Source organism: Enterobacter nematophilus (assembly GCF_026344075.1).
In the GTDB taxonomy this organism is placed as follows: domain Bacteria; phylum Pseudomonadota; class Gammaproteobacteria; order Enterobacterales; family Enterobacteriaceae; genus Enterobacter; species Enterobacter nematophilus.
Genome location: NZ_JAPKNE010000004.1, coordinates 1 through 57671, shown reverse-complemented (window position 1 = coordinate 57671; position 57671 = coordinate 1). Strand labels below are relative to the sequence as shown.

General features: G+C 55.5%; 52 protein-coding genes (1 of these 52 running past the window's edge). 36 read left to right on the top strand and 16 right to left on the bottom strand.

The window, feature by feature from the left end; all coding sequences use genetic code 11:
- The 6 genes from OSH03_RS12830 to fhuB form a co-directional block, all read left to right on the top strand.
- Positions 1-1762 carry the 3' portion of a fimbria/pilus outer membrane usher protein gene (locus OSH03_RS12830; RefSeq protein ID WP_266179237.1) on the top strand. It extends 716 nt beyond the left edge of the window, so only the last 1762 of its 2478 coding nucleotides appear in the window; the start codon falls outside the window, past its left edge; it ends in the stop codon at positions 1760-1762.
- A gap of 12 nt (positions 1763-1774) precedes the next feature.
- Positions 1775-2779 carry a fimbrial protein gene (locus tag OSH03_RS12825; protein WP_266179236.1) on the top strand — a complete coding sequence of 335 codons (1005 nt, stop codon included), beginning with the start codon at positions 1775-1777 and terminating at the stop codon, positions 2777-2779.
- Between the two features lie 203 nt (positions 2780-2982).
- Positions 2983-5232 (top strand): ferrichrome porin FhuA, encoded by a 2250-nt coding sequence (gene fhuA / locus OSH03_RS12820; RefSeq protein WP_266179235.1) that lies wholly within the window; start codon positions 2983-2985, stop codon positions 5230-5232.
- Between the two features lie 50 nt (positions 5233-5282).
- Positions 5283-6080, top strand: a complete 798-nt coding sequence (fhuC, locus tag OSH03_RS12815; RefSeq protein ID WP_061099180.1) for a Fe3+-hydroxamate ABC transporter ATP-binding protein FhuC — start codon at positions 5283-5285, stop codon at positions 6078-6080.
- Complete coding sequence (gene fhuD / locus OSH03_RS12810; protein WP_266179234.1) at positions 6080-6967, top strand: Fe(3+)-hydroxamate ABC transporter substrate-binding protein FhuD; 888 nt, start codon at positions 6080-6082, stop codon at positions 6965-6967. The genes fhuC and fhuD overlap by 1 nt, the downstream gene beginning before the upstream one ends.
- Positions 6964-8946, top strand: coding sequence for a Fe(3+)-hydroxamate ABC transporter permease FhuB (fhuB, locus tag OSH03_RS12805; RefSeq protein ID WP_266179233.1), 1983 nt, complete (start codon positions 6964-6966; stop codon positions 8944-8946). Before fhuD ends, fhuB begins: the two co-directional genes overlap by 4 nt.
- Positions 8947-9041: 95 nt before the next feature.
- Here fhuB and hemL read toward each other — a convergent pair whose 3' ends face one another.
- Positions 9042-10322 carry a glutamate-1-semialdehyde 2,1-aminomutase gene (gene hemL, locus OSH03_RS12800; RefSeq protein WP_151413521.1) on the bottom strand — a complete coding sequence of 427 codons (1281 nt, stop codon included), beginning with the start codon at positions 10320-10322 and terminating at the stop codon, positions 9042-9044.
- 177 nt (positions 10323-10499) lie between these two features.
- On the opposite strand from hemL, the gene clcA reads away from it, so the two are divergent.
- Together clcA and erpA are read left to right on the top strand one after the other, a co-directional pair.
- The gene (clcA, locus tag OSH03_RS12795; RefSeq protein WP_266179232.1) at positions 10500-11900 is read left to right on the top strand and encodes a H(+)/Cl(-) exchange transporter ClcA; all 1401 of its coding nucleotides are present in this window, start codon (positions 10500-10502) and stop codon (positions 11898-11900) included.
- Positions 11901-11979: 79 nt separating this feature from the next.
- Entirely contained in the window at positions 11980-12324 is a 345-nt protein-coding gene (gene erpA / locus OSH03_RS12790) for an iron-sulfur cluster insertion protein ErpA (RefSeq protein WP_008501923.1), read from the top strand.
- 93 nt (positions 12325-12417) lie between these two features.
- Here the strand turns inward: erpA and OSH03_RS12785 are convergent, their stop codons facing one another.
- Genes OSH03_RS12785 through mtnN form a run of 3 tightly spaced genes read right to left on the bottom strand, consistent with a single transcriptional unit; the run spans position 12418 to position 14554 of the window.
- Positions 12418-13041 carry a TRIC cation channel family protein gene (locus OSH03_RS12785; protein WP_061099175.1) on the bottom strand — a complete coding sequence of 208 codons (624 nt, stop codon included), beginning with the start codon at positions 13039-13041 and terminating at the stop codon, positions 12418-12420.
- A 21-nt stretch (positions 13042-13062) separates the two neighbouring features.
- On the bottom strand, positions 13063-13863 hold the full coding sequence (gene btuF / locus OSH03_RS12780) for a vitamin B12 ABC transporter substrate-binding protein BtuF (RefSeq protein ID WP_266179231.1): 801 nt from the start codon (positions 13861-13863) through the stop codon (positions 13063-13065).
- Entirely contained in the window at positions 13856-14554 is a 699-nt protein-coding gene (mtnN, locus tag OSH03_RS12775) for a 5'-methylthioadenosine/S-adenosylhomocysteine nucleosidase (protein ID WP_262803435.1), read from the bottom strand. Before mtnN ends, btuF begins: the two co-directional genes overlap by 8 nt.
- 82 nt (positions 14555-14636) lie before the next feature.
- Between mtnN and dgt the strand changes: the two genes are divergently transcribed.
- The 3 genes from dgt (at position 14637) to cdaR (ending at position 19023) form a co-directional block, all read left to right on the top strand.
- Positions 14637-16151 (top strand): dGTPase, encoded by a 1515-nt coding sequence (dgt, locus tag OSH03_RS12770; protein ID WP_266179230.1) that lies wholly within the window; start codon positions 14637-14639, stop codon positions 16149-16151.
- A 131-nt stretch (positions 16152-16282) separates the two neighbouring features.
- A complete protein-coding gene (gene degP / locus OSH03_RS12765) occupies positions 16283-17719 on the top strand; it encodes a serine endoprotease DegP (protein ID WP_266179229.1) in 1437 nt (478 codons plus the stop codon).
- A gap of 146 nt (positions 17720-17865) precedes the next feature.
- The gene (cdaR, locus tag OSH03_RS12760; RefSeq protein WP_266179228.1) at positions 17866-19023 is read left to right on the top strand and encodes a DNA-binding transcriptional regulator CdaR; all 1158 of its coding nucleotides are present in this window, start codon (positions 17866-17868) and stop codon (positions 19021-19023) included.
- 69 nt (positions 19024-19092) lie between these two features.
- On the opposite strand, the gene OSH03_RS12755 is transcribed toward cdaR, so the two are convergent.
- Positions 19093-19482: a DUF3461 family protein gene (locus OSH03_RS12755; RefSeq protein ID WP_008501916.1), complete on the bottom strand. Its 390-nt coding sequence runs from the start codon at positions 19480-19482 to the stop codon at positions 19093-19095.
- A 321-nt stretch (positions 19483-19803) separates the two neighbouring features.
- On the opposite strand from OSH03_RS12755, the gene OSH03_RS12750 reads away from it, so the two are divergent.
- On the top strand, positions 19804-20436 hold the full coding sequence (locus OSH03_RS12750) for an ECs1377 family protein (protein ID WP_061099170.1): 633 nt from the start codon (positions 19804-19806) through the stop codon (positions 20434-20436).
- Here OSH03_RS12750 and dapD read toward each other — a convergent pair.
- From dapD to map, 3 genes are all read right to left on the bottom strand, one after another.
- Complete coding sequence (gene dapD, locus OSH03_RS12745) at positions 20433-21257, bottom strand: 2,3,4,5-tetrahydropyridine-2,6-dicarboxylate N-succinyltransferase (protein WP_008501915.1); 825 nt, start codon at positions 21255-21257, stop codon at positions 20433-20435. The two genes, OSH03_RS12750 and dapD, sit on opposite strands and share 4 nt — an antisense overlap.
- 32 nt (positions 21258-21289) lie before the next feature.
- Positions 21290-23965 carry a bifunctional uridylyltransferase/uridylyl-removing protein GlnD gene (gene glnD / locus OSH03_RS12740; RefSeq protein WP_061099702.1) on the bottom strand — a complete coding sequence of 892 codons (2676 nt, stop codon included), beginning with the start codon at positions 23963-23965 and terminating at the stop codon, positions 21290-21292.
- A gap of 62 nt (positions 23966-24027) precedes the next feature.
- Complete coding sequence (map, locus tag OSH03_RS12735; RefSeq protein WP_266179227.1) at positions 24028-24822, bottom strand: type I methionyl aminopeptidase; 795 nt, start codon at positions 24820-24822, stop codon at positions 24028-24030.
- Positions 24823-25144: 322 nt separating this feature from the next.
- Between map and rpsB the strand changes: the two genes are divergently transcribed.
- The 20 genes from rpsB (at position 25145) to tilS (ending at position 48627) form a co-directional block, all read left to right on the top strand.
- The gene (rpsB, locus tag OSH03_RS12730) at positions 25145-25870 is read left to right on the top strand and encodes a 30S ribosomal protein S2 (protein ID WP_003856207.1); all 726 of its coding nucleotides are present in this window, start codon (positions 25145-25147) and stop codon (positions 25868-25870) included.
- A gap of 117 nt (positions 25871-25987) precedes the next feature.
- Complete coding sequence (tsf, locus tag OSH03_RS12725; protein ID WP_028015579.1) at positions 25988-26839, top strand: translation elongation factor Ts; 852 nt, start codon at positions 25988-25990, stop codon at positions 26837-26839.
- Between the two features lie 150 nt (positions 26840-26989).
- On the top strand, positions 26990-27715 hold the full coding sequence (gene pyrH, locus OSH03_RS12720) for a UMP kinase (RefSeq protein WP_008501910.1): 726 nt from the start codon (positions 26990-26992) through the stop codon (positions 27713-27715).
- 167 nt (positions 27716-27882) lie between these two features.
- A complete protein-coding gene (frr, locus tag OSH03_RS12715; protein ID WP_003856180.1) occupies positions 27883-28440 on the top strand; it encodes a ribosome recycling factor in 558 nt (185 codons plus the stop codon).
- Between the two features lie 94 nt (positions 28441-28534).
- Complete coding sequence (gene ispC, locus OSH03_RS12710) at positions 28535-29734, top strand: 1-deoxy-D-xylulose-5-phosphate reductoisomerase (RefSeq protein ID WP_061099169.1); 1200 nt, start codon at positions 28535-28537, stop codon at positions 29732-29734.
- A gap of 185 nt (positions 29735-29919) precedes the next feature.
- Entirely contained in the window at positions 29920-30678 is a 759-nt protein-coding gene (gene ispU / locus OSH03_RS12705; protein ID WP_028015581.1) for a (2E,6E)-farnesyl-diphosphate-specific ditrans,polycis-undecaprenyl-diphosphate synthase, read from the top strand.
- 12 nt (positions 30679-30690) lie between these two features.
- Positions 30691-31548 carry a phosphatidate cytidylyltransferase gene (cdsA, locus tag OSH03_RS12700; RefSeq protein WP_061099168.1) on the top strand — a complete coding sequence of 286 codons (858 nt, stop codon included), beginning with the start codon at positions 30691-30693 and terminating at the stop codon, positions 31546-31548.
- Between the two features lie 11 nt (positions 31549-31559).
- Positions 31560-32912, top strand: coding sequence for a sigma E protease regulator RseP (gene rseP / locus OSH03_RS12695; protein WP_061099167.1), 1353 nt, complete (start codon positions 31560-31562; stop codon positions 32910-32912).
- Between the two features lie 31 nt (positions 32913-32943).
- Positions 32944-35361, top strand: coding sequence for an outer membrane protein assembly factor BamA (gene bamA, locus OSH03_RS12690; RefSeq protein WP_266179226.1), 2418 nt, complete (start codon positions 32944-32946; stop codon positions 35359-35361).
- Positions 35362-35483: 122 nt separating this feature from the next.
- The gene (skp, locus tag OSH03_RS12685) at positions 35484-35978 is read left to right on the top strand and encodes a molecular chaperone Skp (protein ID WP_014882635.1); all 495 of its coding nucleotides are present in this window, start codon (positions 35484-35486) and stop codon (positions 35976-35978) included.
- A gap of 3 nt (positions 35979-35981) precedes the next feature.
- Positions 35982-37007, top strand: coding sequence for a UDP-3-O-(3-hydroxymyristoyl)glucosamine N-acyltransferase (lpxD, locus tag OSH03_RS12680; protein WP_266179225.1), 1026 nt, complete (start codon positions 35982-35984; stop codon positions 37005-37007).
- Positions 37008-37109: 102 nt separating this feature from the next.
- Positions 37110-37565, top strand: a complete 456-nt coding sequence (fabZ, locus tag OSH03_RS12675) for a 3-hydroxyacyl-ACP dehydratase FabZ (protein ID WP_010426706.1) — start codon at positions 37110-37112, stop codon at positions 37563-37565.
- Between the two features lie 3 nt (positions 37566-37568).
- Positions 37569-38357: an acyl-ACP--UDP-N-acetylglucosamine O-acyltransferase gene (lpxA, locus tag OSH03_RS12670; RefSeq protein WP_063440167.1), complete on the top strand. Its 789-nt coding sequence runs from the start codon at positions 37569-37571 to the stop codon at positions 38355-38357.
- A complete protein-coding gene (gene lpxB / locus OSH03_RS12665; RefSeq protein WP_253540784.1) occupies positions 38357-39505 on the top strand; it encodes a lipid-A-disaccharide synthase in 1149 nt (382 codons plus the stop codon). Before lpxA ends, lpxB begins: the two co-directional genes overlap by 1 nt.
- Entirely contained in the window at positions 39502-40098 is a 597-nt protein-coding gene (rnhB, locus tag OSH03_RS12660; protein WP_061099164.1) for a ribonuclease HII, read from the top strand. The genes lpxB and rnhB overlap by 4 nt, the downstream gene beginning before the upstream one ends.
- Positions 40099-40136: 38 nt before the next feature.
- Entirely contained in the window at positions 40137-43619 is a 3483-nt protein-coding gene (gene dnaE, locus OSH03_RS12655) for a DNA polymerase III subunit alpha (protein WP_061099163.1), read from the top strand.
- A 12-nt stretch (positions 43620-43631) separates the two neighbouring features.
- Entirely contained in the window at positions 43632-44591 is a 960-nt protein-coding gene (gene accA / locus OSH03_RS12650) for an acetyl-CoA carboxylase carboxyl transferase subunit alpha (protein WP_013095666.1), read from the top strand.
- A gap of 100 nt (positions 44592-44691) precedes the next feature.
- Positions 44692-46824 carry a lysine decarboxylase LdcC gene (locus tag OSH03_RS12645; protein ID WP_266179224.1) on the top strand — a complete coding sequence of 711 codons (2133 nt, stop codon included), beginning with the start codon at positions 44692-44694 and terminating at the stop codon, positions 46822-46824.
- A 65-nt stretch (positions 46825-46889) separates the two neighbouring features.
- Positions 46890-47279, top strand: a complete 390-nt coding sequence (locus OSH03_RS12640) for a VOC family protein (protein WP_151413529.1) — start codon at positions 46890-46892, stop codon at positions 47277-47279.
- A gap of 58 nt (positions 47280-47337) precedes the next feature.
- A complete protein-coding gene (gene tilS / locus OSH03_RS12635; protein WP_266179223.1) occupies positions 47338-48627 on the top strand; it encodes a tRNA lysidine(34) synthetase TilS in 1290 nt (429 codons plus the stop codon).
- Between the two features lie 28 nt (positions 48628-48655).
- Here the strand turns inward: tilS and rof are convergent, their stop codons facing one another.
- Both rof and OSH03_RS12625 read right to left on the bottom strand, forming a co-directional pair.
- Positions 48656-48916, bottom strand: coding sequence for a Rho-binding antiterminator (gene rof / locus OSH03_RS12630; RefSeq protein WP_028015593.1), 261 nt, complete (start codon positions 48914-48916; stop codon positions 48656-48658).
- On the bottom strand, positions 48903-49103 hold the full coding sequence (locus OSH03_RS12625) for a YaeP family protein (RefSeq protein WP_008501889.1): 201 nt from the start codon (positions 49101-49103) through the stop codon (positions 48903-48905). The genes rof and OSH03_RS12625 overlap by 14 nt, the downstream gene beginning before the upstream one ends.
- A gap of 196 nt (positions 49104-49299) precedes the next feature.
- Here OSH03_RS12625 and OSH03_RS12620 point away from each other — a divergent pair, with 196 nt between their 5' ends.
- Genes OSH03_RS12620 through nlpE form a run of 3 tightly spaced genes read left to right on the top strand, consistent with a single transcriptional unit; the run spans position 49300 to position 50997 of the window.
- Positions 49300-49845, top strand: coding sequence for a YaeQ family protein (locus tag OSH03_RS12620; protein WP_061099160.1), 546 nt, complete (start codon positions 49300-49302; stop codon positions 49843-49845).
- Positions 49842-50264, top strand: a complete 423-nt coding sequence (arfB, locus tag OSH03_RS12615; RefSeq protein ID WP_151413531.1) for an alternative ribosome rescue aminoacyl-tRNA hydrolase ArfB — start codon at positions 49842-49844, stop codon at positions 50262-50264. Before OSH03_RS12620 ends, arfB begins: the two co-directional genes overlap by 4 nt.
- Positions 50265-50298: 34 nt before the next feature.
- Entirely contained in the window at positions 50299-50997 is a 699-nt protein-coding gene (gene nlpE, locus OSH03_RS12610) for an envelope stress response activation lipoprotein NlpE (RefSeq protein WP_266179222.1), read from the top strand.
- A gap of 47 nt (positions 50998-51044) precedes the next feature.
- Here the strand turns inward: nlpE and proS are convergent, their stop codons facing one another.
- The 6 genes from proS to metN all read right to left on the bottom strand — a co-directional run bounded on the left by proS (position 51045) and on the right by metN (position 56623).
- Positions 51045-52763 (bottom strand): proline--tRNA ligase, encoded by a 1719-nt coding sequence (proS, locus tag OSH03_RS12605; protein WP_163330364.1) that lies wholly within the window; start codon positions 52761-52763, stop codon positions 51045-51047.
- Between the two features lie 111 nt (positions 52764-52874).
- Positions 52875-53582, bottom strand: coding sequence for a tRNA (N6-threonylcarbamoyladenosine(37)-N6)-methyltransferase TrmO (gene tsaA, locus OSH03_RS12600; RefSeq protein ID WP_061099156.1), 708 nt, complete (start codon positions 53580-53582; stop codon positions 52875-52877).
- Complete coding sequence (rcsF, locus tag OSH03_RS12595) at positions 53579-53983, bottom strand: Rcs stress response system protein RcsF (RefSeq protein WP_008501883.1); 405 nt, start codon at positions 53981-53983, stop codon at positions 53579-53581. The genes tsaA and rcsF overlap by 4 nt, the downstream gene beginning before the upstream one ends.
- Positions 53984-54089: 106 nt before the next feature.
- Positions 54090-54905 (bottom strand): methionine ABC transporter substrate-binding lipoprotein MetQ, encoded by an 816-nt coding sequence (gene metQ, locus OSH03_RS12590; protein ID WP_014168729.1) that lies wholly within the window; start codon positions 54903-54905, stop codon positions 54090-54092.
- 40 nt (positions 54906-54945) lie between these two features.
- Entirely contained in the window at positions 54946-55599 is a 654-nt protein-coding gene (locus tag OSH03_RS12585; RefSeq protein WP_003856130.1) for a methionine ABC transporter permease MetI, read from the bottom strand.
- A complete protein-coding gene (metN, locus tag OSH03_RS12580; RefSeq protein WP_023334590.1) occupies positions 55592-56623 on the bottom strand; it encodes a methionine ABC transporter ATP-binding protein MetN in 1032 nt (343 codons plus the stop codon). Before metN ends, OSH03_RS12585 begins: the two co-directional genes overlap by 8 nt.
- A gap of 188 nt (positions 56624-56811) precedes the next feature.
- On the opposite strand from metN, the gene gmhB reads away from it, so the two are divergent.
- Entirely contained in the window at positions 56812-57378 is a 567-nt protein-coding gene (gene gmhB / locus OSH03_RS12575; RefSeq protein ID WP_266179221.1) for a D-glycero-beta-D-manno-heptose 1,7-bisphosphate 7-phosphatase, read from the top strand.
- Positions 57379-57671: the final 293 nt, after the last annotated feature.

Below are 57671 nucleotides of genomic sequence, written 5' to 3'. Positions count from 1 at the left end.
CCAGACGTATACCAACGGTGAGCTTTTTGACAGCGTCCAGATGACCGGCGTGAAGCTGGAAACGGATACTTCTATGCTGCCTGTCAGCCAGCAGGGCTTTGCACCTGTCGTGCGCGGTATTGCTAATAGCGATGCGAAAGTCACTATCAAGCAAAACGGCTACACCATCTATCAAACAAACGTCTCGCCGGGGCCGTTTGAGATCCGCGATTTAAGCCAGGTAACATCCGGCGCCGATCTGGAAGTGACCGTCGAAGAGGCGGACGGCAGCGAGCATAGCTTCATCCAGGCCAGCGCGTCGGTGCCGGTGTTGCAGCGGGAAGGCGGTTTTAAGTATTCACTCGCAGCAGGGCGCTATCGCGGTAATGAAGGTGAAGATGAACCCACCTTTGCGCAAGGCACGGCCATCTATGGTCTGCCTTACGGCGTCACGGCGTATACCGGCGCGCTGGATGCATCCCTTTATCATGCGCTGCTGCTGGGGCTCGGCGCTGACCTGGGGCATTTCGGCTCGGCATCTGTCGATCTCACCGCCGCGCGAACCGCGTTTGATGACGGACGTGACGATGCCAGCGGTTTATCCTGGCGGGCTCAGTATTCAAAAGATATTCCCGACACGGATACGACCGTGACGCTTGCCAGCTATCGCTACTCCACGTCGGGCTTTTATACCTTTCAGGAAGCGATCGATCGGCGTGACGGCGAGATCGATGACGGCATTTATACCTACCGCAGAACCAACAACCGCCGTAGCCGCATGCAGCTCAACCTTTCCCAGCGTATTTCAGACTGGGGTTCGGCCTATCTCAACGGCTATCAGCAGGATTACTGGGATATGGACGGCCACGAACGTAGCGTCAGCGCGGGGCTGAGCTCCAGCTGGCGCAATATCACCTGGTCGATAAGCTACAACCTGACCCGCACGCCAGATGCCGATACCGACCGGCAAATGGCGTTAACCGTTAACGTTCCCTTATCCAGGTGGCTGCCTGATGCCTGGGCAACCTACAGTGCTAACACCGCCAGCGGTGGGTTTGTCTCGCATCAGGTCGGGATAGGCGGTACTGCTCTTGAAGACAACAAGCTGAGCTATAACCTCCAGCAGACCTACGCCAGCCAGGATACGGGCTACGGTGGCAGCCTGTCCGGGCGTTATCGCGGCGCTTCCGGTGAAGTGGGGATGGGGTACAGCTACGGTGGTAACAATCGGCAGTGGAACTACAGCGCTCAGGGATCAATCGTTGCCCACGAGCATGGCGTGACGCTGGGGCAACCCGTGCGCGACGCCTTCGCCATCGTGCACATTAAAGATGGCGATAATGTCAAAGTGCAAAACGGGCGCGGCATTTCAACCGATCGGTTTGGTAATGCGATCGTTCCCTCTCTGACGGCCTACCGGCACAACGTCATTACGGTCAACACTCAGGACCGGGAAGATATTGATATCGACGCGGCGACGAAGGATCTCGTCCCGACGAAAGGCGCTGCGCTGCACGCCACCTTCGATGCGCGCGTTGGACGACGCGCGCTGGTGACTTTGCTCTACGCTGGCAAACCCGTGCCGTTTGGTGCCGTCGTAGCGCTGGATAACGCCACGGCAATCGTGGGTGATGACGGTGAGGTTTACCTGACGGGGCTGTCCGGCAACACCACGTTTAGCGTGCAGTGGGGGGAAGCGCGCGATCGGCAGTGTCAGGGGACGCTGGATATTCCTTCACAGAGCGCTGCCGGGATCGTCAAAGCAACGGTCAACTGCCATTAACAGAGGTATTTCATGAATCTACGCCGTTCATTCAACACGTTCCTTTCACCCGTGCTGCTTCTGCTGGCGGGCGTCTTTTTCCATTCAGCCCGTGCAGAATGTACCTTTAACGGCAGTTCTGACGTGGACGCCGTGGTGACGTTTCAACTTCCTCCGGTGATTGTTGTCCAGCCCGACACGCCCGTCGGCACCGTGATTTATGATGGTAGCGTTGAAAGTAAAGAGGTGACGGTAGAGTGTTACGGTGAAGCGCAAATTCGGCGCGGATACCTTTATCTCGCGGATACCGATGCGCGCGAAGATGTTATGTCTGGGGTTTATCAGACCAACGTGCCGGGAATTGGCATCCGCGCGGCTTCGTCGAACGAGCGCTTACCCAGCTACAACGAGGAGAATATTGTCCGGCCTATTCGCTATCTGGGATCGACCCACGGCTCTTCGCAGAGTACATCTGTATTTCGTGCCGCCGCACAGCTGGTGGTGACGGGTGATATCCAGGAGGGATATCTCGATACCTCGCGTTTAACCTCAATGGATATTCTGGGCAACGCGGTAATCGGTGAAATGCGATTTTCCCCCACCAGCGTTCACATTACGACCAACACCTGTAATCTGGTCGACCGAAACATCTATGTGCCGCTGAAAACGGTCAATACGCAGGACTTTAACGGGCAATACTCGGATATTCTTACCGACGACAGTTTCAAGATTGAAATCACCGACTGTGCGGCGGGAACAAAGGTCGATTATCAGTTCACCAGCGCGGGCTCGACGGGGGTGACGAACGGCAATATTTTAGGTATTGCTGCCGGAGACTCTGCCGCCGCTGGCGTCGGCATACAGATCCTTGACCAGAATAATACGGTACTGCAGTTCGATCAGAACTACACGGCGATAACCAGCACGCAGGACAAAGTCCCTGTCGACATTCCGCTCAAGGCCCGCTACATCAAAACGGGGGAGGTTAAAGCCGGCAAAATCGACTCTGTCGCGACGTTCGAAGTCTTTTACCGCTAATCCATCCTGCCCGCTCTGGCGGGCTTTAACGATCATTTCGCTAAAATTATTAACCCCCTGTTTTCATCTGGTTAATTCTTAAACCCTTAAATCTTGTAGGGCCGCTTACTGCTTGCTATGCAACCAGCGTTTCGCATATTATTCTGCGGTCATAATAATAATTCTCGTTTACGTTATCATTCACTTTTCCATCAGAGATAAACATGGCGCTTTCCAATACTGCTCAGCCAATTAACACGTCGCTGCGTAAAGTCGCGGTTGTCGTAGCCACAGCTGTTGCCGGCATGTCTGCTTACGCACATGCTGCTGAAACCCCGAAAAAAGAAGAAACCATTACGGTAACCGCAGCACCTGCTGCCCAGGAGAGTGCCTGGGGGCCAGCTGCGACTATCGCTGCGAGACAGTCCGCCACCGGTACGAAAACAGACACGCCAATCCAGAAGGTTCCGCAGTCTATTTCTGTGGTGACGGCCGAAGAGATGGCGCTGCACCAGCCGCGCTCGGTGAAAGAAGCCCTGAGCTACACGCCGGGCGTTGCGGTAGGTACGCGCGGTGCGTCCAACACCTATGATTATCTGGTTATTCGCGGTTTTGCGGCCGATGGTCAGACGCAAAACAACTACCTCGACGGCATGAAAATGCAGGGGAACTTCTACAACGACGCGGTAATTGACCCGTACATGCTGGAGCGCGCCGAGATCATGCGCGGCCCGGTTTCCGTTCTGTACGGCAAAAGCAGCCCAGGCGGTTTGCTGAACATGGTCAGCAAGCGCCCAACGACCGAGCCGCTGAAGGAGATCCAGTTCAAAGCGGGTACGGACAGCCTGTTCCAGACCGGCTTTGACTTTAGCGATGCGATCGATGATGACGGCGTTTACTCATACCGTCTGACGGGCGTTGCGCGTTCGAACAATTCCCAGCAGGAAGGTAAAGGCGAACAGCGTTACGCCATCGCGCCATCGTTCTCCTGGCGTCCGGATGAAAAAACCACCTTTACGTTCCTTTCCTATTTCCAGAACGAGCCTGAAACCGGCTACTACGGCTGGCTGCCAAAAGAGGGGACGGTCGATCCGCTGCCAAACGGCGATCGTCTGCCGACTGACTTCAACGAAGGCGCGAAGAACAACACCTATTCCCGTAACCAGAAAATGGTGGGATACAGCTTCGACCACGAATTTAACGATACTTTCACCGTACGTCAGAACCTGCGTTTTGCCGAGAATAAAACCTCGCAAAACAGCGTTTACGGCTATGGCGTATGTACCGACCCGGCAAACAGCGGGAACAAGCAGTGTGCCGCGTTAGCCCCTGCAGACAAAGGCCATTATCTGGCGCGTAAATACGTCGTCGATAACGAAAAACTGCAAAACTTCACCGTTGATACCCAGCTGCAGAGCAAATTTTCTACCGGTGAGGTGGACCACGTCCTGCTGACCGGCGTTGACTTTATGCGTATGCGTAACGACATCAACTCCTGGTTCGGCTACGACGATTCTGTTCCGTTGCTGGATCTCTATAACCCGGTAAACAGCGATTTTGATTTCGGTTCGAAAGATCCTGCTACCTCCGGCCCGTATCAGATCCTCAACCGTCAGAAACAGACGGGGCTCTACGTACAGGACCAGGCGCAGTGGGATAAAGTGCTGGTGACGCTTGGTGGTCGCTATGACTGGGCCGATCAGGAATCATATAACCGCGTGTTGAACACCACCTCCAAACGTGATGACACCCAGTTCACCTGGCGCGGTGGCGTTAACTATCTGTTTGATAACGGTGTAACCCCGTACTTCAGCTACAGCGAATCGTTTGAACCGGCTTCGCAGACCGATGCACAGGGTAAACTGTTCTCGCCGTCTAAAGGCAAACAGTACGAAGCTGGCGTGAAATATGTGCCTAACGATCGTCCGATCGTTATCACCGGTGCGGTATATCAGCTGACTAAAACCAACAACCTGATGGCCGACCCTGCGGGCTCCTTCTTCTCCGTTGAAGGCGGCGAGATCCGCGCCCGTGGCGTAGAGCTGGAAGCCAAAGCGGCGTTATCTGCCAGCGTGAACGTTGTCGGTTCTTATACCTATACCGATGCCGAGTACACTACGGACACCAACTACAAAGGCAACACGCCTGCTCAGGTGCCAAAGCACATGGCGTCCCTGTGGGGCGATTACACCCTGTATGATGGTGCGCTGTCTGGTCTGACGCTGGGTACCGGCGTGCGTTACACCGGCTCCAGCAAAGGCGATGCGGCGAACTCCTTCACGGTGGGCAGCTACACCGTGGTGGATGCGCTGGTCAGATACGATCTTGCTCGCGTTGGCATGGCAGGCTCTAACGTCGCGCTGCATGTGAACAACCTGTTCGATCGCGAGTACGTCGCCAGCTGCTTCAATACCTACGGTTGCTTCTGGGGTGCTGAACGTCAGGTTGTTGCCACCGCGACCTTCCGCTTCTAATCGCTTTTTGGGCACGGTTCGCCGTGCCCTTTTTATTTAAGTTGGCTGACATGCAGGATAATAAAACGCAATCCGACACCACCTTTACGCTCAATCATCTCTCCTTTCGCGTACCCGGGCGCACCCTGCTGCATCCGCTCTCTCTGACGTTCCCTGCCGGTAAAGTGACGGGCCTGATTGGTCACAACGGCTCCGGTAAATCCACGCTTCTCAAGATGCTGGGACGCCACCAGCCGCCTTCAGAAGGCGATATTCTGCTGGACGATCGGCCGCTGGAGAGCTGGAGCAGTAAAGCCTTTGCCCGCAAAGTGGCCTATCTGCCGCAGCAGCTGCCGCAGGCGGAAGGGATGACGGTGCGCGAGCTGGTGGCGATCGGGCGTTATCCATGGCACGGGGCGCTTGGCCGCTTCGGCGTCGCCGACCGGGAGAAAGTGGAAGAGGCGATTGCGCTGGTTGGGCTAAAACCGCTGGCGCATCGACTGGTGGATAGCCTGTCCGGCGGTGAACGTCAGCGGGCGTGGATTGCGATGCTGGTGGCGCAGGACAGCCGCTGCCTGCTGCTGGATGAACCGACCTCTGCGCTGGATATCGCCCATCAGGTGGACGTGCTGGCGCTGGTGCATCGCTTAAGCCAGCAGCGTGGCCTGACGGTGATCGCGGTCCTGCACGATATCAACATGGCGGCGCGCTACTGTGACTACCTCGTCGCGCTGCGCGGCGGCGAAATGATTGCCCAGGGCACGCCGTCTGAGCTGATGCGCAGCGAAACGCTGGAACATATTTACGGTATTCCGATGGGTATTCTGCCTCACCCGGCCGGGGCTGCACCGGTGAGCTTCGTGTACTGATGCTGGATAACATTTTCCTTAGCCGCCGTCGTCTGCTGACGGCATTGGCGCTCTCACCGCTGCTGTTTAAAATGAATGCGGCCCGCGCTGCCGTCGATCCTCACCGCATTGTGGCGCTGGAGTGGCTGCCGGTCGAGCTGATGATGGCGCTGGGCGTCACGCCGTATGGCGTGGCGGACATTCCTAACTATAACCTCTGGGTGAACGAGCCGAAGCTGCCGGACTCGGTGATCGACATCGGCCTGCGCACGGAGCCAAACCTCGAACTGCTCACCCAGATGAAACCGTCGTTCCTGTTCTGGTCTGCGGGCTACGGTCCGTCAGAAGAGACCATGGCGCGGATTGCGCCCGGCCGCGGTTTTTCCTTCAGCGACGGTAAAAAACCGCTCACCGTGGCGAAAAACTCCATTAACGAGATGGCGCATTTCCTTAACCGCGAGGCGGAGGCCAAAAAGCACCTCGATGAATTCGATGCCCTGATTGACGCCCTGAAGCCGCGCTTTGCCAACCGGGGCGATCGCCCGCTGCTGATGGTGACGCTGCTGGATGCCCGCCATATGCTGGTCTTCGGTAAAAACTGTCTGTTCCAGGAGGTGCTGGACAGCTTCGGCATTCGCAATGCCTGGGAAGGGGAGATGACCTTCTGGGGCAGTACCGCCGTCGGTATCGATCGTCTGGCGGCGTTTCGCGATGTGGACGTGCTGTGCTTCGACCACGGCAACGAGCGTGAAATGCAAACCCTGATGGCGACGCCGCTCTGGCAGGCGATGCCGTTTGTGCGCGAGAAGCGCTTCCAGCGCGCACCCGCAGTATGGTTCTACGGCGCGACGCTCTCGGCCATGCATTTTGCCCGCGTGCTGGATAACGCGCTGGGAGGCAAGGCATGAGTACGCGTATCGCTCGTTTCCCGGTGCTGCTGTTGTCCCTGCTTTTTCTGGTCGCGCTGGCGTTCACCGGGTTCAATCTCTCGACGGCGTTACCGCGCGCGCAGTGGGGCGCCGCGCTGGCCTCTCCGGATATCGACAATATTCAGCAGATGCTTTTCCACTACAGCCTGCTGCCGCGTCTGGCGATTTCACTGCTGGTTGGGGCGGGTTTAGGGCTGGTGGGCGTGTTGTTCCAGCAGGTGTTGCGTAACCCGCTGGCAGAGCCGACCACGCTTGGCGTCGCGACCGGCGCGCAGCTTGGGATCACGATAACCACGCTCTGGGCGCTACCCGGGGCGTTAACCGCGCAGTTTGCGGCTCTTGCAGGGGCATGCGTGGTGGGGGCGCTGGTCTTTGGCGTGGCCTGGGGTAAACGCCTTTCCCCGGTAACGCTTATCCTGGCCGGGCTGGTCGTCAGTCTCTACTGCGGCGCGATTAACCAGCTGCTGGTGCTGTTCCATCACGATCAGCTGCAAAGCATGTTCCTGTGGAGTACCGGTACGCTTACCCAGACCGACTGGAGCATTGTGCAGCGCCTGTGGCCGCAGCTGGCGGGCGGCGTGGTGCTGACGCTGCTGCTCCTGCGTCCTCTGACGCTCATGGGGCTGGACGATGGCGTGGCGCGCAACCTGGGGCTGGCGCTGTCGCTGGCTCGCCTGGCGGCGCTCACGCTGGCGATTGTGCTCAGTGCTCTGCTGGTCAACGCGGTTGGCATTATCGGGTTTATTGGCCTCTTTGCGCCGCTGCTGGCGAAAATGCTCGGGGCGCGTCGTCTTCTGGCACGCCTCCTGCTGGCGCCGCTGATCGGGGCGCTGATCCTCTGGCTTTCCGATCAGATCATTCTCTGGCTGGCGCGCGTCTGGATGGAAGTGTCTACCGGGTCGGCAACGGCGCTTATCGGTGCACCGCTGCTGCTGTGGCTGCTCCCGCGTCTGCGCAGCATCAGCGCTCCAGCGATGGACGCGGGCGATAAAGTCTACGCTGAACGTCAGTCGGTGCTGTGGTTCAGCCTCGCCGGTCTGGCGGTGTTGCTTATCGCCTCGTTTACCGCCCTTGCGTTTGGGCGCGATGCCGCAGGCTGGCACTGGGCAACGGGTGACTTACTCAACGAACTATTACAGTGGCGCTGGCCGCGTATTCTCTCCGCGCTGATTGCCGGGGTGATGCTGGCGGTGGCGGGCTGTATTATTCAGCGTCTGACCGGCAACCCGATGGCAAGCCCTGAAGTGCTGGGGATCAGCTCCGGTGCGGCTTTTGGCGTGGTGCTGATGCTCTTCCTGGTACCGGGCAATGCGTTTGGCTGGCTGATGCCTGCCGGGAGTATCGGTGCGGCGGTCACGCTGATGATTATTCTGATTGCCTCTGGCCGCGGCGGATTTTCTCCGCACCGCATGCTGCTGGCCGGTATGGCGCTCAGCACCGCCTTTACTATGCTGCTGATGATGCTGCAGGCGAGCGGCGATCCGCGCATGGCGAAGATCCTCACCTGGATTTCCGGTTCAACCTACAACGCCACCGCCAGCCAGGTTGTCTGGTCAGGGAGCGTTATGCTCGTGCTGCTGGCGATTGTGCCGCTGTGCCGTCGCTGGATGACCATTCTGCCGCTGGGGGGCGAAACCGCGCGTGCGGTTGGCTTAGCGCTAACGCCAACGCGCGTCGCGCTTCTTCTGCTGGCGGCGTGTCTGACGGCAACCGCCACCATGACCATCGGCCCGCTAAGCTTTGTTGGGTTGATGGCGCCGCATATCGCCAGAATGATGGGCTTCCGACGGACGATGCCGCATATTGTGATGTCGGCCCTGACGGGCGGGGTCATTCTGGTGTTTGCCGACTGGTGTGGAAGGATGGTGCTGTTCCCGTATCAGATCCCGGCGGGCCTGCTGTCGACCTTTATCGGTGCGCCGTACTTTATCTATCTGTTGAGAAAGCAGAGTCGGTAATAAAAGTAAACGGCAATCCTTGGATTGCCGTTTTAGTGTTTGCTCCCTCTCCCCGTGGGAGAGGGTTGGGGTGAGGGCTTCACCCAGCGCATACCTTACAACTTCGCAAACACCTTACGCGCCGCGTCGATGGTGTTATTGATATCTTCTTCGCTGTGCGCCACGGACATAAAGCCCGCTTCGAACGCGGACGGTGCCAGGTACACGCCTTCTTCCAGCATTAGGTGGAAGAAGCGCTTGAAGCGTTCAACGTCGCACTTCACAACGTCCTGATAGCGGGTTACGGTTTTCGCATCGGTGAAGAAAATCCCGAACATGCCGCCCACGTGGTTAACAACCAGCGGAATTCCCGCTTCTTCTGCGGCTTCCAGCAGACCGTTTGCCAGCTGCGTGGTGCGGTCCGTCAGGGTTTCGTGAATACCCGGCTGCGCCACTTCGGTCAGACAAGCGAAGCCCGCAGCCATGGCAATTGGGTTACCGGAGAGCGTGCCCGCCTGGTAAACCGGACCGGTTGGCGCCAGGGCTTCCATCACGTCCTTACGACCGCCGAAAGCACCGACCGGCATGCCGCCGCCGATGATTTTGCCGAGGCAGGTCAGGTCCGGCTCAACGTCATAGTAAGACTGAGCACCCGCCAGCGCCACGCGGAAGCCGGTCATCACTTCGTCGATGATCAGCAGCGCGCCGAACTCATCGCACAGCGCGCGCAGGCCCGGCAGGAAGTCAGGCTGCGGCGGGATGCAGTTCATGTTGCCCGCAACCGGTTCAACGATAATGCAGGCGATCTCCTGCGGATACTGCTCGAACGCCGCGCGAACGGTGTTCAGATCGTTGTAGGTGCAGGTCAGGGTGTGCTTCGCGAAATCCGCAGGTACGCCAGGCGAGTTTGGCTGGCCGAGGGTCAGCGCGCCGGAGCCCGCTTTCACCAGCAGGCAGTCCGCATGGCCGTGGTAGCAGCCTTCGAATTTGATGATTTTGTCGCGACCGGTAAAGCCGCGCGCCAGGCGGATGGCGCTCATGGTGGCTTCGGTACCGGAGTTCACCATACGCACCATGTCCATGGTCGGCACCAGTTCGGTAACCAGCTCCGCCATTTTCACTTCCATCTCGGTTGGCGCACCGAAGCTCAGGCCGCGCTGCGCGGCTTCGATGACCGCGTTACGAATAGCGGGATGGTTATGTCCGAGAACCATCGGCCCCCAGGAACCGACGTAATCGATATAGGCTTTGCCATCGACATCATACAGATACGCGCCGTCAGCACGTTCAATAAACAGCGGCGTGCCGCCCACGCCGGTAAAGGCGCGTACTGGCGAGTTCACGCCACCGGGGATTAGCTCGCGGGCTGCACTGTAGAGGTTTTCAGACTTGCTCATGGCGTCGTTCCTGGTTCGTATAAAATGATTAAGCACACTATTCTAAGTGATCCGCAGAAGGTTATGAAATTTTTAGCCGGGTAATGCTTTAAGATTTGTTAAGTATTTTTCAGGCGACGCAGGGAAGGTCTCTGGTAAAATCTTCGCGGCTTTTTGTATGACGAATAAGAACAGGACATGAAATCAGATTCTCCGTCTTTTGAAGAACAACAGTTTACGCGCGCCCAGCACCGAATCAGTATTCGGCGGCTGCTCAATCGCGATAAAACGCCGCTGGCGATCCTGCTGGCCGCTGCGGTGGTGGGTACCCTTGCAGGCCTGGTTGGCGTGGCGTTTGAAAAAGCAGTTAATGCCGTACTCAACTGGCGAGTGGGAACCGTAGCCGGTTTTGCCGAGCGCGAATGGCTGGTCTGGGTAGCGGCATTCGGCCTGTCTGCGCTGTTTGCCATGGTGGGGTATTTTCTGGTGCGTAAATTCGCCCCGGAGGCTGGCGGGTCTGGTATCCCGGAAATTGAAGGCGCGCTGGAGGAGCTCCGTCCGGTGCGCTGGTGGCGGGTGATCCCGGTTAAGTTTATCGGCGGCATGGGGACGCTGGGCGCGGGGATGGTGCTCGGCCGTGAAGGGCCAACGGTGCAGTTGGGGGGGAACGTCGGCCGCATGGTGGGCGATCTGTTCCGCATGAGCAGCGCCGAGGCGCGTCATACTCTGCTGGCCACCGGTGCAGCGGCGGGGCTTTCTGCGGCGTTTAACGCGCCGCTGGCGGGTATTTTGTTCATCATCGAAGAGATGCGCGCGCAGTTCCGCTACAACCTGATCTCCATTAAAGCGGTGTTTACCGGCGTCATTATGTCGAGCATCGTCTTTCGCATCTTTAATGGCGAAGGGGCGGTGATTGAAGTCGGTAAACTGACCAACGCACCGGTTAACACCCTGTGGCTATACCTGATCCTCGGCATGATTTTTGGCGTGGTGGGGCCGCTGTTTAACACCTTTATCTTACGCGCGCAGGATATGTTCCAGCGCGTTCACGGCGGCAATACCACAAAATGGGTGCTGATGGGCGGCCTGCTGGGCGGCATTTGCGGCGTGCTCGGCTTTATTGAACCGAATGCCGCGGGCGGCGGTTTCGGGCTGATCCCGATTGCCGCAGCTGGGAACTTCAGCGTGGGTTTGCTGCTGTTTATGTTTATCTCCCGGGTTATTACCACGGTACTGTGCTTCTCCTCCGGCGCGCCCGGCGGGATTTTTGCCCCGATGCTGGCGCTCGGAACGCTGCTGGGCACCGCGTTTGGTATGGCGGCTGAGGCGGGGTTCCCCGCTTACCACCTGGACGCCGGCACCTTTGCAGTGGCCGGGATGGGGGCGCTGCTGGCCGCGTCCCTGCGCGCGCCGTTAACCGGCATCGTGCTGGTGCTGGAGATGACGGATAATTACCAGCTCATTTTGCCAATGATCATTACCTGTCTCGGGGCGACACTATTAGCCCAATTCCTGGGTGGAAAACCGCTATACTCCACCATCCTCGCGCGTACCCTGGCAAAACAAGAGGCGGAGCGGGCCGCCGCGCAGAATACTTGAATGAATTACCAGGGTATTAGATAATGACGAAAAGAATTGGGTGAATTTTACCCAATAGCAGTATTCATGGGAGCATAAGATGAGTGATGACGTAGCTGTGCCGCTGGAGTTTACCGAAGCAGCAGCCAACAAAGTGAAAACCCTGATTGCCGACGAAGACAATCCGGATCTGAAACTGCGTGTTTATATTACCGGTGGCGGCTGCAGCGGCTTCCAGTACGGTTTTACCTTTGACGATCAGGTGAACGACGGCGATATGACCATTGAGAAGCAGGGCGTCGCGCTGGTAGTTGACCCGATGAGCCTGCAGTATCTGGTGGGCGGCTCGGTGGATTACACCGAAGGTCTGGAAGGTTCGCGTTTTGTGGTGACCAACCCGAACGCCACAAGCACCTGCGGGTGTGGTTCTTCATTCAGCATCTAAGCGCGTGCGGGCTGATGCCCTCACGCCGACCCTCTCTCACAGTGAGAGGGATAAAAGACTAAAAACGGTAACCTGAGGGTTACCGTTTTGCTTTTACCTTCCATTATCATCCAGCGCAAAGGTCGGCAGCTTCAGGTGCCAGCGTATCGCCGCTAAACGAATCACCAGCGTCACGACCATCCCCAGCATGGCCGCATTTTCCAGCGGTACCGCGAAGGTGTAGTACGCCGTGGCGTGCACAATCCCGCCAATGATGCAGGCTGTGGCATAGATTTCGGTACGCAGGATCATCGGTACTTCGCGCGCCAGGATGTCGCGAATGATCCCGCCGCCCACGCCGGTTAAGACCCCCATGCAGATCGCCACCATTGGCCCTGTTCCGGCATTGAAGGCTTTATTCACCCCGATCCCCACAAACACGGCCAGACCCACGGCATCCAGCACCGGCAATATCCACTTTGGCAGCCTGCGAGGCTGGCGAACCAGCATGATAGTCAACAGGCAGGTGACCATTGCGACCACAAGATCGGTAGGATCTTTCACCCAAAACACCGGGCCATTTGCCAGCGCCATATCGCGGATCGTCCCGCCGCCAACGGCGGTCACCACGCCCAGCACCAGCACGCCAAACGGATCCATGCGTAGTTTTCCGGCGAGCAGGACGCCGGAGATAGCAAAAACGGCTGTACCAAGAATATCCAGCCAATAAACGAGCATCGTTAAATCCTCGAACGTATGTTAATGACCCTCTGCCAGGGCGGCACAGAGCTGTTTTGCGGCGAGGATAATACGCGGGCTGGCGCGTTCAAACCAGTCACCGTTGAGAGGGATCACCGGAATTTTTAGCTGGTTCTGCCAGAATTGTTTAATTTTAGGAATCTCGCTCGCATTTCCGACCACGACGATGGCCTGCGGCTGGCGCGCCAGAACCTGCTCACGGCTCACCTGAGGCCACGGTACCCGGCTGGCAGCAAAGATATTTTCCCCGCCGCAGACTTCCAGCACCTGGTTCTGTATCGAGCCTTTTCCGGTGGTAAACAGCGGTTGGCTGCCAAACTGCAGGAAAATGCGTTTTTTGGCTGGCGTATCGTATTGGGCTTTCAGCGCGGCATAGTCGCTGAGCGTCTGGTTCGCCGCACTCTCGGCTTTTTGAGGCGCAGGGCTATAAGGGGCCAGGGCGCGCAGCGCCTGGGCGACCTGCTCAATACTTACCGCGTCAACCCACATGACCTTGATGCCAAGCGAGGTGAGCTGGTTAACCTGCCGCTCGGCGTTACCGCCGCGCCAGGCCAGCACGAGATCCGGCTTAAGCGCCACGATGCGCTCAAGGTTCATCCCTTGCCAGGTTGCCACTTGCTCAATACCGGCCGCCTGCGGGGGGTAATCCGAAAAGCTGCTGACGCCAACGGGGGTGATCCCGGCGGCAAACGCCAGTTCGGTATTAGCGGGGGAAAGGGTAATCACACGCGGCGCGGCGAACAGCCACGCCGGTGCGAGCAGCAGCAGGGCGGCCAGCGCCCTGATAGACCGTTTAGCCACGTGCCAGGTTCTGCACCAGGCGTTCCACCATCACGGTGGACTGTTTTGCCGCAACGGCCAGGAACTCGTCGAAGCTGATGTGTGACTGCTGGTCTGCCACGTCAGAGATGGCGCGAACTACCACGAACGGTACGTTGAAATTGTGGCAAACGTGCGCAATCGCGGTCGCTTCCATCTCAACGGCAACCGCCTGCGGGAAGTTATGACGGATTTTCGCCAGACCAACGGAGCCATTGATGAACGCATCACCGCTGACAATCAGGCCGCGTACCGCGTTGAGATTGAGCTCAGCAATGCAGGCTTCAGCCGCCGCAATCAGTTTATCGTCAGCTTTAAACCCTGCCGGGCAGCCCGGAAGCTGGCCGTATTCGTAGCCGAACGCGGTGACGTCGGCGTCGTGGTAACGCGCTTCGTCGGAGACAACGATATCGCCCACTTTCAGCGTCGGCGCCAGACCGCCTGCCGAGCCCGTGTTAATGATGACGTCCGGCTTGCAGCGCTCAAGCAGCAGGGTCGCACCCAGCGCAGCAGCCACTTTACCGATGCCTGATTTCAGCAGAGCCACCTCAACACCGTTCAGCTGGCCGGTGTAGATCTCACAACCCCCGAGAGAGAGGGTCTGACGGTTCTCAATTTTGTCACGCAGGAGCGTAACTTCTTCTTCCATTGCACCAATAATGCCGATTTTCATAGATTTACTCGCGATGTGCCTTGTTAAGAGGCATAGTCTATCATGCGGTTAAGGGGAAACGCATTCTCACGCGGGGGAGCACATGTCACCAATCGATTTTCGTACCAAAATTAACTGGCACCGTCGTTTCCGTTCGCCACAGGGCGAAAAGAGCGAACATGAGATCCTGCGTATCTTCGAAAGCGATCGCGGCAGGATTATTAACTCGCCCGCCATCCGGCGTTTACAGCAAAAGACCCAGGTATTCCCGCTGGAGCGTAACGCCGCGGTGCGCACGCGCTTAACCCACTCAATGGAAGTGCAGCAGGTCGGGCGTTATATTGCCAAAGAGATTTTAAGCCGCCTCAAAGAGCAGCGTTTACTGGAAACTTATGGGCTGGATGAGCTGACGGGGCCTTTCGAAAGCATCGTTGAGATGGCCTGCCTGATGCACGATATTGGCAACCCGCCTTTTGGCCACTTTGGCGAGGCGGCCATTAATGACTGGTTTAAACAACGGCTTTATCCGTCGGATGCGGCAAGTCAGCCACTCAGCGATGACCGCTGCATCGTGCGCGATTTACGCCTGCGTGAGGGCGAAGAAGGGCTGAACGATCTGCGCCGTAAAGTTCGCCAGGATCTCTGTCACTTTGAGGGCAACGCGCAGGGGATCCGGCTGGTGCACTCCCTGATGCGGATGAACCTGACCTGGGCGCAGGTTGGCTGCATTCTGAAATATACGCGTCCCGCATGGTGGATGGGGGAGACGCCCGCGTCCCACAGCTATTTAATGAAAAAGCCGGGCTATTACCTTTCCGAAGAGGCCTATATAGAACGGCTGCGTAAAGAACTTTCCCTGACGCCAAACGGCCGCTTCCCATTGACGTGGATTATGGAAGCCGCCGACGATATTTCCTATTGCGTGGCCGACCTGGAAGATGCCGTTGAGAAAAGAATATTCAGCGTCGAGGAGCTTTATCAGCATCTTTATGCGGCATGGGGAATCCATGAAAAAGGATCGCTGTTTGCGCAGGTTGTCGAAAATGCCTGGGAAAAATCGCGCTCAAATACGTTAAGCCGCAGTACGGAAGATCAGTTCTTTATGTATTTGCGGGTCAACACATTAAATAAACTGGTGCCGTATGCCGCCTCGCGCTTTATTGATAATTTGCCGCAAATCTTCAGCGGGGAATTCAACCATGCGCTGCTGGAAGATGACAGCAGTTTCAGCCAACTCCTTGAGCTTTATAAGCATGTGGCGATGCGGCATGTGTTCAGCCATCCTGATGTCGAGCAGCTGGAACTGCAGGGATACCGGGTAATCAGTGGATTACTGGAAATTTATTCCCCATTGCTTCAGCTCTCCGTTGAGGAGTTTAGCGAGCTGGTGGAAAAAGAACGCGTGCGGCGAATTCCTATCGAATCCCGGCTCTATCAGAAACTCTCGACCCGCCATCGGCTGGCGTATGTCGAAGCGATAGGTAAGCTGGATCGCCACGCTCCGGAATGGCCGGTGATGGAATATTATTATCGCTGCCGTCTCATCCAGGACTATATCAGCGGCATGACCGATTTGTATGCCTGGGATGAATACCGCAAGCTCATGGCCGTGGAATAATTCCGGAGTTTTGTAAAGAAGGCCAATAAATTTTTACCTTTTCCATAAACTTATGGCCGGAACTAAGCGGTATAAAATGAATCTGAGTTACACAGCAATTTTGCGTTACCTGTAAATCGAGATTGAGAAACATGAAAAAAACCACATTAGCAATGAGTGCACTGGCTCTGAGTTTAGGTTTAGCGCTGTCTCCTCTGACTGCTACTGCAGCCGAGACCGCGTCGTCGGCAGCAACCGCGCAGCAGATGCCAAGCCTGGCACCGATGCTCGAAAAAGTGATGCCATCGGTGGTGAGTATTAACGTTGAGGGCAGCACGACCGTCAATACGCCGCGCATGCCGCGTAACTTCCAGCAGTTCTTCGGTGACAATTCACCGTTCTGCCAGGACGGTTCCCCATTCCAGAGCTCTCCGTTCTGTCAGGGTGGTGGCGCAGGGGATGACGGCCAGGGTGGCGGCCAGCAACAGAAATTCATGGCGCTTGGCTCGGGGGTGATTATTGATGCGGCGAAAGGCTATGTCGTGACCAACAACCACGTTGTGGATAACGCTAACAGCATTAAGGTTCAACTGAGTGATGGTCGTAAGTTCGATGCCAAGATGGTCGGTAAAGACCCGCGCTCTGACATCGCGCTGATCCAGATTCAGGATCCAAAAAACCTGACGGCGATTAAAATTGCCGACTCCGATTCGCTGCGCGTGGGCGATTACACCGTCGCTATCGGTAACCCGTTCGGTCTGGGTGAAACCGTGACCTCCGGTATCGTCTCTGCGCTGGGCCGTAGCGGCCTGAATGCGGAAAACTATGAAAACTTCATCCAGACGGATGCGGCCATTAACCGCGGTAACTCCGGCGGTGCGCTGGTGAACCTGAACGGCGAGCTGATCGGTATCAACACCGCTATTCTGGCACCGGACGGCGGCAACATCGGGATTGGCTTTGCTATCCCGAGCAACATGGTGAAAAACCTGACTGCTCAGATGGTGCAGTACGGCCAGGTGAAACGCGGTGAGCTGGGTATTATGGGTACCGAGCTGAACTCCGAGCTGGCAAAAGCGATGAAGGTGGATGCGCAGCGCGGCGCGTTCGTGAGCCAGGTTATGCCGAACTCCTCTGCAGCGAAGGCGGGTATTAAAGCGGGTGATGTGATCACCTCCCTGAACGGTAAACCGATCAGCAGCTTTGCCGCCCTGCGTGCGGAAGTGGGCTCGATGCCGATTGGCAGCAAAGTGACCCTTGGCCTGCTGCGTGATGGCAAACCGGTTAACGTGAGCCTGGAGCTGCAGCAGAGCAGCCAGAATCAGGTGGATTCCAGCACCATCTTCAACGGTATTGAAGGTGCCGAGATGAGCAATAAAGGCGCAGATAAAGGCGTGGTGGTGAACAACGTGAAGGCGAACTCACCTGCTGCCCGTATCGGCCTGAAAAAAGGCGATGTGATCATGGGGGCTAACCAGCAGCCGGTGAAAAACATCGCTGAACTGCGCAAAATTCTCGACAGCAAACCGTCCGTGCTGGCGCTGAATATCCAGCGCGGTGACACCTCAATCTACCTGCTGATGCAGTAATCCTCTTAAGCCCCTGTACGCAGGGGCTTTCTCGTTTCTGTGACGCCTGCCGCAACTCCATACTTCCCCCTCTCACTTTGTGCATTCGCACAATGCAGCCGTCGCTGAACTTCCCTATGCTTGAGCTCTGCTCACAGGAGGGCTACATGGCTGGCTGGCATCTTGATACCAAAATGGCGCAGGATATCGTGGCGCGCACCATGCGCATCATTGATACCAATATCAACGTAATGGATGCCCGCGGGCGCATTATTGGCAGCGGCGATCGCGAGCGTATTGGGGAATTGCACGAAGGTGCCCTGCTGGTGCTCTCTCAGGGCCGCGTGGTTGATATCGACGATGCGGTAGCGAAACACCTGCACGGCGTGCGTCAGGGAATTAACCTGCCGCTGCGTCTGGAAGGGGAAATTGTTGGTGTTATCGGCCTGACGGGCGAACCGGAATCCCTGCGTAAATACGGCGAGCTGGTTTGTATGACGGCGGAAATGATGCTTGAGCAGTCGCGCCTGATGCACCTGCTCGCCCAGGACAGCCGTTTACGCGAGGAGCTGGTAATGAACCTGATTCAGGCGGAAGAGCATACGCCTGCTCTTAGCGAATGGGCGCAGCGTCTGGGGATCGATCTGAACCAGCCGCGCGTGGTGGCGGTGATTGAGGTCGATAGCGGACAGCTTGGCGTAGACAGCGCGATGGCCGAGCTGCAGCAGCTGCAAAATGCGCTGGCGACGCCGGAGCGCGACAACCTGGTGGCGATAGTCTCGCTGACGGAAATGGTGGTACTCAAACCCGCGCTCAATCCATTCGGCCGCTGGGATGCTGAGGATCATCGTCGTCGCGTGGAACTGCTGATTTCCCGTATGGAGGAAAACGGCCAGCTGCGTTTTCGCGTTGCTCTGGGCAATTACTTTACCGGGCCGGGCAGCATCGCCCGGTCCTGGCGTACCGCGCGCACCACCATGATGGTGGGCAAGCAGCGGATGCCGGAGAGCCGCAGTTATTTTTATCAGGATCTGATGCTGCCGGTGCTGCTCGACAGCCTGCGCGGCGGCTGGCAGGCGAACGAGCTGGCGCGGCCATTAGCGCGCCTGAAGGCGATGGACAATAACGGCTTGCTGCGCCGGACCTTACAGGCGTGGTTCCGCCATAACGTGCAGCCGCTGGCGACCTCAAAAGCGCTGTTTATTCATCGCAACACCCTGGAGTATCGGCTTAACCGAATTTCGGAGCTAACGGGGCTGGATTTGGGGAACTTTGACGACAGGCTGCTGCTGTATGTTGCGCTGCAGCTGGACGAGCAGAGATGATGCAGCGTGCGTTTTTCACCCTCTCCCTGTGGGAGAGGGCCGGGGTGAGGGGATCAGACCGCACCTGACTTATTTATTGCGAGTTAATTTCTCAAGATCCGCTTCAATCTCGCTGATCTTGTTAGTGACAACGCTTTCAAGGTGACGCAGATCGTCGAGGATCTTGCGCTTGAGATCGACTTCGGTGCGATCGCGCTGGCAAATCTGATCGAGTTCATCGATCACATAGCGCAGGTTAGGGCTAATTTCCTGCACCTCTTTATACCCTTGTCCTACGCCGTCAGCGACGACGGTCTTACGCTGGCGTGGATATTTAAACTTCACGCTCTTGGCGAAAAACTCTCCTTTATCCTTGTGAAAATAGATTTTTAAAATGTCGTTGTTGGCTTCCTGGCGAAGGCTGTAACGATCGATTTCATCAGGATTGGTAATGCCCAGACTTTTCAGATTATCGTACATAGCGGTACCCTTATCTCAACATAACCTTTGAATAATTAACGAAAAAATTCCTTTTTGCCACCCTCACATACAAAAAAAGCGGGGTCGATCCTGATTACATTTCACTGAAATTACCGGGCAGGGAAGGTGCATTGCCCCCACTCGTTTATTGTTGTTTTTAACGGCTACGTCAAGTGGAAATCAATTTTATACCTTAATCGGCATTCTCATCGCTGACGCAGCATAGCGATAGCCGTGAGAAAAGAAGAGCGAGACGGTATTCAAAACCGGGGAAATGAGGCAAAGTTATCGCACGAAAGCGTAGCCCGCGGAGATAATGACATGTCAGGACGCATTGATTATCAAATCGAAAAATACAGCTTTGGCGCCGCCGATGAGAGCCCAAGGCTCACGCACCAGTGGGCAGAAGTTGCCGCAGAGTGCCGCCAGCTAAAGGCAGGTGCGGAAGAGCGTCTACGCATTGCCTTGCTGAACGTGGATTATGTCACCAGCTTCGAATTGCCGTTCCGACTGGTGCTGACCCGCGCCCCTCAGCTTATCGCCGGGCTGCGCGATGAGTTTCAGCTAAATCAGAAGAACGTCATCTTTAACGGCAAGCGCTTTGGCTGCGTCTACAGCCTGAAGGCCGATCTCAATGCGATTCCCGAGGCTTTTCAGTACCGCATGAGTACCCGCATTCGACGGATCGATCCCACCGGGCTTACTGCAGAGCCTTTCCGACAGATTGCCAAAGAGGTAAAAGCGCCGCGTGAGCGACTGAAGCTGGCGCTGGAGTCGGGTCTGGCCGTGACGGCTCTCGACGGGCTTTTCTGGCTTGGGAGCCAGCGTATGGCGGCGGATATCGCAGGGTTGAGAAAAAAGGGAATGGCAATCGCGACGGCGGAAACGGACGTTTTTGATGATTATACCGGGACGCACAGGCGGGTCCCGGTATATCAACGCGTCGGGGATTAGTCGATGGTGCGCAGCAGTTCGTTGATGCCCACTTTACCGCGAGTTTTCGCATCTACTTTCTTCACGATAACCGCACAGTACAGGCTGTATTTACCGTCTTTTGACGGCAGGTTACCGGAAACGACCACGGAGCCCGCAGGAACGCGACCGTAGTGCACTTCGCCAGTTTCGCGGTCGTAAATACGGGTGCTCTGACCGATGTAAACGCCCATGGAGATCACGGAGCCTTCTTCCACGATCACGCCTTCCACCACTTCTGAACGTGCGCCGATGAAGCAGTTGTCTTCGATGATGGTCGGGTTAGCCTGCAGTGGCTCCAGAACGCCACCGATGCCGACGCCGCCGGACAGGTGAACGTTTTTACCGATCTGCGCGCAGGAACCGACGGTTGCCCAGGTATCAACCATGGTACCTTCGTCAACGTACGCACCGATGTTCACATAGGATGGCATCAGCACGGTGTTACGTGCGATGAATGCGCCCTGACGTACAGCCGCCGGTGGTACCACGCGGAAGCCTTCTTTCTGGAAACGCGCTTCATCGTAATCCGCGAATTTCATTGGCACTTTATCGAAGTAGCGGCTTTCTGCTCCGTCGATAACCTGGTTATCGTTGATGCGGAAAGAGAGCAGCACGGCCTTCTTCAGCCATTGATGAGTGACCCACTGACCGTCGATTTTTTCTGCCACGCGCAGCGCGCCGGAATCCAGCAGGGAAATAACCTGGTTTACCGCTTCACGGGTCACGGTATCCACATTTGCCGGAGTGATCTCGGCGCGACGCTCAAAAGCGGACTCAATAACGTTCTGTAACTGCTGCATTGTTTACTCTTTCCATTTCACTAAAAAACACGTCACCCTTTATCGTTTGGATTGAGGGCTGCTGTCAACCGTTGTTGCACTTCAAGCTGCAGGTCATTATTAAGGGCACGCCGGTCTGCGGTGGCGATTATAAATAAATCTTCTACTCGCTCGCCAATGGTTGTAATTCGGGCGCCATGGAGCGAAATTCCCAGATCGGCAAAAACCTGGCCGACGCGGGCAAGCAGCCCTGGCTGGTCGAGCGCGATCAGCTCCAGGAACGATTTACGGTCGGTGTGGGTCGGCAGGAAATTAACCTCGGTATCGACGGTAAAGTGGCGTAATTTAGCCGGCTGGCGACGCGGCTGCGGCGGCTGCCAGCTGCGCTGGGTAATCGCCTGCTCCAGACCGAAACGTATCCCTTCATGCCTGTCCGACGACAGCGGGCTGCCGTCCGGCTCCAGCACGATAAAAGTATCCATCGCCATGCCGTCGCGGGTGGTAAAAATCTGCGCGTCGTGAACGCTCAGGTTACGCCTGTCGAGCTCGGCGCAGACGGCAGCAAACAGATAAGGCCGGTCCGGGCTCCAGATGAAAATCTCCGTTCCGCCGCGCGTGGCCTGCGGGCTCAGCAGGATCATCGGTTGAGACAGATCGTGCTTCAGCAGGTGCCGCGCGTGCCAGGCAAGCTGGTTTGGGCTGTGGCGGACAAAGTAGTTGGCACGACAGCGGGCCCAAATCTGATGCAGCGCCTCTTCATTAATGTTATCCATCCGCAGCAGCGCCAGCGCCTGCAGCTGGTGATGACGCACGCGTTCGCGCATGTCCGGGGTGTTTTGCATCCCGCGACGCAGCTGTTTTTCGGTGGCGAAGTACAGCTCGCGCAGCAGGCTCTGCTTCCAGCTGTTCCACAGGGTCTCGTTGGTGGCGCAAATATCGGCCACCGTCAGGCAGACCAGATAGCGCAGACGGTTTTCCGTTTGCACCTCTTCGGCGAACTGCTTAATCACCTCAGGGTCCTGAATATCGCGACGCTGGGCGGTGACCGACATCAGCAGGTGATGGCGCACCAGCCAGGCGACCAGCTGCGTTTCACGTGAGTTGAGACCGTGCAGTTCGGCAAATTTCAGCACGTCCTGCGCGCCCAGCACCGAGTGATCGCCGCCGCGGCCCTTGGCGATGTCGTGGAACAGGGCGGCAATCAGGATCAGTTCCGGGTGGGTCAGGCGCGGCCACAGTTCCACGCACAGGGGATGGCGGGAGCGCGTCTCTTCTTTCGCAAAGCTTTCCAGCTTGAGCATCACGCGGATGGTGTGTTCATCCACCGTGTAGGCGTGGAACAGATCGAACTGCATCTGCCCGACGATGTGCGACCACTGCGGCATATAGGCCCACAGTACGCTGTGGCGGTGCATCGGCAGCAGCCCGCGGCTGACGGCGCCCGGGTGGCGAAGCATGCTCAGAAACAGCGAGCGTGCTTCCGGGATGTAACACAAAGGCTGCGTCAGATGGCGGCGCGCGTGGCGCAGATGGCGCAGGGTAGTGGAGTAGATCCCGGTGATCGTGCTGTTGCGCACCATGGTGTAGAACATCCGCAGGATCGCTTCCGGTTCGCGGATAAACAGCGCTTCGTCGCGCAGATCGATCAGCGTGCCGCGGAGCTGGAATTCGTCATCAATCGGGCGCGGCTTTTCGTCCGCCGTCAGCGCAAGGATCGCTTCATCAAACAGCTGCAACAGCATCTGGTTCAGCTCGGTGACCCGGCGGGTGACGCGGAAGAAATCCTTCATCATCTGCTCAACCGGCTCGTTGCCTTCGCCCTGATAGTTCAGCCGCTGCGCCACGCTGAGCTGACGGTCAAACAGCAGGCGGTTATCGTAGCGGGTAACTTCCAGATGCAGGGCAAAACGGATGCGCCACAGCAGGTGCAGGCATTCGTTCAGCTCGTTACGCTCGGCCTCGGTCAGGAAGCCGAAGCCGACCATCTCGTCCATCGAGGTGGCGCCAAAGTGGCGACGGGCGACCCACTGTAACGTGTGGATGTCGCGCAGGCCGCCGGGGCTGCTTTTAATATCAGGTTCAAGATTATAGCTGGTGCCGTGGTAGCGCTGGTGGCGCTGGTTTTGCTCCTCGACCTTGGCGGCGAAGAATTTCTCAGATGGCCAGAAGCCGTCGCTGAAAATATGCTTTTGCAGCTCCAGGAACAGCGCGACGTCGCCAATCAGCAGGCGGGTTTCAATCAGGTTGGTGGCGACGGTCAGGTCAGATAACCCCTCCAGCAGGCACTCTTCCAGGGTGCGCACGCTGTGGCCCACTTCAAGCTTGACGTCCCAGAGCAGGGTCAGCAGCTCGCCTATTTTCTGCGCCTGTTCGTCCGGCAGCTTTTTGCGGCTTAAGATCAGGAGATCGATATCGGAGAGCGGATGGAGCTCACCGCGGCCATAGCCCCCGACGGCAACCAGCGCGACGTCGCTAACCTGCCCGAAACCGTAGTCGATCCACAGACGCTGCAGGAGCTGGTCGATAAATTCGGTGCGCGCTTCGATGAGCTGCTCGGCAGATACGCCCGCGTCGAACGCGCTGCCCAGCCAGCGGTGGAAAACATCCATATGGGCTTTTATGTGCGCGCAGGTCAGCTCGTGCGGCGGCCAGACGCCCGGGTTATCGGGCTGGTCGGGGAGGGTGGGAAGTGCTGTGTTAGCATACTGTTCGGGTAATAGATTACTCATCGTGCGCCACCCATAAGAAAAAGCTATCGCCATTAAAAAAGCCGGCATTTGCCGGCTTCTTATCACTCAATGTTCGTCAGTATCGCCGGGATGGTGTCATCCTTGCGCAACGTCATAATTTCGCAGCCGTTGTCCGTTACCACAATAGTATGCTCGTACTGGGCAGACAAGCTTCTGTCTTTGGTTTTCACCGTCCAGCCGTCTTTCATGGTGCGAATGCGGTAGTCACCGGCGTTGACCATCGGCTCGATGGTGAAGGTCATCCCTTTTTGCAGCACCACGCCGCCGTCATCGGCATCATAGTGCAGAACCTGCGGCTCTTCATGGAAGACGCGGCCAATGCCGTGACCGCAGTACTCGCGCACCACGGAGAAACCTTCCGCTTCCACGAATTTCTGGATTGCGGCACCGAGGGTGCGCAGGCGAATGCCCGGCTTAACCATTTTCAGCGCCAGGTACAGGCTCTCTTGCGTCACTTTGCACAGACGCTCGCCCAGAATCGTTGGTTTGCCAACGATGAACATCTTAGAGGTGTCGCCGTGGTACTCGTCTTTAATGACGGTCACGTCGATGTTGACGATGTCGCCATCTTTCAGCAGTTTTTCGTCGTCCGGAATACCGTGGCAAACCACTTCATTAATAGAGATGCAGACGGATTTCGGGAAGCCGTGGTAGCCGAGACAGGCGGAAACCGCGTGCTGCTCGTTAACGATATAGTCATTACAGATGCGATCCAGTTCGCCGGTGCTGACGCCCGGCTTCACGAACGGCTCGATCATTTCCAGCACTTCCGCGGCCAGACGACCGGAGACGCGCATCTTTTCAATTTCTTCAGGTGTCTTAATAGAGATAGCCATGTAATCTGTCCATCGGTGTCGATTTTTTCGACAATACTAGTCTAAGTGTCGTCAATGGTATCAGTCAGGCACGTCCCGTGCCAAATTGAGAATCATTAACAGCACACTCCGCCAACAACTGTTGGTTTCTGGTCGTGTTTTGTGGTATAAAGCGCGCCGGACTTCCGATCCATCTCAGATACACAGGCTGGACGGAAGCGACAAATCTCACTTTGTGTAACAACACACACGTATCGGCACATATTCCGGGGTGCCCTTCGGGGTCGGTAATATGGGATACGTGGAGGCATAACCCCAACTTTCAATATAGAGGTTTTAAAACATGGCAACTGTTTCCATGCGCGACATGCTCAAGGCTGGTGTTCACTTTGGTCACCAGACCCGTTACTGGAACCCGAAAATGAAGCCTTTCATCTTCGGCGCGCGTAACAAAGTTCACATCATCAACCTTGAGAAAACTGTACCAATGTTCAACGAAGCCCTGGCTGAGCTGAACAAGATCTCTTCCCGTAAAGGTAAGATTCTGTTCGTTGGTACTAAGCGCGCTGCAAGCGAAGCTGTGAAAGATGCTGCTAACAGCTGCGACCAGTTCTTCGTGAACCATCGCTGGTTGGGCGGCATGCTGACCAACTGGAAAACTGTTCGTCAGTCCATCAAGCGCCTGAAAGATCTGGAAACCCAGTCTCAGGACGGTACTTTCGACAAGCTGACTAAGAAAGAAGCGCTGATGCGCACTCGTGAACTGGACAAGCTGGAAAACAGCCTGGGCGGTATCAAAGATATGGGCGGCCTGCCAGACGCGCTGTTCGTAATCGATGCAGACCACGAGCACATCGCTATCAAAGAAGCTAACAACCTGGGTATCCCAGTATTCGCTATCGTTGATACCAACTCCGATCCGGACGGTGTTGACTTCGTTATCCCGGGTAACGACGACGCAATCCGTGCTGTTAGCCTGTACCTGAGCGCTGTAGCTGCTACCGTTCGTGAAGGCCGTTCCCAGGATCTGGCTTCTCAGGCGGAAGAAAGCTTCGTAGAAGCTGAATAATAAGGTTTTACCCCTTATTAGTACCGTGTATGAATAGGGGCCCATTATCGGCCCCTTTTTTCAATTTACACTGTTTGGCCTCCGGCCGGGCAGTTCACATCTCCCGAGGATTTAAGAATGGCTGAAATTACCGCATCCCTGGTAAAAGAGCTGCGCGAGCGTACTGGCGCAGGCATGATGGATTGCAAAAAAGCGCTGACTGAAGCGAACGGCGACATCGAGCTGGCAATCGAAAACATGCGTAAATCCGGTGCGATCAAAGCAGCTAAGAAAGCAGGCAACGTTGCTGCTGACGGCGTGATCATCACTAAAATCGACGGCACCTACGGCATCATTCTGGAAGTTAACTGCCAGACTGACTTCGTTGCTAAAGATGGCGGTTTCCAGGCATTTGCGAACAAAGTTCTGGACGCAGCTGTTGCTGGCAAAATCACTGACGTTGAAGTTCTGAAAGCACAGTTCGAAGAAGAACGTGTTGCGCTGGTTGCTAAAATCGGTGAGAACATCAACATCCGTCGTGTATCTTCACTGGAAGGCGAAGTACTGGGTTCTTACCAGCACGGCGCACGTATCGGTGTTCTGGTTGCGGCTAAAGGCGCTGATGAAGAGCTGGTTAAACAGCTGGCAATGCACATCGCTGCAAGCAAGCCAGAATTCGTTAAGCCAGAAGACGTGTCTGCTGAAGTGGTAGAGAAAGAGTACCAGGTTCAGCTGGACATCGCGATGCAGTCTGGTAAGCCAAAAGAAATCGCAGAGAAAATGGTTGAAGGCCGCATGAAGAAATTCACCGGCGAAGTTTCTCTGACTGGCCAGCCTTTCGTTATGGATCCAAGCAAGTCTGTTGCTCAGCTGCTGAAAGAGCACAACGCTGACGTAACTGGCTTCATCCGCTTCGAAGTGGGCGAAGGCATCGAAAAAGTTGAGACTGATTTCGCAGCAGAAGTTGCTGCAATGTCCAAGCAGTCTTAATGATTGAAAAGGAGCCGCCTGAGGGCGGCTTCTTTTTGTCACCCGTCACAGGAAATCAGACAGGCTCCAGTATCGCCGTGCTGATTTGCGGCATATTATGTCGCCAGAATTAACTCCCATCTTAATCGTTGACAGTCTCAGGAAAGAAACATGGCTACCAATGCAAAACCCGTGTACAAACGCATTCTGCTTAAGCTGAGTGGCGAAGCGCTGCAGGGATCGGAAGGCTTCGGTATTGACGCAAGCATCCTTGATCGCATGGCACAGGAAATCAAAGAACTGGTCGAACTGGGTATCCAGGTTGGCGTGGTCATTGGCGGTGGCAACCTTTTCCGTGGTGCTGGTCTGGCGAAAGCGGGGATGAACCGCGTTGTGGGCGACCACATGGGTATGCTGGCAACCGTGATGAATGGCCTGGCAATGCGTGACGCTCTGCATCGCGCTTATGTGAACGCCCGCCTGATGTCCGCGATTCCCCTGAATGGCGTATGCGATAATTACAGCTGGGCAGAGGCCATCAGCCTGCTGCGCAACAACCGCGTGGTGATCCTCTCCGCCGGTACGGGTAACCCGTTCTTTACCACCGATTCCGCTGCCTGCCTGCGCGGTATCGAAATTGAAGCCGATGTGGTGCTGAAAGCGACCAAAGTAGACGGCGTGTTTACTGCCGACCCGGCAAAAGATCCGTCTGCGACCATGTACGATCAGCTGAGCTACAGCGAAGTGCTGGATAAAGAGCTGAAAGTGATGGATCTTGCCGCCTTCACGCTGGCTCGCGACCACAAACTGCCGATCCGTGTCTTCAACATGAACAAGCCTGGCGCACTGCGTCGCGTGGTCATGGGCGAAAAAGAAGGCACTTTGATCACGGAATAATTTCCGTCGACGATAAATACAGGTAAGATTCCGCTTTACTTTGTAGTGGTATCTTACCTGGACGCGCCTTTGGCGTTGTCATGAATTAAACGCGACTATACTTAGCACACCTGTAGCGCTGTGCTGGCGGATAGTCTGCCTGAGACAAGTTTTCAAGGATTCGTAACGTGATTAACGACATCAGAAAAGATGCTGAAGTACGCATGGACAAATGCGTAGAAGCGTTCAAAAACCAAATCAGCAAAATCCGTACTGGCCGTGCTTCCCCAAGCCTGCTGGATGGCATCATCGTAGAATACTACGGTACGCCAACCCCTTTGCGTCAGCTGGCGAGCGTGACGGTTGAAGATACCCGTACGCTGAAAATCAACGTCTTCGATCGCTCTATGAGCCCGGCCGTTGAGAAAGCGATCATGGCCTCTGATCTGGGTCTGAACCCAAGCTCTGCGGGCGCTGACATCCGCGTTCCGCTGCCTCCGCTGACGGAAGAGCGTCGTAAAGACCTGATCAAAGTGGTTCGCGGTGAAGCTGAGCAGGGTCGTGTTTCCGTACGTAACGTGCGCCGCGACGCGAACGATAAAGTGAAAGCACTGCTGAAAGAAAAAGAGATCAGCGAAGATGACGATCGTCGTTCTCAGGACGACATTCAGAAAATGACCGACGCTGCCATCAAGAAAATTGATGCGGCGCTGGCAGAAAAAGAAGCGGAACTGATGCAGTTCTGATTTCTGTCGTACACTGATAAACGCCGTTCAGAGGGACTTCGGGTCTTGCTGGCGGCGTTTTGCTTTTATCTGGTCTAACTTTTTCGGGCATCTCATGAAGCACTTAACACTCCTCGGCTCAACCGGCTCCATTGGTTGCAGTACTCTCGACGTCGTCCGCCATAATCCTGAACTTTACACCGTGACAGCGCTGGTGGCCGGTAAGAATGTGCAGCGTATGGTCGAGCAGTGTCTGGAGTTTATGCCCCGCTATGCGGTGATGGATGACGAAGAGAGCGCGCGCCTGCTGAAAGCCCAGCTGCGTGAGAAGGGCAGCCGAACCGAGGTGCTGAGTGGCCAGCAGGCGGCCTGCGAGATGGCGGCGCTGGATGAGGTTGACCAGGTTATGGCGGCCATCGTCGGCGCGGCCGGGCTGCTGCCGACACTTGCTGCGATCGATGCCGGTAAAGATGTTTTGCTCGCCAATAAAGAGTCGCTGGTGACCTGCGGACGTCTGTTTATGGACGCGGTAAAACAGCGCGGGGCACGTCTTTTACCGGTCGACAGCGAGCACAACGCCATTTTTCAGAGTTTACCGCAACCTTTTCAACAGAACCTGGGGTACGCTGACCTGGAGCAGAATGGCGTGGTGTCGATTCTGCTTACCGGGTCTGGTGGCCCGTTCCGTGAAACGCCACTGTCTGAACTGCGCGCAATGACGCCGGATCAGGCGTGCCGTCATCCGAACTGGTCAATGGGGCGTAAAATCTCCGTGGATTCTGCCACCATGATGAACAAAGGTCTGGAATACATTGAAGCGCGCTGGCTGTTTAATGCGTCGGCGAAACAGATGGAAGTACTGATCCACCCGCAGTCGGTGATTCACTCGATGGTGCGCTATCAGGATGGCAGCGTGCTGGCACAGCTCGGCGAGCCGGATATGCGTACGCCTATTGCCCATTCAATGGCATGGCCGAACCGGGTGAAATCCGGCGTGAAGCCGCTTGATTTCTGTAAGCTCAGTTCTCTGACGTTCAGTGAACCAGACTACGATCGTTATCCTTGTCTGAAGCTTGCAATGAACGCCTTTGACCAGGGGCAGGCGGCGACGACGGCACTGAATGCAGCCAATGAAATTACCGTTGACGCATTTCTGAATCAGCAGATCCGTTTTACCGATATCGCGACCTTAAATTTATCGGTACTGGAAATGATGGATTTGCGCGAGCCACAAAGCGTGGAAGAGGTGCTGGCGGTGGATACAGCTGCTCGTGATATTGCGCGTAAACAGGTGACACGTCTCGCAAGCTGGTGATAAAGCAAGCACTAGTGGTCGTGCTATTTGTTAGCGTTGGGCTTCAGTGATATAGTCTGCGCCACCTGATCGCAGGAATTTGACTTTATGTGGTCAGGTAAGCCGTGGTTTGACACGGCTTTTTTATGTACAGGCTTAAGTATTCCTGAGTACCGTTAAATCCTTTCAGGGACAAAAAACGCGTTATGTTGTCTGCGAATCAACCAATAAGCGAAAACTTGCCAGCTCATGGCTGCCGTCATGTAGCAATCATTATGGATGGCAACGGGCGCTGGGCGAAAAGACAAGGGAAAATACGAGCCTTTGGGCATAAAGCGGGAGCGAAATCTGTTCGCCGCGCCGTCTCTTTTGCCGCCAATAACGGCATTGATGCGTTAACGCTCTATGCTTTTAGCAGTGAAAACTGGAATCGACCTCCGCAGGAAGTGACTGCGTTGATGGAATTGTTCGTGTGGGCGCTAGACAGCGAAGTAAAAAGCCTGCACCGCCACAACGTTCGCCTGCGCATCATTGGCGATACCAGTCGTTTTAACTCACGTTTGCAGGAGCGGATTCGTAAAGCAGAAGCGCTGACGGAAAATAATACCGGTCTGACGCTCAACGTTGCGGCGAATTACGGTGGACGCTGGGATATTATCCAGGGCGTTCGGCATCTGGCCGAACAGGTTCAGGAAGGGCTGTTGAGACCCGACCAGATTGATGAAGAGGCGCTGAGCAAGCAAATCTGCATGAATGAACTGGCACCTGTGGATTTGGTAATTAGGACAGGGGGGGAACATCGCATAAGTAACTTTCTGATATGGCAAATTGCCTATGCTGAACTTTACTTTACGGATGTTCTCTGGCCCGATTTTGATGAACAAGACTTTGAAGGTGCGCTGCATGCCTTTGCCAATCGAGAGCGTCGTTTCGGCGGCACCGAGCCAGGTGGCGACAAAGCCTGATGGGGGTAGCTTTTGCTGAAGTATCGCCTGATTTCCGCTTTTGTTTTAATACCCATTGTCATTGCGGCGCTGTTTTTACTGCCCCCGGTGGGATTCGCCATTGTCACGCTGGTAGTGTGCATGCTCGCCGCGTGGGAATGGGGACAGTTTAGCGGCTTTACCTCGCGCAGCCAGCGGGTATGGCTTGCGGTACTCTGTGGCTTTATCCTGGCCATAATGCTGTTTACGTTGCCTGAATATCACCATGATATTCATCAACCGCTGGTTGCCGGCTCCCTGTGGGTGTCGTTGGCCTGGTGGGTTGCCGCGCTGTTGCTGGTGCTTTTTTATCCAGGTTCAGCCGCAATATGGCGGCATTCAAAAGTGCTGAGACTGATTTTTGGTTTGCTCACCATTGTTCCGTTTTTCTGGGGCATGGTCGCGCTGCGCGCCTGGCACTATGACGAAAACCACTACAGCGGTGCGATCTGGCTGCTTTATGTGATGATTCTCGTCTGGGGGGCTGACTCCGGGGCCTATATGTTTGGTAAACTGTTTGGCAAACATAAGCTGGCACCAAAAGTTTCTCCGGGGAAAACCTGGCAAGGCTTCATCGGCGGCTTGTTTACGGCAGCGATCATCTCCTGGGGCTATGGCGTCTGGGCAGATCTGGCCGTGGCACCGTCAATACTGCTGGTGTGCTCGATTTTTGCTGCACTTGCCTCAGTGCTCGGTGATTTAACCGAAAGTATGTTTAAGCGTGAAGCAGGGATTAAGGACAGCGGACATCTTATTCCAGGGCATGGCGGTATACTGGATCGCATTGACAGCCTGACAGCGGCTGTTCCAGTATTTGCTTGCCTGCTTTTACTGGTATTCGGGACGATTTAACGGAAGGTTTTATGCTGAGCATTCTCTGGAATCTGGCGGCGTTCATTGTTGCACTGGGTGTACTGATTACCGTGCATGAATTTGGCCATTTCTGGGTTGCTCGCCGTTGTGGTGTGCGGGTAGAGCGATTCTCCATCGGTTTTGGCAAATCACTCTGGACGCGCACCGACCGTCACGGCACGGAATTTGTCATCGCCCTTATCCCGCTTGGCGGCTACGTCAAAATGCTCGACGAACGCGTTGAGCCAGTCGCTCCCGAACTGCGACACAGTGCGTTTAACAACAAAACCGTTGGACAACGCGCCGCCATCATTGCTGCCGGACCGGTAGCCAACTTCATCTTTGCGATTTTCGCTTACTGGCTGGTGTTTATCATCGGCGTCCCTGGCGTGCGTCCGGTAGTGGGGGAGATTGCCCCTGACTCCATCGCGGCGAGTGCGCAAATTACATCCGGGATGGAACTTAAAGCGATTGATGGCATCGAAACCCCTGATTGGGATGCCGTGCGACTGCAGCTGGTAGCCAAAATTGGCGATCCGCAGACAACTATCAGCGTATCGCCCTTTGGGTCAGACGCGCGTCAGGACAAAGTACTGGATTTACGCCACTGGCGTTTCGAGCCAGACAAAGAGGATCCCGTCGCTGCGCTGGGCATTCGTCCCCGCGGCGCGCAGATTGAGCCGGTATTAGCCGAAGTACAGGCAAATTCGGCGGCGAGCAAAGCGGGTTTGCAAGCTGGCGACAGGATCGTTAAAGTCGATGGTCAACCATTAACAGAGTGGATGACCTTTGTTACTCTGGTGCGCGATAATCCGGGGACGTCCCTCGCGCTTGAAGTTGAAAGGCAAGGCAGTCCGCTTTCGCTGACGCTGATCCCGGATACGAAGTCGGTCGGCAAAAAGGCAGAAGGGTTTGCAGGCGTTGTGCCAAAAGTGATCCCGCTGCCAGATGAGTACAAGACAATACGCCAGTATGGGCCGTTCAGCGCCATTCTTGAAGCCACGGATAAAACATGGCAACTGATGAAGCTGACGGTCAACATGTTGGGGAAATTGATAACCGGTGATGTGAAACTGAACAACCTCAGTGGGCCAATCTCGATTGCTCAGGGGGCTGGGATGTCAGCGGAGTTCGGGGTGATTTACTATCTCATGTTCCTCGCGCTTATTAGCGTGAACCTTGGGATTATCAACCTGTTCCCGCTTCCCGTTTTAGACGGGGGTCATCTGCTGTTTTTAGCGATTGAAAAGCTAAAAGGCGGGCCGGTATCCGAGCGAGTTCAAGACTTTAGTTATCGCATTGGCTCGATTTTGCTGGTGCTGTTAATGGGGCTTGCACTTTTCAATGATTTCTCTCGGTTGTAAGAGAGTTAGTTAGGAAGAACGCATAATAACGATGGCGATGAAAAAGTTGCTCATAGCGTCGCTGCTGTTTAGCAGCGCCACCGTATACGGTGCTGACGGGTTCGTAGTGAAAGATATTCATTTCGAAGGCCTTCAGCGTGTCGCCGTTGGTGCGGCCCTCCTCAGTATGCCTGTGCGCCCCGGCGATACGGTTAATGATGAAGATATCAGTAACACCATCCGTGCTCTGTTTGCCACCGGCAACTTTGAGGACGTCCGCGTCCTGCGCGATGGTGATACGCTGCTGGTACAGGTAAAAGAACGTCCAACGATCGCCAGTATCACTTTCTCCGGCAACAAGTCGGTGAAAGATGACATGCTCAAGCAAAACCTTGAAGCATCGGGTGTTCGTGTGGGTGAATCTCTGGACCGCACAACCCTTTCAGACATTGAAAAAGGTCTGGAAGACTTCTACTACAGCGTCGGTAAATACAGCGCCAGCGTGAAAGCGGTTGTCACTCCGCTCCCGCGTAACCGTGTTGACCTGAAGCTGGTCTTCCAGGAAGGTGTTTCTGCGAAGATCCAGCAGATCAACATCGTGGGTAACCACGCGTTCAGCACCGACGAACTGATCTCGACCTTCCAGCTGCGCGATGAAGTGCCGTGGTGGAACGTAGTTGGCGATCGTAAATACCAGAAGCAGAAACTGGCGGGCGACCTTGAAACCCTGCGCAGCTACTATCTGGATCGCGGTTATGCCCGCTTCAACATCGACTCGACTCAGGTCAGTCTGACTCCGGACAAGAAAGGTATCTACATTACGGTTAACATCACTGAAGGCGATCAGTACAAGCTTTCCGGTGTTGAAGTGAGTGGTAACCTGGCGGGGCATTCTGCTGAGATCGAATCGCTGACCAAAATTCAGCCGGGCGATCTGTATAGCGGATCCAAAGTCACCAAAATGGAAGACAGCATTAAGAAGCTGCTCGGCCGCTATGGTTATGCCTATCCGCGCGTACAGACTCAGCCGGAAATCAACGACGCGGATAAAACCGTTAAGCTGCACGTTAACGTTGATGCGGGTAACCGTTTCTACGTGCGTAAGATCCGCTTCGTCGGTAACGACACCTCCAAAGACTCCGTTCTGCGCCGTGAAATGCGCCAGATGGAAGGTGCGTGGCTGGGCAGCGACCTGGTCGACCAGGGTAAAGAGCGTCTGAACCGTCTGGGCTATTTTGAAACCGTAGACACTGAAACTCAGCGTGTACCGGGCAGCCCGGATCAGGTTGATGTCGTTTATAAAGTAAAAGAGCGTAACACCGGTAGCTTTAACTTCGGCGTGGGCTACGGCACGGAAAGCGGCGTGAGTTTCCAGGTAGGCGTCCAGCAGGATAACTGGCTGGGTACGGGTTACTCTGTTGGTATTAACGGTACCAAAAACGACTACCAGACCTACTCTGAGTTCTCCGTTACCAACCCATACTTCACCGTTGACGGTGTGAGCCTGGGCGGTCGTATCTTCTATAACGACTTTAAAGCGGATGATGCAGATCTGTCTTCCTACACCAACAAAAGTTACGGTGTGGACGGAACGCTTGGCTTCCCGGTTAACGAATACAACACCCTGCGAGCGGGCTTAGGTTACGTGCATAACGACCTGTCCAACATGCAGCCGCAGGTGGCGATGTGGCGTTATCTGGACTCTATCGGCCAGTCTGCAAGCACGTCCAGCGATGACAACGGTTTTGCTGCAGATGACTTCACCTTCAACTACGGCTGGACTTATAACCGTCTTGACCGCGGTTACTTCCCAACGGAAGGCTCTCGCGTCAACCTGAACGGTAAGGTGACCATTCCTGGTTCCGATAACGAGTTCTATAAGGTGACGCTGGATACCGCGTCCTACTTCCCGATTGATGACGATCACAAGTGGGTGGTTCTGGGTCGTACCCGTTGGGGCTATGGTGACGGTATCGGCAGTAAAGAGTTGCCGTTCTATGAGAACTTCTACGCGGGTGGTTCAAGCACCGTGCGTGGCTTCCAGTCCAATAACATTGGTCCGAAAGCGGTTTATTACGGCGGTAATGATGAAGATAACTGCGCAAGCCGCGATCCAAAACAAGTATGTAGCTCTGATGATGCGGTAGGCGGTAACGCCATGGCCGTGGCCAGCCTGGAGTTCATCACCCCAACGCCATTTATCAGTGATAAATACGCGAACTCCGTACGTACGTCCTTCTTCTGGGATGCGGGTACGGTGTGGGATACAAACTGGGAGAATACTGCCCAGATGCGTGCGGCTGGCGTACCAGACTACAGCGATCCGGGCAATATTCGCATGTCTGCCGGTATCGCATTACAATGGATGTCACCGCTGGGGCCGTTGGTCTTCTCCTACGCCCAGCCGTTTAAGAAATACGATGGAGACAAAGCGGAGCAATTCCAGTTTAACATTGGTAAAACCTGGTAATAATCCGCTGCAATGGAATGCGTTGGCAGTGTAGCGCTGACAACCGGCGATCGGTAAAACGGTCGCCTTGCCACGCAAAGAACGGTACCTTCTGGTGCCAATGGGATGGTAAGGAGTTAATTGTGAAAAAGTGGTTATTAGCTGCAGGTCTCGGTTTAGCGATGGCAACTTCTGCTCAGGCAGCAGACAAAATCGCAATCGTCAACATGGGTAATTTGTTCCAGCAAGTCGCTCAGAAAACCGGTGTTTCTGCGACTCTGGAAAACGAATTCAAAGGCCGTGCGAGCGAACTGCAGCGTATGGAAGGCGATCTTCAGTCCAAAATGCAGCGTCTGCAGCGTGATGGTTCTACCATGAAAGCAAGCGATCGCAGCAAACTGGAAAAAGACGTTATGGCTCAGCGCCAGACCTTCTCCCAGAAAGCGCAGGCTTTCGAGCAGGATCGTCAGCGTCGTTCTAACGAAGAGCGCGGCAAGCTGGTGACTCGCATTCAGACTGCTGTTAAAGCAGTTGCTGCCGATCAGAGTATCGATCTGGTTGTTGATGCGAACGCCGTTGCTTTCAACAGCAGCGATGTTAAAGACATCACCGCTGATGTTCTGAAACAGGTTAAATAAGTAATGCCTTCAATTCGACTGGCTGATTTAGCTCAGCAGTTGGATGCAGAATTACACGGTGATGGCGATATCGTCATCACCGCTGTTGCGTCCATGCAATCTGCTAAAGCTGGCACGATTACCTTCATGGTAAGCCCTAAGTACCGTGAACAACTGGCTCAATGCCAGGCGTCAGCTGTTGTTCTGACGCAGGACGATCTTCCCTTTGCCACTGGAAGCGCGCTGGTAGTGAAAAATCCCTACCTGACGTATGCACGCATGGCTCAAATTCTTGATACCACGCCGCAGCCGGCGCAGAACATTGCTGCCAGTGCAGCGATTGATCCGACGGCGAAGCTGGGTAACAACGTGGCCGTTGGCGCGAATGCGGTTATTGAATCTGGCGTTGAGCTGGGCGATAACGTCGTCATTGGCCCTGGATGCTTCGTTGGGAAAAATACTAAAATCGGCTCTGGAACCCGTTTATGGGCCAACGTGTCCGTTTATCATGAAGTTGAAATCGGCGAAAATTGCCTCGTCCAGTCCAGTACCGTGATTGGTTCTGATGGCTTTGGTTACGCGAACGATCGCGGTAACTGGGTTAAGATCCCACAGCTTGGTCGCGTTATTATTGGCGATCGCGTGGAGATCGGGGCCTGTACCACGATCGATCGTGGTGCACTCGACGACACGATCATTGGCAATGGTGTTATCATCGATAACCAGTGCCAGATTGCGCATAACGTTGTGATTGGCGACAATACCGCGGTTGCGGGGGGCGTCATCATGGCGGGCAGCCTGAAAATTGGTCGTTACTGCATGATTGGCGGCGCGAGCGTGATTAATGGCCATATGGAAATATGCGACAAGGTGACGGTGACGGGTATGGGCATGGTAATGCGTCCTATCACTGAACCTGGCGTCTATTCCTCCGGTATTCCGCTGCAACCCAACAAGGTATGGCGTAAAACAGCAGCGCTGGTGATGAACATTGATGATATGAGCAAGCGACTCAAGTCTCTTGAGCGTAAGATCGATCAACAAGACTAAACGTCACCCGTTTAACGCCATCTTTCCCGGCCTGTCGGCTTTCTAATAAACCGGCAGGCCGTGTTATTATTGTTATCAGTACATTTTGACAGGAAGAGTATTTTGACTACTGACACTCATACTCTGCATATTGAAGAGATTTTAGAACTTCTGCCGCACCGCTACCCGTTTTTGCTGGTAGACCGTGTGCTGGATTTTGAAGAAGGTCGTTTTCTGCGCGCAGTGAAAAATGTTTCCGTGAACGAGCCGTTCTTCCAGGGACACTTCCCGGGTAAGCCTATCTTCCCGGGTGTGTTGATTCTGGAAGCGATGGCTCAGGCTACCGGTATTCTGGCGTTTAAAAGCGTCGGTAAGCTGGAGCCGGGTGAACTGTATTACTTCGCAGGTATTGATGAAGCGCGCTTCAAGCGTCCTGTCGTACCTGGTGATCAGATGATCATGGAAGTCACTTTTGAAAAAACGCGTCGTGGCCTGACTCGCTTCAAAGGCGTAGCGCTGGTCGACGGCAAAGTTGTTTGCGAAGCGACGATGATGTGTGCTCGTAGCCGGGAGTCCTGATACGTGATTGATAAATCCGCCTTTATTCATCCTACCGCTATTGTGGAAACCGGTGCCATCATTGGTGCTAACGTCCACATTGGCCCGTTCTGTATTGTTGGACCCCATGTCGAAATTGGTGAGGGTACAGTACTGAAATCTCACGTTGTCGTGAATGGTCACACGACCATTGGCTGCAATAACGAGATCTATCAGTTCGCTTCCATCGGCGAAGTTAACCAGGACCTGAAATATGCTGGTGAGTCGACCCGTCTGGAAATTGGCGATCGTAACCGTATTCGCGAGAGCGTCACCATTCATCGTGGAACAGTGCAGGGTGGTGGGTTGACGAAGGTGGGCAGCGACAACCTGTTTATGGTAAATGCGCACATTGCGCACGACTGTACCGTGGGCGATCGCTGTATTCTTGCCAACAACGCAACGCTGGCAGGACACGTATCGGTTGATGACTTCGCAATTATTGGCGGCATGACCGCAGTCCATCAGTTCTGCATCATTGGTGCACACGTGATGGTCGGCGGATGCTCCGGTGTGGCGCAGGACGTTCCACCGTATGTGATTGCGCAGGGCAACCATGCCACGCCGTTTGGCGTGAACATCGAAGGCCTCAAGCGTCGTGGTTTTAGCCGCGAAGCGATTACTGCCATCCGCAACGCGTACAAGCTTCTGTACCGTAGCGGTAAAACGCTGGAAGAGGCGAAGCCGGAAATTGCCGAACTGGCGAATAAGCATCCTGAAGTGAACGCGTTCATAGAGTTCTTTGACCGTTCCACGAGGGGTCTGATTCGTTAATGGTCGACAGTCGTCCGCTTACGATAGCCCTGGTCGCCGGAGAAACCTCCGGCGATATTCTTGGTGCAGGTCTCATCCGTGCGCTTAAGGCGCGTGTACCCAATGCTCGCTTTGTGGGCGTAGCGGGCCCGCTGATGCAGGCAGAAGGCTGTGAAGCCTGGTATGAAATGGAAGAGCTGGCCGTTATGGGCATTGTTGAGGTGCTGGGGCGCCTGCGACGCCTGCTGCATATTCGTGCCGATCTCACCCGCCGCTTTACCGAACTCAAACCCGATGTGTTTGTCGGTATCGACGCACCCGATTTCAATATTACCCTCGAAGGTAATCTGAAAAAGCAGGGCATCAAAACCATTCACTACGTCAGTCCGTCCGTGTGGGCGTGGCGACAGAAACGCGTTTTCAAAATCGGGCGGTCCACCAACCTGGTGCTGGCTTTCCTGCCTTTCGAAAAAGCGTTTTACGACAGATTTAATGTTCCGTGCCGTTTTATCGGTCATACCATGGCGGATGCGATGCCGCTGGATCCGGATAAAAACGCGGCGCGTGACGTGCTTGGTATCCCGCATGATGTGCACTGTCTGGCGCTGCTGCCGGGTAGCCGGGGCGCGGAAGTGGAAATGCTCAGCGCTGATTTCCTGAAAACGGCGCAAATTCTTCGCAAGACTTACCCCGATCTTGAAGTGGTGGTGCCGCTGGTGAATGCCAAACGCCGCGAGCAGTTTGAGCGAATCAAAGCCGACGTTGCCCCGGATCTTCACGTCCGTCTTCTCGACGGGAAAGGGCGAGAAGCCATGTATGCGAGCGATGCCGCACTGCTGGCTTCCGGCACGGCAGCGCTGGAGTGTATGCTGGCGAAATGCCCGATGGTGGTCGGTTATCGCATGAAGCCGTTTACCTTCTGGCTGGCAAAACGTCTGGTGAAAACGGATTATGTCTCCCTGCCAAACCTGCTTGCCGGGCGCGAGCTGGTTAAAGAGCTTTTGCAGGATGAGTGCCAGCCGCAGGCGCTTGCGGATGCCCTGCTGCCGCTGCTGGCAAACGGCAAGACCAGCCACCAGATGCACGATACCTTCCGTGAACTGCATCAGCTGATCCGCTGTAATGCTGATGAGCAAGCGGCTGATGCAGTGCTGGAGTTAGCAAAATGATGGAATTTATTTATCCCCACACGCACCTCGTTGCCGGAGTGGATGAAGTCGGGCGCGGCCCGTTGGTCGGTGCCGTGGTGACCGCCGCGGTGATCCTCGATCCAACGCGCCCGATTATTGGTCTGAACGACTCAAAAAAACTCAGTGAGAAGCGCCGCCTGGCGCTGTTCGATGAAATTAAAGAGAAGGCGCTGGCCTGGAGCGTTGGGCGCGCAGAGCCGAATGAAATCGACGATCTGAATATTCTGCACGCCACGATGCTGGCAATGCAGCGAGCTGTTGCTGGCCTGAAGGTTGTGCCTGAATATGTGCTGATCGACGGAAACCGTTGCCCGGCGCTGCCGATGCCTTCTATGGCCGTTGTTAAAGGCGACAGCCGCGTCGCAGAGATCAGTGCAGCTTCTATTATTGCCAAAGTGACGCGCGACGCCGAAATGGCCGCGCTGGACCTCACTTATCCTCAGTATGGTTTCGGCCAGCATAAGGGGTATCCAACGGCTTTCCATCTGGAAAAGCTGGCTGAACATGGCGCAACCGAACATCACCGGCGCAGCTTTGGCCCGGTGAAGCGCGCGCTGGGACTGGTGTCCTGAATCAATACGCAAGCAATTAAGTAACGCGGAATCTGAAGATGGCTGAACCACGTTTCGTACACCTGCGGGTGCATAGCGACTACTCCATGATCGATGGGCTGGCGAAGACCGGGCCGCTGGTAAAAAAGGCGGCCTCTCTGGGCATGCCTGCGCTGGCGATCACCGATTTTACCAACCTGTGTGGCCTGGTGAAGTTCTACGGGACGGCGCATGGCGCGGGAATGAAGCCTATCGTCGGTGCGGATTTTCATGTGCAGAGCGATCTCATCGGCGATGAGCTGACGCAAATCTCCGTGTTGGCCATGAACAATACGGGCTACCAAAACCTCACCCTGCTTATCTCAAAAGCCTATCAGCGCGGTTACGGCGCGCTGGGCCCGTGGATTGACAGGGACTGGCTGGCTGAGCTGAACGAAGGGCTGTTGCTGATCTCCGGCGGCCGCATGGGCGATGTCGGCAAATCACTGCTGCGCGGTAACAGCGCGCTGGTGGATCAGTGCGTCTCGTTCTATGAAGAGTACTTCCCGAATCGTTACTATCTGGAGCTGATTCGAACCGGTCGCCAGGATGAAGAGAACTATCTGCACGCTGCTGTCGCGCTGGCTGAAGAGCGCGGCTTGCCCGTGGTGGCAACGAACGACGTGCGTTTCCTGGAGTCCGGCGATTTTGACGCGCACGAAATTCGCGTCGCTATCCATGATGGCTTCACCCTCGACGATCCAAAGCGCCCGCGCAACTACTCATCGCAGCAGTATATGCGCAGCGAAGAGGAGATGTGTGAGCTCTTCTCCGATATTCCGGAAGCGCTGGAAAACAGCGTAGAGATTGCCAAGCGCTGTAACGTGACCGTGCGCCTCGGCGAATACTTCCTGCCGCAGTTCCCGACGGGGGACATGACTACGGAAGATTTCCTGGTCATGAAATCGAAAGAGGGTCTGGAAGAGCGTCTCGAATTCCTTTTCCCGGATGAAGAAGAGCGTAAAAAACGTCGTCCGGAGTATGACGAACGCCTGGATATTGAACTCCAGGTGATTAACCAGATGGGCTTCCCCGGCTACTTCCTGATCGTAATGGAGTTTATCCAGTGGTCGAAGGATAACGGCGTTCCGGTTGGACCGGGCCGTGGCTCGGGTGCGGGCTCGCTGGTGGCGTATGCGCTGAAAATCACCGACCTCGACCCGCTGGAATTTGACCTGCTGTTCGAACGTTTCCTTAACCCGGAACGTGTTTCCATGCCCGACTTCGACGTTGACTTCTGCATGGAAAAACGCGACCAGGTCATCGAGCACGTGGCCGATATGTACGGCCGTGACGCGGTTTCGCAGATCATTACCTTCGGTACCATGGCGGCGAAAGCGGTTATCCGCGACGTGGGCCGCGTGCTGGGTCACCCGTACGGTTTTGTCGATCGTATTTCTAAGCTGGTACCGCCCGATCCGGGCATGACGCTGGCAAAAGCGTTTGAAGCCGAACCTCAGCTGCCGGAAATCTACGAAGCGGACGAAGAAGTTAAAGCGCTGATTGACATGGCGCGTAAGCTTGAAGGCGTGACGCGTAACGCCGGTAAGCATGCGGGGGGCGTGGTTATCGCCCCGACCAAAATCACCGACTTTGCGCCGCTCTACTGCGACGAAGCGGGCCAGCACCCGGTTACCCAGTTCGATAAAAACGACGTGGAATACGCCGGGCTGGTGAAGTTCGACTTCCTCGGCCTGCGTACGCTGACCATCATCAACTGGGCGCTGGAGATGATCAACGCCCGCCGCGAGAAGAACGGCGAGCCGCCGCTGGATATCGCGGCCATCCCGCTGGACGACAAGAAAAGTTTCGACATGCTGCAGCGCTCGGAGACGACAGCCGTCTTCCAGCTTGAATCCCGCGGCATGAAAGACCTGATTAAGCGCCTGCAGCCCGACTGCTTCGAAGATATGATCGCACTGGTGGCCCTGTTCCGTCCGGGCCCGCTGCAGTCAGGGATGGTGGATAACTTCATCGACCGTAAGCACGGGCGCGAAGAGATTTCCTACCCGGACGTGCAGTGGCAGCACGAAAGCCTGAAGCCGGTGCTGGAGCCAACCTACGGCATCATCCTGTATCAGGAACAGGTTATGCAGATTGCCCAGGTGCTTTCCGGCTATACCCTCGGCGGTGCGGATATGCTGCGTCGTGCGATGGGTAAGAAAAAACCGGAAGAGATGGCCAAGCAGCGCTCCATTTTTGAAGACGGGGCGAAGAAAAACGGCGTTGACGGCGAACTGGCGATGAAAATCTTCGACCTGGTGGAGAAATTCGCCGGGTACGGGTTTAACAAATCCCACTCCGCTGCCTATGCTTTGGTTTCGTATCAAACGCTGTGGCTGAAAGCGCACTATCCCGCTGAGTTTATGGCGGCGGTTATGACCGCCGATATGGACAACACCGAGAAGGTAGTCGGCCTGGTGGACGAGTGCTGGCGCATGGGCCTGAAGATCCTGCCGCCGGATATTAACTCCGGGCTCTACCATTTCCACGTCAACGATGACGGAGAGATCGTCTACGGGATCGGCGCGATCAAAGGCGTGGGTGAGGGGCCGATCGAGGCGATCATCGAAGCGCGTAACAACGGCGGCTACTTCCGCGAGCTGTTCGATCTCTGCGCCCGTACCGATACCAAAAAACTGAACCGCCGCGTGCTGGAAAAGCTGATCATGTCCGGCGCGTTCGACAGGCTGGGGCCGCACCGCGCCGCGCTGATGAACTCGCTCGGGGATGCGTTGAAGGCTGCCGATCAGCATGCAAAAGCGGAAGCCATTGGCCAGGCGGATATGTTCGGCGTACTGGCGGAAGAGCCAGAGCAGATTGAGCAGTCTTACTCTAACTGTCAGCCCTGGCCAGAACAGGTGGTGCTGGATGGCGAACGTGAAACGTTAGGTTTGTACCTGACGGGTCACCCGATCAACCAGTACATCAAAGAAATTGAGCGCTATGTCGGAGGCAACAGGCTAAAAGACATGCATCCGACAGATCGTGGTAAAATCACCACGGCTGCGGGGCTCGTGATTGCTGCAAGGGTTATGGTCACCAAGCGCGGCAATCGTATCGGCATCTGTACGTTAGATGACCGTTCCGGGCGTCTGGAGGTGATGCTGTTCACCGACGCGCTGGATAAATACCAGCAATTGCTGGAAAAAGACCGCATACTTATCGTCAGCGGACAGGTCAGCTTTGATGACTTCAGCGGGGGGCTTAAAATGACCGCCCGCGAAGTGATGGACATTGACGAAGCCCGGGAAAAATATGCTCGCGGGCTTGCTATCTCGCTGACGGACAGGCAAATTGATGACCAGCTTTTAAACCGACTCCGTCAGTCTCTGGAACCCCACCGCTCGGGGACCATTCCAGTACATCTCTACTATCAGAGGGCGGATGCACGTGCGCGGTTGCGCTTTGGTGCAACGTGGCGTGTCTCTCCGAGCGATCGTTTACTGAACGATCTCCGTGGCCTCATTGGTTCGGAGCAGGTGGAACTGGAGTTTGACTAATACAGGAATACTATGAGTCTGAATTTCCTTGATTTCGAACAGCCGATTGCTGAGCTGGAAGCGAAAATCGATTCTCTGACAGCGGTAAGCCGTCAGGATGAAAAACTGGATATTAACATCGACGAAGAAGTGCATCGTCTGCGCGAAAAAAGCGTAGAACTGACGCGCAAAATCTTTGCCGATCTCGGCGCATGGCAGATCGCCCAGCTGGCGCGTCACCCACAGCGTCCGTACACCCTGGATTATGTCCGCCTGGCGTTTGACGAATTTGACGAACTGGCAGGCGATCGCGCATACGCTGACGACAAAGCTATCGTTGGCGGCATCGCGCGTCTGGACGGACGCCCGGTGATGATCATTGGTCATCAGAAAGGCCGTGAAACCAAAGAGAAGATCCGTCGTAACTTCGGTATGCCAGCACCAGAAGGCTACCGTAAGGCCCTGCGTCTGATGGAGATGGCCGAGCGTTTCAATATGCCTATCATCACCTTCATCGACACCCCGGGTGCATACCCAGGCGTGGGCGCGGAAGAGCGCGGCCAGTCTGAAGCTATCGCCCGCAACCTGCGCGAGATGTCTCGCCTGAAGGTTCCGGTCATCTGTACCGTTATCGGTGAGGGTGGTTCCGGCGGTGCGCTGGCGATTGGCGTGGGCGATAAAGTGAATATGCTGCAGTACAGCACCTATTCCGTTATCTCTCCGGAAGGCTGTGCGTCCATTCTGTGGAAAAGCGCCGACAAAGCGCCGCTGGCCGCTGAAGCGATGGGCATCATTGCGCCGCGTCTGAAAGAGCTGAAGCTGATCGACACCGTTATCCCGGAACCTCTGGGCGGCGCGCATCGTAAGCCGGAAGTGATGGCTGCTTCCCTGAAAGCACAGCTGCTGGCCGACCTGGCCGATCTGGACGTCCTGAGCAAAGAAGACCTGCTCAACCGTCGTTACCAGCGTCTGATGACTTACGGTTACGCGTAAGCTTCACAATTATCTGAAAAGCCGCACTTTGTTGCGGCTTTTTTTATACCTGCCGTTTACCTTAACTATGCTTATCTGATGTTTTTCAAGGAGGTAAACCATGAACATCATTGCCATCATGGGGCCACACGGCGTCTTTTATAAAGACGAGCCCATCAAGGAGCTGGAGCAAGCCCTGAAAGCACGCGGATATCAGCTAATCTGGCCGCAGAACAGCGCCGATCTGCTGAAATTCATCGAACATAATCCGCGCATCTGTGGCGTGATATTCGACTGGGACGAATACGACATGGAGTTGTGCAGCGAGATAAACAGGCTGAATGAATACCTTCCGCTGTACGCCTTTATCAACACTCACTCCACCATGGACGTGAGCGCGCACGATATGCGCATGGCGCTGTGGTTCTTCGAATACTCGCTCGGCGTGGCCGAGGACATTGCGACCCGCATTCAGCAGTACACCGGCGAATACCTTGATAACATCACACCGCCGTTTACGCGCGCGCTGTTCACCTATGTGAAAGAGGGGAAATACACCTTCTGTACGCCGGGACACATGGCCGGAACGGCCTATCAAAAAAGCCCGGTGGGGTGCCTGTTCTACGATTTCTTCGGCGGCAATACCCTGAAAGCAGACGTGTCGATTTCAGTGACCGAACTGGGTTCTCTGCTGGACCACACCGGCCCGCATCTGGAAGCCGAAGAGTATATCGCCCGCACCTTTGGCGCCGAGCAGAGCTATATGGTAACCAACGGCACCTCAACCTCGAATAAAATCGTCGGGATGTACGCCGCGCCAACCGGAAGCACGTTGTTGATTGACCGTAACTGCCATAAATCGCTGGCGCACCTGCTGATGATGAGCGACGTCGTCCCGATCTGGCTGTCTCCCACGCGTAACGCGCTCGGTATCCTCGGCGGCATTCCGCGCCGGGAGTTCACGCATCAAGCCATCGAAAGTAAGGTTGCGGCGATCCCCGACGCAAGCTGGCCTGTCCACGCGGTGATCACCAACTCCACCTATGACGGTCTGCTGTATAACACGAACTGGATCAAGCAGACGCTGGACGTGGCGTCGATCCACTTCGATTCCGCGTGGGTGCCCTATACCAATTTCCACCCGATTTATTCGGGTAAAAGCGGCATGAGCGGTGAGCGCGTGCCGGGCAAGGTATTTTTCGAAACGCAGTCGACGCACAAAATGCTGGCCGCGTTTTCGCAGGCTTCGTTAATCCATATCAAAGGCGAGTACGACGAGGATACGTTTAACGAAGCCTTTATGATGCACACCACCACCTCTCCGAGCTATCCGCTGGTGGCCTCTATCGAGACGGCGGCGGCGATGCTGCGCGGCAATCCGGGTAAACGCCTGATTAACCGCTCGGTGGAACGGGCGCTGCATTTCCGCAAAGAGGTCCAGCGGCTGAAGGATGAGGCCGACGGCTGGTTCTTCGATATCTGGCAGCCGGAAGAGATCGACGAGGCGGAGTGCTGGCCCGTGGCGCCGGGAGAGAGCTGGCACGGCTTTCGGGATGCCGATGCGGACCACATGTTCCTCGATCCGGTGAAGGTGACGATCCTGACGCCGGGGATGGACGAACAGGGCGTGATGGGCGAGGAAGGGATCCCCGCCGCGCTGGTGGCGAAGTTCCTTGACGAGCGCGGCGTGGTGGTGGAAAAGACCGGCCCCTATAATTTACTGTTCCTGTTCAGCATCGGGATCGACAAAACCCGGGCAATGGGGCTATTGCGCGGGTTGATGGAGTTTAAGCGCGCCTACGATCTCAACCTGCGGGTGAAGAACATGCTGCCGGATCTCTACGCGGAAGATCCTGACTTCTACCGCACCATGCGTATTCAGGATCTGGCCCAGGGGATCCACAGGCTGATCCGCCAGCACGATCTGCCGCGCCTGATGCTCCAGGCGTTTGACGTCCTGCCTGATATGAAGCTGACGCCGCACAAGGCCTGGCAGCGGCAGGTGAAAGGTGAAGTCGAAACCGTTGAGCTGGAAAATCTGGTCGGGCGGGTATCGGCCAACATGATCCTGCCGTATCCGCCGGGCGTGCCGCTGCTGATGCCGGGTGAGATGATTACCGAGGAGAGCCGGGCGGTGCTCGATTTCCTGCTGATGCTCTGTTCGGTAGGGCGTCACTATCCGGGCTTTGAAACGGATATCCACGGCGCGAAACGCGATGAAAACGGCGTGTACTGGGTGCGAGTCCTAAAATAAAGGTGACCGCTTGCCTGGTGTGGCTTTTCGGTTGTAACGTTCAGGCATCATAAAAAGGAGAAGCTATGCTGGGTTTAAAAGCGGTTCACCATATTGCGATCATTGCCACCGATTATGCGAAAAGTAAGGCCTTCTACTGCGACATTCTTGGCTTTACGCTCATGAGCGAGGCCTACCGCGAGGAGCGCGACTCCTGGAAGGGCGATCTCGCGCTAAATGGGCAGTATGTGATTGAGCTGTTCTCTTTTCCTTTCCCGCCTTCGCGTCCGTCCCGCCCGGAAGCCTGCGGCCTGCGTCATCTGGCTTTCAGCGTTGATGACCTTGATAGCGCAGTAAAACATCTGGAAGCGCACGGCGTGACGTGCGAACCCGTTCGCGTCGATCCGTTTACCGACAAGCGCTTCACCTTTTTTAACGACCCGGATGGCCTGCCGCTGGAGCTTTACCAGCAGTAATGTTTGTCCTGTGTGATAATGCCCGCTCAGTTCGGGCATTTTTTATGTGTAATTTCCTATGACCTTACCCGCTATCGCACAAGCCATTTCACCGTACCGCCAGCTGCTGGTGGGGTTTAGCGGTGGCCTGGATTCCACCGTGTTGCTGCATCGCCTTAAGCTCTGGCGCGACCGGGATCCTGGCGTCCAGCTTCGGGCTATACACATCCATCACGGGCTAAGCCCTCATGCAGAGGAGTGGGTGGCGCACTGTGAAGCCCTGTGTGAGGCGTGGGCTATCCCGCTCGTCGTTGAGCGCGTCACCCTTGCTGATGAAGGGCTGGGTATTGAAGCGCAGGCGCGTAAAGCCCGCTATGCCGCTTTTGCCGGCGTATTGCTGCCCGGCGAGGCGCTGGTCACGGCGCAGCATCTGGACGATCAGTGCGAAACCTTTTTGCTGGCGCTTAAGCGGGGCAGCGGACCCGCAGGGCTTTCCGCCATGCCGGCGCGTTCTGATTTTGCCGGAACGCAATTATTGCGTCCGCTGCTTGGCGAGACCCGCGCGTCGCTGGAAGCCTGGGCGCGGGAGCATCAGCTGAGCTGGATCGAAGATGAGAGCAACCAGGACGACAGCTACGATCGTAACTTCCTGCGTCTGCGCATCCTCCCGCTATTGAGCGAGCGCTGGCCGCATTTTGCCGACGCGACAGCAAGAAGCGCCATGCTGTGCGCCGAACAGGAAAGCCTGCTGGATGAGTTGCTCAGTGAGGAGCTGTCTGACCTGATTTCAGAAGACGGGGCGCTGGCAATTGCGCCTCTGGAGGCGATAAGCCCGGCGCGTCGGGCCGCGCTGTTACGCCGCTGGCTTGCCACTCATCATGCTCCGATGCCGTCGCGGGCAATGCTGAGCCGTATCTGGGACGAAGTCGCGCAGGCGCGGGAAGATGCTTCCCCCTGCGTACACCTGAGTGGATATGAGGTCAGACGCTATAAAGGCAAACTCTGGTGGGTAAAATCCTCCCCCTCGCTGACCGATGTGGTGCTCCACTGGCCCTCACCAGAGGCACCGCTGATATTGCCCCAGGATGCGGGGAGCGTCTCTCTGATGCCGACGGGTCATGTGCGTCTGCCAAACCCCGGTGAAGCGGTCAGCGTGCGCTTTAAGGCTGGCGGCTTGCTGCATATCGTCGGACGCAACGGGGGAAGGAAGCTGAAAAAGATATGGCAGGAGTGCAACGTGCCGCCGTGGCTGCGCGACACCACGCCGCTGCTGTTCTACGGTGAAACGCTGATTGCTGCTGCAGGGGTGTTCATCACGGAAGCGGGTTGGACAGAAGAGGGGGTCTGCTTCGAGTGGCGGAAAGCGTAACGGGCAGCCCGGCTGCCCGTTAATGTCATCAGGATTCGCTCACCACGACGGTGCCGATTTGCGGGTGGCTGAAGCTGGCAATTTTGTCCAGACGCAGCTCGCGCGTCGCACCGGCATCTTCCACGACCAGGTATTCCACATTCTTGCGTGAAAGCAGATCGCTGGCCTTCGCCTTCAACACTTCGCCATCTTTTAGCTCCAGCGTCAGTATTAAATGATGCTGGCAGGCGAGTTCGAGGTTGTCATAGTCATCACAATTGATGGGTTGATAAGTATCATTCATCGACATAATCGCTCACCAGTAAATTCGCCGCAGCATACGCTGCTTTTTCCCTGACCGACTCTGAAAGGCTCTCATCAGAGGCCACTTCATTAAGCACCTTCAATACACAGCCCAACGCGTCCGGGACATACCCCAGATCTCCGCTGGCGATTTCCGCATACCGTTTGCGAATTAACTCACAATAATTATTCACATCCCCTCCCGCCAGCGCACTGACTTACTGTGAGATCTCATTAAGCCTACGAAGATAAACTCGGTTTAGCAAGGTGACTATACCATACTCATTTAAGCAATATCAGCGCCTTGATAGCGGTGTATTTATTACTCCGTAACAGCCTTTTGCCTCCGTTTTCGCTACAATGTGCGGCTGATTCGAATGGAGTTCTCTCATGGCGCTGAAAGCGACAATTTACAAAGCAGTGGTCAACGTGGCCGATCTTGATCGCAACCAGTTTCTGGACGCGTCGCTTACGCTGGCACGCCACCCCTCCGAAACGCAGGAGCGTATGATGCTGCGCCTGCTGGCGTGGATTAAGTACGCCAACGAACGTCTGCAGTTTACCCGTGGGTTAAGCGCGGAAGACGAGCCTGAAGCCTGGCTGCGCAACGACCATCTGGGGATCGATTTATGGATTGAACTCGGTCTGCCGGACGAGCGCAGGATTAAAAAGGCGTGTACTCAGTCTGCGGAAGTGGCGTTGTTCGCCTATAACCAGCGCGCGGCGGAGATTTGGTGGCAGCAAAATAAGAATAAATGCGCGCAGTTTAAAAATCTCGCCGTCTGGTATCTGGATGATGAACAGCTGGCGCAGCTGAGCGAGTTTGCCAGCCGGACGATGGCGCTGCAGGCAACGATTCAGGACGGAGCCATCTGGCTTTCTGATTCTCAGAATAATCTGGAAATTCATCTGACGGCCTGGCAGCCTGCGTCATGATCGTCCTGTCCCGAAACGTCAGCATCCCTGATAACGAGCTGGAGATCGCCGCCATCCGTGCTCAGGGCGCGGGCGGGCAGCACGTTAACAAGGCTTCGACGGCTATCCATTTGCGTTTTGACATTCGGGCCTCAAGCCTGCCAGAGTATTATAAAGAAAGTCTGCTTGCCGCCAGCCATCACCTGATCACCAGCGATGGCGTGATTGTGATCAAAGCCCAGGAGTACCGCAGCCAGGAGCTCAACCGGGAAGCGGCGATAGCCAGGCTGGTGGCGGTTATCAAAGAGTTAACGGCAGTACAAAAAAGCCGCCGGGCAACGCGGCCAACTCGCGCATCGAAAGAGCGTCGGCTGTCCTCGAAAGCCCAAAAATCCACAGTGAAAGCATTACGCGGTAAAGTTCGTCGCCCGATGGAGTGACGAAAGGGAACACAATTTTCATAAGGAATTCATTGTGAAAAAAGCATTATTTTCAGCGCTGGCAGTGAGTACGCTGTTTGCGCTTTTCGGGTGTAACAACCGTTCTGAAACGCAGGTTTTGCAGCCAGCGCAGAATGAAGAGTTAAAGCCAATGCAGCAGAGCTGGCGCGGCGTATTGCCCTGCGCGGACTGCGAAGGCATTGAAACGTCACTGTTCCTGCAAAAAGACGGTACCTGGGTGATGAACCAGCGCTATCAGGGCGCGAAAGAACCTTCTTCATTTGCGACTTACGGGACATGGGCGCGTACGGCTGAGAAACTGGTCCTGACGGATACCTCCGGTGACAAAACCTGGTTCCGCCCTAAAGGCGAGAACATGGAAATGCTCGACCGGGAAGGCAATCCGATTGAATCCCAGTTCAACTACACGTTGACGCCGGTGAAAGCGGCGCTGCCTGCCACGCCGATGGCGATGCGGGGGATGTATTTCTATATGGCGGACGCGGCGATCTTTACCGACTGCGCTACCGGTAAGAAAGTTAGCGTGGCAAACAATGCGCAGCTTGAACGTGATTACGCCGTGGCGCGCGGCAACGACAGCAAGCCAATATTGCTGACGGTTGACGGCCACTTTACGCTGGAGCCAAACCCGGATAGCGGGGAGATGGTGAAAACGCTGGTGGCAGATAAAGACGCGAAGTTTGTCGCGGGTAAAGACTGTAGCAGCAAATAAGCTGACGTTGAGCCATTAAAAAACCCCGCCAGAGCGGGGTTTTTTGTTTAGCCTTTGATGGCTTTCACCAGGTAATCAAGAATATCGCCGGTCTTGATCATCTGTTTTTCGCCGCTGCGACGGTATTTGTATTCAATCTCATCGCTGTCGAGGTTACGGTCGCCGATGACGACGGTGTGCGGAATACCGATCAGTTCCATATCGGCAAACATCACGCCCGGACGCTCTTTACGATCATCCATCAGTACTTCAATACCCTGAGCGCGCAGCTCGGCGTACAGCTTTTCGGCCAGCTCCTGCACGCGGTAAGACTTGTGCATGTTCATTGGCAGAATAGCCACCTGGAACGGCGCGATATTGTCCGGCCAGACGATGCCGCGCTCGTCGTAGTTCTGCTCGATGGCCGCAGCCACCACGCGCGTCACCCCGATACCGTAGCAGCCCATGGTCAGGATCTGGTTACGGCCATCTTCACCCTGAACGGCGGCGTTCAGCGCGCGAGAGTATTTATCACCCAGCTGGAAGATGTGGCCCACTTCGATGCCGCGCTTGATCATCAGCGTACCCTGGCCGTCCGGGCTTGGGTCGCCTGCAACCACGTTACGGATGTCAGCCACTTCCGGCGTCGCCACGTCGCGATCCCAGTTGATGCCGAAGTAATGCTTACCGTCGATGTTAGCACCCGCAGAGAAGTCGCTCATTGCAGCAACCGTGCGGTCAATAACAACCGGCACAGGCAGATTGACTGGACCCAGTGAACCTGGACCGGCATTCACCACGGCGCGGATTTCCGCTTCCGTTGCGAACGTCAGCGGGCTGGCTACCTGCGGCAGCTTTTCGGCTTTCACTTCGTTCAGTTCATGATCGCCACGCACCAGCAGGGCAACCAGCGGGTAAGCGCTGCCTTCGGTGGATTTCACCAGCAGCGTTTTCACGGTTTTTTCAATCGGCAGACTGAACTGCTCAACCAGCTCGGCGATGGTTTTCGCGTTTGGCGTATCAACCAGCGTCATCTCTTGCGTTGCCGCACCGCGAGGTTCTTTTGGTGCCAGCGCTTCTGCAAATTCGATGTTCGCCGCGTAGTCTGAAGAGTCAGAGAAGATCACATCGTCTTCACCGCTCTGCGCCAGAACCTGGAACTCATGGGATGCGCTACCGCCGATGGAGCCGGTATCAGCCTGCACCGCGCGGAAATCCAGACCCATGCGGGAGAAGATTTTGCTGTAAGCCTCGTACATTTTGTCGTAGGTCTCTTGTAGCGACTCCTGTGAGGTATGGAAAGAGTAGGCGTCTTTCATCAGGAATTCGCGAGAGCGCATCACGCCGAAGCGTGGGCGCACTTCGTCACGGAACTTGGTCTGGATCTGGAAGAAGTTCAGCGGCAGCTGTTTGTAAGAGCTCAGCTCATTACGAATCAGATCGGTAATCACTTCTTCATGCGTAGGACCGAGAACGAACGGACGCTCGCCGCGATCGACGAAGCGCAGCAGTTCTGGGCCATATTGCTCCCAACGGCCGCTCTCCTGCCACAGGTCAGCGGGCTGAACCACGGGCATGGACACCTCGATAGCACCGGCGTTGTTCATCTCTTCACGCACGATGTTTTCGACTTTTTTCAGGACGCGCACGCCGGTCGGCAGCCAGGTGTATAACCCGGAGGCCAGCTTGCGGATCATCCCGGCGCGCAGCATCAGCTGATGGCTGATCACTTCGGCGTCGGCAGGTGTCTCCTTCAAAGTGGAGAGCAGATATTGGCTAGTACGCATGTTGTTACGGTTCCATTTCGACGATTGGAACAGGCTGAAACGCCAGCCTGACACAAAAAAGTGGTTTAGTTTACCAGTGTGGCAAAGATGCCAAAAGAGAGGAGAACAAAATTACCTGGGTTCAAGGGCAAACACTTCGAAACCTGCCCCAGTAACGCGCCAGCGCACGTTAAAATCCAGCAGCCAGACGGCGTACGTCTTTCCTGCTTCCTCTTCTTTACGGTAGGCCGGGCGGGGATCCTGTGCCAGAACTTCAGTAATGAAATCCCGTAAGCGAGGATAGCGTTTCTCCAGCTGACTCAGCTGCAGGGCGATCTCAGGCGTAAACGAGACTGGCATATCCGCCTGCGGTGCGTCCTGAGCGTAGCTTGCGCGCGCATCCGGGAGGGCTTCGGCGAAAGGCAAATAGGGTTTGATATCGATAACCGGCGTGCCGTCCACCAGGTCCAGGCTGCCCAGCTCAAGGATGACCTGATCCTTCTGGCAGCGTATGCCTTTCAGTTCAACCAGCGACATCCCGATCGGATTTGGACGGAAGGTCGAGCGAGTTGCAAACACGCCCATTCTCGCATTTCCGCCCAGGCGCGGAGGACGCACGGTGGGACGCCAGCCGCCTTCCATTGTCTGGTGAAAGACAAATACCACCCATAAGTGACTGAAAGACTCGAGCCCGCGTACCGCATCAGCCTGGTTATAAGGCGCCTGAAGATGAAGCTCGCCGCTGCCGCTGGTGACCAGACCGGGCTGGCGGGGCACGGCGAACTTCTCTTTGTACGGAGAGTGAATAACCCCTATTTGCTCAAACTGAAACGCACTCATTTCGCCGTAATGTTCAGCGCAGAACCGATGCAAACCGCCTGACGGTAGCAGCCCGGCGTGCCGCTGGTGACTTCGCAGCTGTGCAGCAGCACCGCGTTAGCTTTCATTTTTGCGGCGTTAATCTGCATGCGTTTGCGCGCTGTTGGGATATTCGGTGGAGAGTCCTGATTGGTTGCCTGACAGGATTCGCCGCTCACTTCACCCAGTTCACGGAACGGTTTGCCGACCAGTTCGTCAGCCTTGGTGATAATGCGAACCGGCGCAGGGCGAACCACTTTCGGTTTTGCAGGCTCTGTTTTTGGCGGGGTTGCCGTGCTTTGAACGGGTTCAACAGGAGATCTGCTTAGCATAGAACAGCCGCTCAGCATGAGTGCTAAAAGACAGATCGGTAAAGCACGCATAATAATTCCTCAATGGATAATCAAAACGTCAGATATTGAATCAGGTGACTGCACAAATGACAAGACGGGCATAAGCCCGTCCTGATGATATTACACTGAGGTGAGATTACCAGCCTTTAACAGCGCCGCCGTTAAACACTTTGTTGGCTTCCTGGTAAACTTCGTCTGACTGATAGGCCTGAACGAACTTCTTCACGTTTTCCGCGTCTTTGTTATCTTCGCGAGTCACGATCAGGTTAACGTACGGGGAGTCTTTATCTTCAACGAAGATACCGTCTTTCGCTGGCGTCAGGCCAATCTGGCTGGCGTAAGTGGTGTTGATAACGGCCAGGGCAATCTGCGCATCGTCCAGAGAGCGCGGCAGCTGCGGTGCTTCCAGTTCAACAATTTTCAGATTTTTCGGGTTCTCGGTGACATCCAGAACGGTTGGCAGCAGGCCAACGCCGTCTTTCAGTTTGATCAGGCCCACTTTCTGCAACAGCAGCAGGGAACGACCGAGGTTGGTTGGATCGTTAGGCACGGCTACCTGAGAGCCCGGCTGCAGTTCGTCCAGTGATTTAATTTTCTTGGAGTAGCCGGCAATCGGGTAAACGAAGGTGTTACCTACACCCACCAGCTTATAGCCGCGATCTTTGATCTGCTGATCCAGGTATGGCTTATGCTGGAAGGCGTTGGCGTCGATATCGCCTTTGCTCAACGCTTCGTTCGGCAGAACGTAATCGTTGAAGGTCACCAGTTCAACGTCCAGACCGTATTTTTCTTTCGCCACTTTCTGAGCAACTTCAGCAACCTGCTGTTCTGCACCTACGATAACGCCCACTTTAATATGGTTTGGATCTTTTTCGTCCTGACCGCAACCCACCAGTGCCAGAGAGCCAATCAGCGCGCCTACTGCTGCGAAGGTCTTTAATTTAAACGCCATGTTTTATCCTTAACTCGTCGAGTTTGTGTTGTGTGTAACGTTATTTGTGAGTAACAGCCCGGACGATGCGATCGCCAGAGAACTGGATTAAGTAAACCAGAACAACCAGCAATACCAGAACGGTATTCATCACGGTAGCGTTATATCCAATATAGCCGTACTGGTAACCAATCTGACCTAAACCGCCAGCGCCAACAGCACCGCCCATTGCGGAATAACCGACCAGCGTGATGAGCGTGATAGTTGCCGCGTTCACCAGGCCCGGCAGTGCTTCGGGGAGCAGGACTTTGCGCACGATCTGCATCGGCGTGGCACCCATCGCACGGGAAGCTTCGATCAAACCGGTTGGGATCTCCAGCAGGGCGTTTTCCACCATACGGGCGATAAACGGCGCTGCGCCTACGGTCAGCGGAACGATGGCCGCCTGCAGTCCAATAGACGTACCGACGATCACGCGGGTAAACGGAATCATCCACACCAGCAGAATAATGAACGGTATGGAACGGAAGATATTCACCAGCGCGGAAAGCGTACGGTAGAGCTTCGCGTTCTCAATGATTTGACCCGGACGCGTCACGTACAGCAGTACGCCTACCGGCAGGCCAATCACAAAACCAAAGAAACCCGATACGAAGGTCATTGCCAGCGTTTCCCAAACGCCGCGAACCAGTAGCCACATCATCGGCTCAGACATAACCCAGTACCTCTACTTTTACATGATGTTCTTGCAGCCAGGCGATTGCGGCCTGGGTTTCTTCTTGGGTGCCGTGCATTTCCGTCAGCATGATGCCGAACTTCACGCCGCCGGCGTAATCCATCTGCGCGCTAATAATGTTGTTGTTCACGTTAAAGCGACGCGCGGTTTCGGAAAGCAGAGGGGCATCAACGGACTGACCGGTGAATTCCATACGCAGCATCGGGACGCTGTCAGCCGTAGGTTCGGTTTTCAAACGCTCCAGATAATCTTCTGGAATATCCAGATGCAGCGTGGACTGAATAAACTGCTGTGCCAGCGGCGTTTTCGGATGGGAAAATACTTCGCTTACCGTGTCCTGCTCGATCAGCTCGCCGTTACTAATGACCGCCACGCAGTCGCAGATGCGTTTCACCACGTCCATCTCGTGCGTAATAAGGAGGATCGTCAGGCCCAGGCGACGGTTAATGTCCTTCAGCAGCTCCAGAATAGAACGCGTGGTGGCCGGATCCAGTGCGCTGGTGGCTTCGTCGCACAGCAGTACTTTTGGGTTGCTGGCCAGCGCGCGGGCAATAGCGACACGCTGCTTCTGCCCACCGGACAGGTTTGCCGGGTAGCTATCATGCTTATCACCCAGACCCACGAGGTCCAGCAGTTCGGTAACGCGACGCTTCACTTCTTCTTTTGGCGTGTTATCCAGCTCCAGCGGTAACGCGACGTTGCCGAACACTGTGCGGGAAGCCAGCAGGTTAAAGTGCTGGAAGATCATGCCAATCTGGCGACGCGCTTTAGTCAGCTCTTTTTCTGAAAGAGCGGTAAGTTCCTGACCGCCAACTTCTACGCTGCCCTGGGTTGGGCGCTCAAGCAGGTTAACACAACGGATCAGCGTGCTTTTACCTGCACCCGATGCGCCAATGACGCCATAAATTTGACCAGCAGGAACATGCAGGCTGACATTGTTCAGCGCCTGAATGGTTCGGTTCCCCTGCTGGAACACTTTGGTGATATTGGAAAGTTTAATCATTAGATTATTTTTATCGTATGTAAGTTAGCCGTGGCATTTTCTTCTGCCAGATACGGGTGATGACCGTAAACAAAACGGATGTTAAGGCATCCAGACGTCTAAATCAATCCAACTCTGTATGATGAGCACTTTATTGCGCTGCGATTCATGAGATACTAGCTCAACAGGCCTTTTTCAGGAGCAAACCGGTGGCAAAATCAGTACCCGCAATTTTTCTCGACCGTGATGGCACTATTAATGTGGATCACGGTTATGTGCATGAGATCGATGAGTTCGAATTTATCGACGGCGTTATAGAGGCAATGCGCCAGCTAAAAGAGATGGGCTATGCGCTGGTGGTGGTCACCAATCAGTCTGGTATTGCGCGTGGTAAGTTCACCGAAGCGCAGTTTGAGACGCTGACGGAATGGATGGACTGGTCGCTGGCCGATCGCGGGGTCGATCTTGATGGCATCTATTATTGCCCGCACCACCCGCAGGGAACCGTGGAAGAGTATCGTCAGACCTGTGACTGCCGTAAACCGCATCCAGGCATGTTTAACTCGGCACAGGATTTCTTGCACATTGATATGGCTGCTTCCTATATGGTGGGCGATAAGCTGGAAGATATGCAGGCAGCCGCTGCGGCGGGAGTGGGTACCAAAATATTAGTACGCACCGGTAAGCCCGTAACGCCAGAAGCCGAAAGTGCAGCGGATTGGGTGATAAATAGCCTGGCAGAGCTGCCAAAAGAGATAAAAAAGCATCAGAAATAGCCTTTTTGGCGAAAAGGTGAGCGGTCGAAATAAAAATGCATATTTCCGCTTGTCATTCCTCGGCAGCTCCCTATAATGCGCCTCCATTGACACGGCGGATGTGAATCACTTCACAGACAGCCCGGTCGGTTGAAGAGAAAAATCCTGAAATAACGGGTTGACTCTGAAAGAGGAAAGCGTAATATACGCCACCTCGCAACGGTGAGCGAAAGCCGCGTTGCAACTGCTCTTTAACAATTTATCAGACAATCTGTGTGGGCACTCAAAGTGACATGGATTCTTAATGTCTTCGG

What these genes read in the sequence shown, in the direction of transcription:
- OSH03_RS12825 (WP_266179236.1), top strand. Translation starts at nt 1,775, where the DNA reads ATGAATCTACGCCGTTCATTCAACACGTTCCTTTCACCCGTGCTGCTT.
- fhuA (WP_266179235.1), top strand. Translation starts at nt 2,983, where the DNA reads ATGGCGCTTTCCAATACTGCTCAGCCAATTAACACGTCGCTGCGTAAA.
- fhuC (WP_061099180.1), top strand. Translation starts at nt 5,283, where the DNA reads ATGCAGGATAATAAAACGCAATCCGACACCACCTTTACGCTCAATCAT.
- fhuD (WP_266179234.1), top strand. Translation starts at nt 6,080, where the DNA reads ATGCTGGATAACATTTTCCTTAGCCGCCGTCGTCTGCTGACGGCATTG.
- fhuB (WP_266179233.1), top strand. Translation starts at nt 6,964, where the DNA reads ATGAGTACGCGTATCGCTCGTTTCCCGGTGCTGCTGTTGTCCCTGCTT.
- hemL (WP_151413521.1), bottom strand. Translation starts at nt 10,322, where the DNA reads ATGAGCAAGTCTGAAAACCTCTACAGTGCAGCCCGCGAGCTAATCCCC.
- clcA (WP_266179232.1), top strand. Translation starts at nt 10,500, where the DNA reads ATGAAATCAGATTCTCCGTCTTTTGAAGAACAACAGTTTACGCGCGCC.
- erpA (WP_008501923.1), top strand. Translation starts at nt 11,980, where the DNA reads ATGAGTGATGACGTAGCTGTGCCGCTGGAGTTTACCGAAGCAGCAGCC.
- OSH03_RS12785 (WP_061099175.1), bottom strand. Translation starts at nt 13,041, where the DNA reads ATGCTCGTTTATTGGCTGGATATTCTTGGTACAGCCGTTTTTGCTATC.
- mtnN (WP_262803435.1), bottom strand. Translation starts at nt 14,554, where the DNA reads ATGAAAATCGGCATTATTGGTGCAATGGAAGAAGAAGTTACGCTCCTG.
- dgt (WP_266179230.1), top strand. Translation starts at nt 14,637, where the DNA reads ATGTCACCAATCGATTTTCGTACCAAAATTAACTGGCACCGTCGTTTC.
- degP (WP_266179229.1), top strand. Translation starts at nt 16,283, where the DNA reads ATGAAAAAAACCACATTAGCAATGAGTGCACTGGCTCTGAGTTTAGGT.
- cdaR (WP_266179228.1), top strand. Translation starts at nt 17,866, where the DNA reads ATGGCTGGCTGGCATCTTGATACCAAAATGGCGCAGGATATCGTGGCG.
- OSH03_RS12755 (WP_008501916.1), bottom strand. Translation starts at nt 19,482, where the DNA reads ATGTACGATAATCTGAAAAGTCTGGGCATTACCAATCCTGATGAAATC.
- OSH03_RS12750 (WP_061099170.1), top strand. Translation starts at nt 19,804, where the DNA reads ATGTCAGGACGCATTGATTATCAAATCGAAAAATACAGCTTTGGCGCC.
- dapD (WP_008501915.1), bottom strand. Translation starts at nt 21,257, where the DNA reads ATGCAGCAGTTACAGAACGTTATTGAGTCCGCTTTTGAGCGTCGCGCC.
- glnD (WP_061099702.1), bottom strand. Translation starts at nt 23,965, where the DNA reads ATGAGTAATCTATTACCCGAACAGTATGCTAACACAGCACTTCCCACC.
- map (WP_266179227.1), bottom strand. Translation starts at nt 24,822, where the DNA reads ATGGCTATCTCTATTAAGACACCTGAAGAAATTGAAAAGATGCGCGTC.
- rpsB (WP_003856207.1), top strand. Translation starts at nt 25,145, where the DNA reads ATGGCAACTGTTTCCATGCGCGACATGCTCAAGGCTGGTGTTCACTTT.
- tsf (WP_028015579.1), top strand. Translation starts at nt 25,988, where the DNA reads ATGGCTGAAATTACCGCATCCCTGGTAAAAGAGCTGCGCGAGCGTACT.
- pyrH (WP_008501910.1), top strand. Translation starts at nt 26,990, where the DNA reads ATGGCTACCAATGCAAAACCCGTGTACAAACGCATTCTGCTTAAGCTG.
- ispC (WP_061099169.1), top strand. Translation starts at nt 28,535, where the DNA reads ATGAAGCACTTAACACTCCTCGGCTCAACCGGCTCCATTGGTTGCAGT.
- ispU (WP_028015581.1), top strand. Translation starts at nt 29,920, where the DNA reads ATGTTGTCTGCGAATCAACCAATAAGCGAAAACTTGCCAGCTCATGGC.
- rseP (WP_061099167.1), top strand. Translation starts at nt 31,560, where the DNA reads ATGCTGAGCATTCTCTGGAATCTGGCGGCGTTCATTGTTGCACTGGGT.
- bamA (WP_266179226.1), top strand. Translation starts at nt 32,944, where the DNA reads ATGGCGATGAAAAAGTTGCTCATAGCGTCGCTGCTGTTTAGCAGCGCC.
- lpxD (WP_266179225.1), top strand. Translation starts at nt 35,982, where the DNA reads ATGCCTTCAATTCGACTGGCTGATTTAGCTCAGCAGTTGGATGCAGAA.
- lpxB (WP_253540784.1), top strand. Translation starts at nt 38,357, where the DNA reads ATGGTCGACAGTCGTCCGCTTACGATAGCCCTGGTCGCCGGAGAAACC.
- rnhB (WP_061099164.1), top strand. Translation starts at nt 39,502, where the DNA reads ATGATGGAATTTATTTATCCCCACACGCACCTCGTTGCCGGAGTGGAT.
- dnaE (WP_061099163.1), top strand. Translation starts at nt 40,137, where the DNA reads ATGGCTGAACCACGTTTCGTACACCTGCGGGTGCATAGCGACTACTCC.
- accA (WP_013095666.1), top strand. Translation starts at nt 43,632, where the DNA reads ATGAGTCTGAATTTCCTTGATTTCGAACAGCCGATTGCTGAGCTGGAA.
- OSH03_RS12645 (WP_266179224.1), top strand. Translation starts at nt 44,692, where the DNA reads ATGAACATCATTGCCATCATGGGGCCACACGGCGTCTTTTATAAAGAC.
- OSH03_RS12640 (WP_151413529.1), top strand. Translation starts at nt 46,890, where the DNA reads ATGCTGGGTTTAAAAGCGGTTCACCATATTGCGATCATTGCCACCGAT.
- tilS (WP_266179223.1), top strand. Translation starts at nt 47,338, where the DNA reads ATGACCTTACCCGCTATCGCACAAGCCATTTCACCGTACCGCCAGCTG.
- rof (WP_028015593.1), bottom strand. Translation starts at nt 48,916, where the DNA reads ATGTCGATGAATGATACTTATCAACCCATCAATTGTGATGACTATGAC.
- OSH03_RS12620 (WP_061099160.1), top strand. Translation starts at nt 49,300, where the DNA reads ATGGCGCTGAAAGCGACAATTTACAAAGCAGTGGTCAACGTGGCCGAT.
- arfB (WP_151413531.1), top strand. Translation starts at nt 49,842, where the DNA reads ATGATCGTCCTGTCCCGAAACGTCAGCATCCCTGATAACGAGCTGGAG.
- proS (WP_163330364.1), bottom strand. Translation starts at nt 52,763, where the DNA reads ATGCGTACTAGCCAATATCTGCTCTCCACTTTGAAGGAGACACCTGCC.
- tsaA (WP_061099156.1), bottom strand. Translation starts at nt 53,582, where the DNA reads ATGAGTGCGTTTCAGTTTGAGCAAATAGGGGTTATTCACTCTCCGTAC.
- rcsF (WP_008501883.1), bottom strand. Translation starts at nt 53,983, where the DNA reads ATGCGTGCTTTACCGATCTGTCTTTTAGCACTCATGCTGAGCGGCTGT.
- metQ (WP_014168729.1), bottom strand. Translation starts at nt 54,905, where the DNA reads ATGGCGTTTAAATTAAAGACCTTCGCAGCAGTAGGCGCGCTGATTGGC.
- OSH03_RS12585 (WP_003856130.1), bottom strand. Translation starts at nt 55,599, where the DNA reads ATGTCTGAGCCGATGATGTGGCTACTGGTTCGCGGCGTTTGGGAAACG.
- metN (WP_023334590.1), bottom strand. Translation starts at nt 56,623, where the DNA reads ATGATTAAACTTTCCAATATCACCAAAGTGTTCCAGCAGGGGAACCGA.